Source organism: Flavobacterium sp. MK4S-17 (genome assembly GCF_009848495.1).
Classification (GTDB): Bacteria; Bacteroidota; Bacteroidia; order Flavobacteriales; family Flavobacteriaceae; genus Flavobacterium.
The window spans coordinates 57,672-115,342 of sequence record NZ_WWEP01000008.1 but is presented as its reverse complement, the minus strand read 5'-3'; the positions used below and the strand labels follow the sequence as shown (position 1 = coordinate 115,342).

General features: G+C 39.5%; 57 protein-coding genes and 2 tRNA genes (2 of these 59 cut by a window edge). 13 read left to right on the top strand and 46 right to left on the bottom strand.

Going from position 1 to position 57,671, the window contains the following annotated elements; translation table 11 throughout:
• From GSF09_RS03755 to GSF09_RS03725, 7 genes are all read right to left on the bottom strand, one after another.
• Window positions 1–1,028: the 5' portion of a tetratricopeptide repeat protein gene (locus GSF09_RS03755; RefSeq protein WP_159799599.1), read on the bottom strand. Its footprint begins 667 nt before the window's first position; only the first 1,028 of its 1,695 coding nucleotides appear in the window; the start codon lies at window positions 1,026–1,028; its stop codon lies off the left edge, out of view.
• 24 nt (window positions 1,029–1,052) lie between these two features.
• Entirely contained in the window at window positions 1,053–1,982 is a 930-nt protein-coding gene (locus GSF09_RS03750; RefSeq protein WP_159799598.1) for a PstS family phosphate ABC transporter substrate-binding protein, read from the bottom strand.
• A complete protein-coding gene (locus GSF09_RS03745; protein WP_236564844.1) occupies window positions 1,975–2,232 on the bottom strand; it encodes a hypothetical protein in 258 nt (85 codons plus the stop codon). The genes GSF09_RS03750 and GSF09_RS03745 overlap by 8 nt, the downstream gene beginning before the upstream one ends.
• Window positions 2,232–3,065, bottom strand: a complete 834-nt coding sequence (locus GSF09_RS03740; protein ID WP_159799597.1) for an energy transducer TonB — start codon at window positions 3,063–3,065, stop codon at window positions 2,232–2,234. The genes GSF09_RS03745 and GSF09_RS03740 overlap by 1 nt, the downstream gene beginning before the upstream one ends.
• A gap of 32 nt (window positions 3,066–3,097) precedes the next feature.
• Entirely contained in the window at window positions 3,098–3,667 is a 570-nt protein-coding gene (locus GSF09_RS03735; protein ID WP_159799596.1) for a biopolymer transporter ExbD, read from the bottom strand.
• 21 nt (window positions 3,668–3,688) lie between these two features.
• Window positions 3,689–4,303, bottom strand: coding sequence for a biopolymer transporter ExbD (locus GSF09_RS03730; protein WP_159799595.1), 615 nt, complete (start codon window positions 4,301–4,303; stop codon window positions 3,689–3,691).
• A gap of 95 nt (window positions 4,304–4,398) precedes the next feature.
• Complete coding sequence (locus GSF09_RS03725) at window positions 4,399–5,241, bottom strand: MotA/TolQ/ExbB proton channel family protein (protein WP_159799594.1); 843 nt, start codon at window positions 5,239–5,241, stop codon at window positions 4,399–4,401.
• 372 nt (window positions 5,242–5,613) lie between these two features.
• Between GSF09_RS03725 and GSF09_RS03720 the strand changes: the two genes are divergently transcribed.
• On the top strand, window positions 5,614–5,973 hold the full coding sequence (locus GSF09_RS03720) for a cupin domain-containing protein (RefSeq protein ID WP_159799593.1): 360 nt from the start codon (window positions 5,614–5,616) through the stop codon (window positions 5,971–5,973).
• A 5-nt stretch (window positions 5,974–5,978) separates the two neighbouring features.
• On the opposite strand, the gene GSF09_RS03715 is transcribed toward GSF09_RS03720, so the two are convergent.
• Window positions 5,979–7,328: an NAD(P)/FAD-dependent oxidoreductase gene (locus GSF09_RS03715; RefSeq protein ID WP_159799592.1), complete on the bottom strand. Its 1,350-nt coding sequence runs from the start codon at window positions 7,326–7,328 to the stop codon at window positions 5,979–5,981.
• A 190-nt stretch (window positions 7,329–7,518) separates the two neighbouring features.
• Here GSF09_RS03715 and GSF09_RS03710 point away from each other — a divergent pair, with 190 nt between their 5' ends.
• Window positions 7,519–7,674, top strand: a complete 156-nt coding sequence (locus GSF09_RS03710; RefSeq protein WP_159799591.1) for a lmo0937 family membrane protein — start codon at window positions 7,519–7,521, stop codon at window positions 7,672–7,674.
• 252 nt (window positions 7,675–7,926) lie between these two features.
• Here GSF09_RS03710 and GSF09_RS03705 read toward each other — a convergent pair.
• The 15 genes from GSF09_RS03705 to mraZ form a co-directional block, all read right to left on the bottom strand.
• Window positions 7,927–7,999 (bottom strand) — tRNA-Arg (locus GSF09_RS03705).
• Window positions 8,000–8,011: 12 nt separating this feature from the next.
• On the bottom strand, window positions 8,012–8,461 hold the full coding sequence (locus GSF09_RS03700) for a GatB/YqeY domain-containing protein (RefSeq protein ID WP_159799590.1): 450 nt from the start codon (window positions 8,459–8,461) through the stop codon (window positions 8,012–8,014).
• Window positions 8,462–8,548: 87 nt separating this feature from the next.
• A complete protein-coding gene (gene ftsZ, locus GSF09_RS03695) occupies window positions 8,549–10,504 on the bottom strand; it encodes a cell division protein FtsZ (protein WP_159799589.1) in 1,956 nt (651 codons plus the stop codon).
• Window positions 10,505–10,517: 13 nt separating this feature from the next.
• Window positions 10,518–11,897 (bottom strand): cell division protein FtsA, encoded by a 1,380-nt coding sequence (gene ftsA, locus GSF09_RS03690; RefSeq protein WP_159799588.1) that lies wholly within the window; start codon window positions 11,895–11,897, stop codon window positions 10,518–10,520.
• A 3-nt stretch (window positions 11,898–11,900) separates the two neighbouring features.
• Window positions 11,901–12,623 carry a cell division protein FtsQ/DivIB gene (locus GSF09_RS03685; protein ID WP_159799587.1) on the bottom strand — a complete coding sequence of 241 codons (723 nt, stop codon included), beginning with the start codon at window positions 12,621–12,623 and terminating at the stop codon, window positions 11,901–11,903.
• Window positions 12,610–13,962 (bottom strand): UDP-N-acetylmuramate--L-alanine ligase, encoded by a 1,353-nt coding sequence (murC, locus tag GSF09_RS03680; protein WP_159799586.1) that lies wholly within the window; start codon window positions 13,960–13,962, stop codon window positions 12,610–12,612. Before murC ends, GSF09_RS03685 begins: the two co-directional genes overlap by 14 nt.
• Window positions 13,963–13,976: 14 nt before the next feature.
• The gene (gene murG / locus GSF09_RS03675; protein WP_159799585.1) at window positions 13,977–15,068 is read right to left on the bottom strand and encodes an undecaprenyldiphospho-muramoylpentapeptide beta-N-acetylglucosaminyltransferase; all 1,092 of its coding nucleotides are present in this window, start codon (window positions 15,066–15,068) and stop codon (window positions 13,977–13,979) included.
• A 23-nt stretch (window positions 15,069–15,091) separates the two neighbouring features.
• A complete protein-coding gene (locus GSF09_RS03670; RefSeq protein WP_159799584.1) occupies window positions 15,092–16,399 on the bottom strand; it encodes an FtsW/RodA/SpoVE family cell cycle protein in 1,308 nt (435 codons plus the stop codon).
• A 66-nt stretch (window positions 16,400–16,465) separates the two neighbouring features.
• Window positions 16,466–17,797 carry a UDP-N-acetylmuramoyl-L-alanine--D-glutamate ligase gene (murD, locus tag GSF09_RS03665; RefSeq protein ID WP_159799583.1) on the bottom strand — a complete coding sequence of 444 codons (1,332 nt, stop codon included), beginning with the start codon at window positions 17,795–17,797 and terminating at the stop codon, window positions 16,466–16,468.
• Window positions 17,798–17,799: 2 nt separating this feature from the next.
• A complete protein-coding gene (mraY, locus tag GSF09_RS03660; protein ID WP_159799582.1) occupies window positions 17,800–19,026 on the bottom strand; it encodes a phospho-N-acetylmuramoyl-pentapeptide-transferase in 1,227 nt (408 codons plus the stop codon).
• Between the two features lie 6 nt (window positions 19,027–19,032).
• Window positions 19,033–20,493 carry a UDP-N-acetylmuramoyl-L-alanyl-D-glutamate--2,6-diaminopimelate ligase gene (locus tag GSF09_RS03655; RefSeq protein ID WP_159799611.1) on the bottom strand — a complete coding sequence of 487 codons (1,461 nt, stop codon included), beginning with the start codon at window positions 20,491–20,493 and terminating at the stop codon, window positions 19,033–19,035.
• Window positions 20,493–22,472 (bottom strand): penicillin-binding protein, encoded by a 1,980-nt coding sequence (locus GSF09_RS03650; protein WP_159799581.1) that lies wholly within the window; start codon window positions 22,470–22,472, stop codon window positions 20,493–20,495. The genes GSF09_RS03655 and GSF09_RS03650 overlap by 1 nt, the downstream gene beginning before the upstream one ends.
• Window positions 22,463–22,813, bottom strand: a complete 351-nt coding sequence (locus tag GSF09_RS03645) for an FtsL-like putative cell division protein (RefSeq protein ID WP_159799580.1) — start codon at window positions 22,811–22,813, stop codon at window positions 22,463–22,465. Before GSF09_RS03645 ends, GSF09_RS03650 begins: the two co-directional genes overlap by 10 nt.
• Window positions 22,814–22,815: 2 nt before the next feature.
• Window positions 22,816–23,712, bottom strand: coding sequence for a 16S rRNA (cytosine(1402)-N(4))-methyltransferase RsmH (gene rsmH, locus GSF09_RS03640; protein ID WP_159799579.1), 897 nt, complete (start codon window positions 23,710–23,712; stop codon window positions 22,816–22,818).
• Window positions 23,699–24,169 carry a division/cell wall cluster transcriptional repressor MraZ gene (mraZ, locus tag GSF09_RS03635; protein ID WP_159799578.1) on the bottom strand — a complete coding sequence of 157 codons (471 nt, stop codon included), beginning with the start codon at window positions 24,167–24,169 and terminating at the stop codon, window positions 23,699–23,701. Before mraZ ends, rsmH begins: the two co-directional genes overlap by 14 nt.
• Before the next feature lie 402 nt (window positions 24,170–24,571).
• Here mraZ and GSF09_RS03630 point away from each other — a divergent pair, with 402 nt between their 5' ends.
• Both GSF09_RS03630 and yihA read left to right on the top strand, forming a co-directional pair.
• Window positions 24,572–25,333: an alpha/beta fold hydrolase gene (locus GSF09_RS03630; RefSeq protein WP_159799577.1), complete on the top strand. Its 762-nt coding sequence runs from the start codon at window positions 24,572–24,574 to the stop codon at window positions 25,331–25,333.
• A 40-nt stretch (window positions 25,334–25,373) separates the two neighbouring features.
• Window positions 25,374–25,994, top strand: a complete 621-nt coding sequence (yihA, locus tag GSF09_RS03625; RefSeq protein WP_159799576.1) for a ribosome biogenesis GTP-binding protein YihA/YsxC — start codon at window positions 25,374–25,376, stop codon at window positions 25,992–25,994.
• Here the strand turns inward: yihA and GSF09_RS03620 are convergent.
• From GSF09_RS03620 to gldB, 3 genes are read right to left on the bottom strand one after another with little or no spacing between them, the layout of a single operon-like run.
• Window positions 25,987–26,472 carry a GNAT family N-acetyltransferase gene (locus tag GSF09_RS03620; protein WP_159799575.1) on the bottom strand — a complete coding sequence of 162 codons (486 nt, stop codon included), beginning with the start codon at window positions 26,470–26,472 and terminating at the stop codon, window positions 25,987–25,989. The two genes, yihA and GSF09_RS03620, sit on opposite strands and share 8 nt — an antisense overlap.
• A gap of 8 nt (window positions 26,473–26,480) precedes the next feature.
• Window positions 26,481–26,828: a gliding motility protein GldC gene (gene gldC / locus GSF09_RS03615; protein ID WP_159799574.1), complete on the bottom strand. Its 348-nt coding sequence runs from the start codon at window positions 26,826–26,828 to the stop codon at window positions 26,481–26,483.
• Entirely contained in the window at window positions 26,828–27,790 is a 963-nt protein-coding gene (gene gldB / locus GSF09_RS03610; protein ID WP_159799573.1) for a gliding motility lipoprotein GldB, read from the bottom strand. Before gldB ends, gldC begins: the two co-directional genes overlap by 1 nt.
• Window positions 27,791–27,901: 111 nt before the next feature.
• Here gldB and nadE point away from each other — a divergent pair, with 111 nt between their 5' ends.
• Window positions 27,902–28,708, top strand: a complete 807-nt coding sequence (gene nadE / locus GSF09_RS03605) for an NAD(+) synthase (RefSeq protein WP_159799572.1) — start codon at window positions 27,902–27,904, stop codon at window positions 28,706–28,708.
• Between the two features lie 74 nt (window positions 28,709–28,782).
• Window positions 28,783–29,412, top strand: coding sequence for a response regulator transcription factor (locus GSF09_RS03600; RefSeq protein WP_159799571.1), 630 nt, complete (start codon window positions 28,783–28,785; stop codon window positions 29,410–29,412).
• Here GSF09_RS03600 and dnaG read toward each other — a convergent pair.
• From dnaG to GSF09_RS03560, 8 genes are all read right to left on the bottom strand, one after another.
• On the bottom strand, window positions 29,409–31,388 hold the full coding sequence (dnaG, locus tag GSF09_RS03595; RefSeq protein WP_159799570.1) for a DNA primase: 1,980 nt from the start codon (window positions 31,386–31,388) through the stop codon (window positions 29,409–29,411). The genes GSF09_RS03600 and dnaG overlap by 4 nt on opposite strands.
• A gap of 61 nt (window positions 31,389–31,449) precedes the next feature.
• Window positions 31,450–32,352 carry a cation diffusion facilitator family transporter gene (locus GSF09_RS03590; protein WP_159799569.1) on the bottom strand — a complete coding sequence of 301 codons (903 nt, stop codon included), beginning with the start codon at window positions 32,350–32,352 and terminating at the stop codon, window positions 31,450–31,452.
• Between the two features lie 105 nt (window positions 32,353–32,457).
• Window positions 32,458–33,486, bottom strand: a complete 1,029-nt coding sequence (locus GSF09_RS03585) for a hypothetical protein (protein WP_159799568.1) — start codon at window positions 33,484–33,486, stop codon at window positions 32,458–32,460.
• Between the two features lie 28 nt (window positions 33,487–33,514).
• On the bottom strand, window positions 33,515–34,213 hold the full coding sequence (locus GSF09_RS03580; RefSeq protein ID WP_159799567.1) for a hypothetical protein: 699 nt from the start codon (window positions 34,211–34,213) through the stop codon (window positions 33,515–33,517).
• On the bottom strand, window positions 34,194–34,754 hold the full coding sequence (locus GSF09_RS03575) for an RNA polymerase sigma factor (protein ID WP_159799566.1): 561 nt from the start codon (window positions 34,752–34,754) through the stop codon (window positions 34,194–34,196). Before GSF09_RS03575 ends, GSF09_RS03580 begins: the two co-directional genes overlap by 20 nt.
• Before the next feature lie 142 nt (window positions 34,755–34,896).
• Entirely contained in the window at window positions 34,897–35,874 is a 978-nt protein-coding gene (locus GSF09_RS03570; protein WP_159799565.1) for a polyprenyl synthetase family protein, read from the bottom strand.
• A 38-nt stretch (window positions 35,875–35,912) separates the two neighbouring features.
• Window positions 35,913–36,974 carry a 23S rRNA (adenine(2503)-C(2))-methyltransferase RlmN gene (gene rlmN, locus GSF09_RS03565; RefSeq protein WP_159799564.1) on the bottom strand — a complete coding sequence of 354 codons (1,062 nt, stop codon included), beginning with the start codon at window positions 36,972–36,974 and terminating at the stop codon, window positions 35,913–35,915.
• A 40-nt stretch (window positions 36,975–37,014) separates the two neighbouring features.
• On the bottom strand, window positions 37,015–39,270 hold the full coding sequence (locus GSF09_RS03560) for a T9SS type A sorting domain-containing protein (protein WP_159799563.1): 2,256 nt from the start codon (window positions 39,268–39,270) through the stop codon (window positions 37,015–37,017).
• Between the two features lie 121 nt (window positions 39,271–39,391).
• Between GSF09_RS03560 and GSF09_RS03555 the strand changes: the two genes are divergently transcribed.
• Complete coding sequence (locus GSF09_RS03555; RefSeq protein ID WP_159799562.1) at window positions 39,392–40,033, top strand: O-methyltransferase; 642 nt, start codon at window positions 39,392–39,394, stop codon at window positions 40,031–40,033.
• On the opposite strand, the gene GSF09_RS03550 is transcribed toward GSF09_RS03555, so the two are convergent.
• From GSF09_RS03550 to GSF09_RS03520, 7 genes are all read right to left on the bottom strand, one after another.
• Window positions 39,992–40,606 (bottom strand): phosphatase PAP2 family protein, encoded by a 615-nt coding sequence (locus GSF09_RS03550; protein ID WP_159799561.1) that lies wholly within the window; start codon window positions 40,604–40,606, stop codon window positions 39,992–39,994. The genes GSF09_RS03555 and GSF09_RS03550 overlap by 42 nt on opposite strands.
• Window positions 40,607–40,909, bottom strand: a complete 303-nt coding sequence (locus GSF09_RS03545; RefSeq protein WP_159799560.1) for a twin-arginine translocase TatA/TatE family subunit — start codon at window positions 40,907–40,909, stop codon at window positions 40,607–40,609. It lies immediately after the preceding gene.
• A gap of 88 nt (window positions 40,910–40,997) precedes the next feature.
• Window positions 40,998–43,247, bottom strand: a complete 2,250-nt coding sequence (locus GSF09_RS03540) for a M1 family metallopeptidase (RefSeq protein WP_159799559.1) — start codon at window positions 43,245–43,247, stop codon at window positions 40,998–41,000.
• Window positions 43,248–43,252: 5 nt separating this feature from the next.
• Window positions 43,253–43,756 (bottom strand): DUF6702 family protein, encoded by a 504-nt coding sequence (locus GSF09_RS03535; protein ID WP_159799558.1) that lies wholly within the window; start codon window positions 43,754–43,756, stop codon window positions 43,253–43,255.
• A 50-nt stretch (window positions 43,757–43,806) separates the two neighbouring features.
• Window positions 43,807–44,535: a hypothetical protein gene (locus tag GSF09_RS03530; protein WP_159799557.1), complete on the bottom strand. Its 729-nt coding sequence runs from the start codon at window positions 44,533–44,535 to the stop codon at window positions 43,807–43,809.
• Window positions 44,525–45,283: a hypothetical protein gene (locus GSF09_RS03525; protein WP_159799556.1), complete on the bottom strand. Its 759-nt coding sequence runs from the start codon at window positions 45,281–45,283 to the stop codon at window positions 44,525–44,527. The genes GSF09_RS03530 and GSF09_RS03525 overlap by 11 nt, the downstream gene beginning before the upstream one ends.
• Window positions 45,273–45,986: a hypothetical protein gene (locus GSF09_RS03520; protein WP_159799555.1), complete on the bottom strand. Its 714-nt coding sequence runs from the start codon at window positions 45,984–45,986 to the stop codon at window positions 45,273–45,275. The genes GSF09_RS03525 and GSF09_RS03520 overlap by 11 nt, the downstream gene beginning before the upstream one ends.
• 133 nt (window positions 45,987–46,119) lie before the next feature.
• On the opposite strand from GSF09_RS03520, the gene pepE reads away from it, so the two are divergent.
• Entirely contained in the window at window positions 46,120–46,827 is a 708-nt protein-coding gene (gene pepE / locus GSF09_RS03515; RefSeq protein ID WP_159799554.1) for a dipeptidase PepE, read from the top strand.
• A gap of 13 nt (window positions 46,828–46,840) precedes the next feature.
• On the opposite strand, the gene GSF09_RS03510 is transcribed toward pepE, so the two are convergent.
• Both GSF09_RS03510 and GSF09_RS03505 read right to left on the bottom strand, forming a co-directional pair.
• Complete coding sequence (locus GSF09_RS03510) at window positions 46,841–47,071, bottom strand: hypothetical protein (RefSeq protein WP_159799553.1); 231 nt, start codon at window positions 47,069–47,071, stop codon at window positions 46,841–46,843.
• A gap of 110 nt (window positions 47,072–47,181) precedes the next feature.
• Window positions 47,182–47,254, bottom strand: a tRNA-Gly gene (locus GSF09_RS03505).
• 127 nt (window positions 47,255–47,381) lie between these two features.
• On the opposite strand from GSF09_RS03505, the gene GSF09_RS03500 reads away from it, so the two are divergent.
• On the top strand, window positions 47,382–47,819 hold the full coding sequence (locus tag GSF09_RS03500) for a GNAT family N-acetyltransferase (RefSeq protein WP_159799552.1): 438 nt from the start codon (window positions 47,382–47,384) through the stop codon (window positions 47,817–47,819).
• A gap of 3 nt (window positions 47,820–47,822) precedes the next feature.
• On the opposite strand, the gene GSF09_RS03495 is transcribed toward GSF09_RS03500, so the two are convergent.
• Window positions 47,823–48,527, bottom strand: coding sequence for a murein L,D-transpeptidase catalytic domain family protein (locus GSF09_RS03495; protein WP_159799551.1), 705 nt, complete (start codon window positions 48,525–48,527; stop codon window positions 47,823–47,825).
• A gap of 354 nt (window positions 48,528–48,881) precedes the next feature.
• On the opposite strand from GSF09_RS03495, the gene gpmI reads away from it, so the two are divergent.
• Complete coding sequence (gpmI, locus tag GSF09_RS03490; protein WP_159799550.1) at window positions 48,882–50,399, top strand: 2,3-bisphosphoglycerate-independent phosphoglycerate mutase; 1,518 nt, start codon at window positions 48,882–48,884, stop codon at window positions 50,397–50,399.
• Between the two features lie 95 nt (window positions 50,400–50,494).
• Here gpmI and GSF09_RS03485 read toward each other — a convergent pair whose 3' ends face one another.
• Window positions 50,495–51,769, bottom strand: a complete 1,275-nt coding sequence (locus GSF09_RS03485) for an acetyl-CoA hydrolase/transferase family protein (protein WP_159799549.1) — start codon at window positions 51,767–51,769, stop codon at window positions 50,495–50,497.
• Between the two features lie 114 nt (window positions 51,770–51,883).
• Here GSF09_RS03485 and map point away from each other — a divergent pair, with 114 nt between their 5' ends.
• The gene (map, locus tag GSF09_RS03480; protein WP_159799548.1) at window positions 51,884–52,702 is read left to right on the top strand and encodes a type I methionyl aminopeptidase; all 819 of its coding nucleotides are present in this window, start codon (window positions 51,884–51,886) and stop codon (window positions 52,700–52,702) included.
• 13 nt (window positions 52,703–52,715) lie between these two features.
• A complete protein-coding gene (locus GSF09_RS03475) occupies window positions 52,716–53,483 on the top strand; it encodes a class I SAM-dependent methyltransferase (RefSeq protein WP_159799547.1) in 768 nt (255 codons plus the stop codon).
• Here the strand turns inward: GSF09_RS03475 and GSF09_RS03470 are convergent.
• Window positions 53,480–56,290, bottom strand: coding sequence for a pitrilysin family protein (locus GSF09_RS03470; protein WP_159799546.1), 2,811 nt, complete (start codon window positions 56,288–56,290; stop codon window positions 53,480–53,482). The two genes, GSF09_RS03475 and GSF09_RS03470, sit on opposite strands and share 4 nt — an antisense overlap.
• A gap of 154 nt (window positions 56,291–56,444) precedes the next feature.
• On the opposite strand from GSF09_RS03470, the gene GSF09_RS03465 reads away from it, so the two are divergent.
• Window positions 56,445–57,671, top strand: the 5' portion of a protein-coding gene (locus tag GSF09_RS03465; protein ID WP_159799545.1) for a DUF5103 domain-containing protein. Its footprint extends 39 nt past the window's final position; 1,227 of the gene's 1,266 nt are visible here — the first part of the coding sequence; its start codon is at window positions 56,445–56,447; its stop codon lies beyond the right edge, outside the window.

Sequence of the window (57,671 nt, the reverse complement as noted above, 5' to 3'; positions counted from 1 at the left end):
TAATCCCTTGCAATTAAACGGTTAGCATCAACTTTAGCCATAAACTCCTTCATTGCTTTTAAGCTGGCTTCATAATTACCGTTTTCGTATGCCGAATAAGAAAGGTAACGCAATATCCTTGGGTTAACTTTATCCAACTGCTGCATTTTTTGTGCCTCGGCTTCAAGAGCTTTATAATCCCTGGCCAATACAAGGAAATCAGCATGCCTCATACGTGAATTAAGCGAGTAATCTGTAAGCGACATATACTTTTCATAATAGCCTAAAGCCTTTTTAATATACTCATTGTATTTTGCCGTATCGGTATTTGCCCATAAATAATAGGTTTCGGCAAGTTCCCTGTAAACAGGCCCATAATTAGGATTAGTAGCTATAATAGCATCAAAAGCTTTAACAGCTTCAGGAAAAGCAGCCCTCGTATTTTTGGTAATAACGCCAAGCTGAAGCTTAGCCCTCAATACAGAATTATCCAATTGGAAAGCATTACGGTAAGCCCTGTAAGCTTCATTTTGGTTCCTGTCGCCATAATAAGCATCACCTAAGCTAAGGTAAGCCTGAGCATTTTTATCGTCTTTTTCAATTGCCTTATTCAAAACGGCAATTGCTTTTTTGTAATCTGGATTTTCCGATTCAATGTAAGCACGGCCTATATATATAAGCTGGTCAACATCTTTTCTTCTTAAATCATCTTCAACAGCTTTAAACTTTGCATTTGCTGCCGCGGCATTGCCATTATTTAGGTCTATATGGCCAAGCCCTATGGTATTGTATTCTGCATCCCTTTTTACATTTTTACCTTTACTAAAGTAAAAAAGTGCGGAATCCGGCTCGCTTTGTTTTAAATATACATCGCCCATAAGAAAATAATTTTTTCCTTCATCCGGGTTTTCAGTAATTAGTTTTTTTAAGGTGTTTTTGGCTTTTTGGTATTGTTCGGCATCTATAGCCTTTTTAGCCTCATCAACGCTTTGGGCGCTTACTGCAGTGGCTAACAATAATGATAAACCAAGGAATTTTACTTGTTTCATTTCAATCTCCTTTTTTTATATTAATTATTCAGTAGTTTCTAATTCTTTGCGGACAGCTATTTCCCGGGTAGGGATCATAACCGGCAATAAGCCTGATTTTAAAATTATACGCTGTCCTTCAGTACCCCCTATGTATGTGGCAAAACCCATGCCTAAACCATTTTTGCCCTGGTAATTTAACACATACAGGCTGCGCGTTAAGGGGTATAATCCCAGGCCCAGGTTACGCTGACTGGGTTTATAGTATTTATCCGAATTTTCTTCTGCTTTAACATTTTTTACTCCCATAACCTTAATATTTTCTACATATTCGGACAGGGAAGCTGGGGGCTGCAACAGCCAGTTAAGCCCAATTATACCCACAACATCTTTATTGTCATGAACATATTTTACAACCTCTTCGGTTGATTGTAAAGAGTAGATATTCCTTTCCGGGACTTTTGTAACGCCTGCTTTAGCCAGCAGGTATTGTACAGTACTGGAACTAGGATTATCAAAAACCAGTTTACTTTTCAATGATGATTCATTACCCCGCAGAATATTATAAATATCCTCAAGGTTTATAATAGTATCGGTAGATTGTTTATTGGTTATAAGTGCAACAGCATCAAAGCCAAACTGGCTGATACGGGGTGTAATCTTTCTTTTAAGAAAGTGATTTTCTTCTTCAGCAGTAAGTTTTCTAGGTAACACAGCTACAGCTGCACTATCTTTTGACAGCAGGTTTATAATTTCTGCCTCATCCTTATTAATCTGTTTGATATTCGCCCTGTCATACACACTGTGAAAAATGGTAAGCACATCATCAACAATAGGCTGAAGAGTATTGTCGGTAAGTAAAACTATACTACCGGAGGTAAGTGTTTCCTCTACAGGCTTATCCTCTGCTTTCTTATCATTCCTGCAGGAAATTAAAAAGAATATGCCTGCCAAAGCAATAACTAATTTATTCATTATTCTCTTTGTTTTTATTAAGCAACCTTACAAATCTTATAAAAGAATATATAATTAGCAGGCCGCCAAATGTATATCTTCCCGCAGGTGATATAGCCAATGGTATTTCCTTCCAGAAAATAATCATTAGGCCAAGCACCAGATACATTAAAAAGAAGACCATACCAAAAACGAACAGAAATCGCTGTACGGGCGATTTCTGCTTGTTGTTATGGGAATTTCTTTGTGAAAACATCCTCTGTTTCGTCACTACGACCTTATGTTTATAGTAATAGGAAGGTTGAAAGATGCCCTGACAGGCTTACCGTTTTGTACACCCGGCTGCCATTTTTTCTTAAGCGATTTTAATACACGCTCGGCTTCTTTACCCATTCCATATCCAGGATCCCTTAAAACCTTAATAGCTGAAAGGCTGCCGTCTTTTTCAACAACGAAAGAAACGTAAATCCTTGCAGTCATATTCTGGTCTATATCTGGTATCCTGAAATTTTTGTTTACATATTCGTAAAATGCTTTCATACCACCAGGAAACTCCGGCTGAACCTGTAACCCTGCTGAATTATAAATACTGTTATCTATAGGTTCCACACCTTTATCAAGGTCACCTGCAGGCACACCAATATTAATATCTCCCGTAGGGCTTGCTTCAGCATTCCTGGAGCTTGGGTCAGCTTCTTTAAACTGTTCAGTCCTTGGCGGTTCTTCAACCACTTCTTCTTTTTTCTTTACTTCAAGCGGCTTAAACTTAACCTCTTCAACCAAAGATTTTGGTGCCTGCCTTTGCTCCTGTACCGGTGGCGGTGGCGGTGGCGGCGGAAGCTCTTCTTTAGGCGGAGGCGGTAAATCTACAACCTGTATAACCTTATCAAGCGATTCCGGCTCTTTTTTAGCCACAAGTGAATTTACTGCTTCGTATATTTTAGGTATTCCTACAATAGCCACGAAAAGCAAAGCACCTATGAATAAAGCTTTAAAAGTGGTTTTTGTATTTTCTGTACGAAGTTTGTAGGCACCATAACTTTTGTTACGGCCTTCAAACACCATATCATTCCACTCTTTATCATATATGTTTAACTTTGACATAATCCTTATATTTTGGTTAGCAGCTAAAGGAATTAATACATTCCTTTTTCCTCTAACAGTTGAATTTCAGGTTCTGATATATCACCAATAGCATAAAGCTGTACATTGGTAATTGCCATTTCATCAAGTATATCAACCAGGTTTTTATAGTTGGTTTTATCGCTTGGTTTAATAATAACTATCAATCCCGGTTGTTTGCCGTCTTTATCTGTCTGTCCTTTATAGGCCGCTTCAACTCCGGCAATCCTTTGTAAAAGTGCCTGGCGGATACCATCCTTACCATATTTGGCTTCAGTTGGCGGAACAAGTGGCTCTGTAAACTGTCCTAAAAACCAAAGCAGGGAGTTATCTTTACCCATTAATATGGTCATAGTCCTGTCGTCCGGCACATCCATATTCTGCTCCTGAGTTGGATCTTTTTCTTTATCCGGCATTGCCAGGTTCATCGACTGGGGCTTTGACAATGATGTAGTAAGCATAAAGAATGTAATCAAAAGGAATGCCAAATCCACCATCGCGGTAAGGTCAACCCCCGGATTCATCTTTTTACTTCTTACCTTGCCGCCTTTGCCACCATCGCCGCCGGTATTTAATTCTGCCATTTATATTATGTTTTTATAATATTAAAAATCTTCATCTCTTAAGCCGGTAACAAGGAAGAACCTGTTCTTCTTTTGCTCCTGCAGTATATCAATAACCCTCTTTACCGTTGTATAATCCTCATCTGCATCGCCTTTTATAGCAATGTCAAGGTCTTTATAATCAACAGCCTTAGCTGCTTCCCTTGCAGAAAGCACCCAATCCTTAAGCTGGTTATTTATTGAATCATAAGGTATACCTTCCTGTACATTTTCAGCATTCCTTTCAGCAGGTTCAAGCTGCAGCAGCCCCCTTAACTTATTAAGCGGCACACCAAAGCCCTGCATGTTGGAAAAATCTTCATATTCCTGTTCAGTAAAGGTTACATTATACCTGTCTGCCATTTTTTTAAGCGTTTCCCTACGCACCTCTTTACCCAGCACTGTAAAAAACACTTTTTCATCGCCCACTGTTATAGTTGCCAGGTTTTCATCCGGCAGCTTGGTTTGCACAGTAGAGGCAGGTGTTTCCACAGGATGCGGCTCAGGCATCTTAGCAGTAGCAGTCATAATAAAGAATGAAAGCAAAAGGAAAGCCACATCACACATTGCGGTCATGTCAATCCTTGTACTTCTTCTCGATACTTTAACTTTAGCCATTATACTTTTTATTAGCTTATAACCAAGGTATTGAAAGTGTATATTTACTCACACTTTCATACCTTAATTTTTTTGTTTTTACTTTTATCTAAAAATTATGCATTGTTGTTAGCACGTGCCCTAAACCTTCTGTAAGTTTGGGTAATTGCGTAACCAGCCTCATCTATAGAGTAAGTAAGCTTGTCGATTTTAGCTGTAAATGAGTTGTATGCAATAATTGCAAGGGTTGAAGTTGCAATACCTGTTGCAGTGTTAATAAGCGCCTCAGAAATACCGTTTGCAAGCTGTGCAGAGTCTGGAGTAGAACCGGCGCCAAGAGCAGAGAACGCTTTAATCATACCTGTTACCGTACCTAATAGACCACATAGTGTACCAATAGATACAAGAGTTGATATTACAACAAGGTTTTTCTCAAGCATTGGCATCTCAAGAGAAGTAGCCTCCTCTATTTCCTGCTGGATAGCAGCCTCAGCCCTTTCACTGTCAAAACCTTCCCTCTTAACTTCTTCATATTTCAATAAGCCCGCTTTAACAACATTGGCAACAGTACCTTGTTGCTTGTCGCACTCGGCAATCGCTTCATTAATGTTTCCGGCTTTAATCTGAGCCTGTACTTTCTTTACAAAAGTTTCTACATTTCCATTTCCGGCAGCTTTATTAATAACGAACAGACGCTCGATAGAGAACACAACCGACATTAAAAATAGTCCCATAAGCACTGGTACTACATAACCACCTTTGTAAACCATACCAAGATAGTTTCCAGGCAGTGGATGCCCTTCTGGATCATTATTTTCAAAGTTTGAAGGGTGGCCCATTATATATTTCCATACTAGTGCACCAATCACCAAACATAATACAATAGCCAATACAGCGAATAGATTTGACCCTTTAGAATCACCTTTTTTTTCAACCTTCTGAATAGATGCGTTTGCCATTTTTTTTTAAATTTAGTTTTTCTTGATTTTAATAATAGTTATTATGTGTAATCTTAAAATTATAAGATTGGCAAATTTAATTTTTTAGGAGATAAAAAAAAATAAAATGATTTTTTTTATCAATTCTTAACGTTAATTTATTGTTAAGCCACAATTATTTAAGCCTTTTCCACTATTTGATTAATTAAATTTATTTTATAAATTTCACATAAAGACTACTATAAATTATAAATTGTTTTAAATTAATAAAGATTACTTATAAATAACACAATACAGATTAATTTATTGTGCGCGCATAATAAATTTTAAATTAACTATAGCGGTAAGTATAATAACGCAGCTTTACTTTAATTATTTTCAAAATTTGAAAAAATGAAAAACTTTTTTGTGCAGAAATCACCTTTTATTGTGCCTACAAATGATGGTAAAGTAATAGAAGAGCATTTTGGAATCGCTTCAAATGGCGATAAAAATATATCAATAGCACACATGGCAGCACCGCCGGGATGGAGCGAACCCTTTCAAACTCCCGAATTTGATGAATATACTTATATAATAAAAGGCAGGAAACAGTTTATAATAAACGATGAGGCAATAGTCCTGGAAGCAGGCCAGTCTATTAAAATTGAAAAAGGTACAAGAATCCAATATTCTAACCCTTTTGCAGAACCTTGTGAATATATATCAGTATGCTTGCCTGCGTTTTCACTTGATAAGGTACACAGGGAATAAAATATTTATTGCTTGTTATTTAAAAGCTCAAGTATTTTATTTTCTACTTCTGGGCTATTCCAAACCTGCTCTATGTTTTCCATCTGCATCACTGCCTCCATAATATCCCTTTGGTGGTCGCCCAGTGCCAGCGCCTCGCTATAGGGGCGCTCACTAAAAGTAACGCGGCTGTATAGCGGTAGCCATTTGTCAGGATACTTTTCCGAGAAATATTTTTCAATCTTCTTTTGCAGCAGGAATTTTGAATCGGCAGTTTTGCTGCTCATTTCCATAAAATTCCTGTACGACAGTTCTGCAATTGCGTCTGCATTGGGTTTACGGCTTTTTTCATACTCACTGAAAACAGATAACCAATCGTCCCCATACTGTTCCATTAACTGGTTCAGCACGGTTATATCTTCAAAACCGGCATTCATACCATGACCGTAAAAAGGTACTATAGCATGGCATGCATCACCTATTAGTGCTACTTTATCCTGATAAGTCCAGGGATAGCATTTCATAGTTACCAGTGAACTTGTGGGATTCTTAAAAAAGTCTTCAACAAGTTTTGGTATAACATCTACCGTACTGGGAAAATATTTTGCAAAGAAATCCTGCAGTGTTTTCTTGTCGTTTAATGCCTCAAAAGAATTTTCTCCCGTAAAAGGCATAAATAAGGTACAGGTAAAACTACCGTCTAAATTCGGCAGGGCTGTCAGCATGAAATCCTGCCTGGGCCATATGTGCAGGGAATTTTTATCTAATTTATGGGTACCATCCTCATTAGCAGGAATATTGAGCTCCTTATATCCTAATTGCAAAAATTCCTGAGAATAGTTAAACATATTTTGGCGCTGCATCCTGTGGCGCACCCGTGAAAAAGCTCCGTCAGCTCCAAAAACCATATCATACTTAAAATCCTGCCACTCCCCTCTTTCGGTTTCACCTATATGCAATGTTGCTTCAGCAAGCGTTACATCCCAAACCTTTGTATCAAAAAAGAATTCAACACCTTCATTCTCGGCCAGGGTAACCATTTTCCTGTTGAGCACACCTCTTGATATAGAATAGATGCTTTCACCATCCTTACCGTAGTACTGAAAAGTGAGCGGTTTATCCACCAGATGTATAGCCCGCTTATCCATTGGTATGGCAATTTTCCTTATTTCGTCTCCCAACCCCAGATAGTCAAGAGCTTTCCAGCCACGGTTTGACATTGCCAGGTTTATGGAACGTCCTGAAAACTGAATTGTCCTAATATCAGGACTGCGGTCATAAACATGAACTGTATGGCCTGCTCTTTTAAGGTATATTGCCAGCAGAGATCCCACAAGTCCGGATCCTACTACAGCAATCTTACGGGGAGTTTGCATGTAAGTAATTCTAAATAAACAAGGACTACAAAAGTAACCATTTAAAAAATAACTGCCCCTGCTTATTATCATTTATTTAGACCATTGTTTTTATTAAGAAAACATTTACTATTAAAGTATTCTTAATTAAATAATACATGCAAAAATTATTACCTAATTTTAATCTAGCTAACTTTTAAAAACACTTATTATGAGAGATTTAATCTGGTTAATCGTTGTAATCCTTATTATAGGATGGCTGGTAGGATATTTTGGTTTTGGTGAAGCCGTAGGAAGCCTTATCCATATACTACTTGTACTTGCAATTATCGGTATTCTTTACCGCCTTGCAGTGGGAAGACGATAAAAGCCTTATCTAAGACATAAAAAACCCCTTTAGTCAGGGGTTTTTTTATTTTAAGCTTATCCTGAATAGCAAAATGGCTTAAAGCTTATTACCGTAAAACAAAATTTGTATATTGTTTTACTAATAAAAAATGTAATTCTGAAGAAGAAATATTTTACTATCTATTCTGTATGATTAGTATATATAACTCCCTGTTATTAAATCGATTGACCAAAAGCTTTCAAGTCCATCAATTGAAGGCTTTTATTATTGTGACCCCATCGGGATTCGAACCCAAATCGTCAGAACCGGAATCTGATATTCTATCCAATTGAACTATGGGGCCTTTTAATATTGCTTATGATAAAACTTTTTTTACTACAGTAGAAATTGTTTTACCATCGGCACTGCCTGCTAATTCTTTACTGGCAAGCCCCATGGTTTTGCCCATATCTGCCATACCCGAAAAATTATTGTCAGCTACTATTTTACGAACTATAGCCTCAACTTCATCTTCATTTAACTGTGTAGGAAGGAATTTTTCAATTACTGCTGCCTGCGCTATTTCAGGTTCAGCCAAATCCTGCCTGCCCTGCTCAATATAAATACCTGCGCTATCCTTGCGCTGCTTAACAAGTTTTTGCAGCAATTTTATTTCTTCTTCCTTTGGTAATTCCTCTTTAGCACCACTTTCGGTTTGTGCAATTAATATGGCCGATTTAACAGCTCTTAATGCTTCCAGTGTTACGGTATCTTTTGCTTTCATGGCCGTTTTCATAGCGTCCATGATATCGTTTTGTAAACTCATAGGGAAAAATTTTGTGCTTGCGAAGATAAAAAAAATAACCCGAAAACAGTATATGTTTTCGGGCTAAGGTTCACACATTTGGGTTAGTTAATCCACATTATCATGCAGGAACGAGTTGTTAGAACGCAACTGTAAATCGTCATTACTATCTGTTCCTAATGAAAAACGTGATTTGCTATTGTCAGCGCGGGAATCTGTTAATTCCACTCCCATGCGTTTGTATGCAGGTTCTTTTTCATATTCATCTACTTTTGAAGGACTATTATGGAACTTATAATTAAATTCCTTCATCTTTTTCCTTCTTTCCTCTGCCCTGAGCCTAAGGGTTTCTTCTATAGTCATTTCAACAGGGGAAAAATCTTCCGAAGCAACCGTATTTTGTTTTGGCTGCTCGTTTTCTTCTGACTTCCTAAAAGTAAATTTTAATTCCTCTGCTACATTTTCTTCAGCTTTTACTTCCGGTTTAGACTGTAAAAGCTCATTTTCCTTTTCAAGATATTCTTCCAGCGAATACCTCACTATTCCTGTTTCATTCAGTTCAGTAACAGGAACTACCTGTACAGGCTCATTTACTTTTATATCTTTTATATCTTTGGTTTCATCTGTTAGCTGAAAAAACTGTTTTTCTTCCTTTTTTACATTATCTGCTAAAAGGTCGAAAGAAAACGAGAATTGTTCTTCTTTTTCAACTATTACAAATTCAGGATCATTTACTTCTATTTCCCTTACATCTTTAACCGGTGCCGGCACAGTTTCCTTTTCAGGGGAAACTATTTCAAAAAACACATCAAGGTTATTTATATAGTCTGAAGAAGGAAGGGACTCAACTTCAGCTTCAGGCTTTTTTTCGTTAACATCTTCCTCAAGAGAAAAAACAACTTTTTCTTCCTCATTAACCTGTGCCTGCATTGGTTTTTCTTCCTGCTTAGGTTCAGCCGGGGCAGAAAAATCAAAAGATGGTACAGCAGCTTTTTTAGAAAGGTCGGTTACAAGCCTTTGCTCTTCTTCAAGCGCATGGATAATTTTTTTAGGCTCGGTATTAACTATTTCATTCTGTTGCTCCACATTAAAGCCTGTTGCAATAATTGTTACCGCAATAGCCTCACCCAAAGCCTCATCTTCACCAACACCCATTATAATATTGGCATTAAATCCTGCCTCTGCCTGTATGTGGTCATTTATTTCTCCTATCTCATCAATAGTTATTTCATTAGTGCCCGAAACTATGAGCAGCAATACATTTTTAGCGCCTGTAATTTTATTGTCGTTAAGTAATGGTGAGTCCAAAGCATCAACAATGGCATCTTTTGCCCTGTTCTCCCCTGTGGCCATGGCAGAACCCATGATAGCCGTACCACTGTTGGAAAGAACGGTTTTAGCATCCTTAAGGTCAATATTTTGTGTGTAATGGTGGGTTATAACTTCTGCTATACCCCTTGAAGCAGTTGCCAAAACTTCATCCGCCTTAGAGAACCCTGCCTTAAAACCAAGGTTACCATACACTTCCCTAAGTTTATTATTATTGATAACGATTAAGGAATCTACATTTTTCCTCAATCTTTCTACTCCTGATAACGCTTGTTCGGAGCGGACTTTACCTTCAAACTGAAATGGTATTGTTACTATACCCACGGTAAGGATATCCCTTTCCTTGGCAAGTTGTGCAATAACCGGTGCAGCACCAGTACCGGTACCTCCACCCATACCCGCTGTTATGAATATCATTTTGGTGTTGGTGTCCAGCATTTTTTCAATTTCGTTTATGCTTTCCAGCGCGGCCTGCTGTCCCACTTCAGGGTTGGCACCGGCCCCAAGCCCTTCGGTAAGGCTAACACCCAGTTGTATTTTATTAGGCACAGGGCTGTTTTGCAGTGCCTGGGAATCAGTATTGCATATTATAAAATCTACACCCTTGATCCCTTGCTTAAACATGTGGTTTATTGCGTTGCTGCCACCGCCGCCTACACCAATTACCTTGATTACGTTCGACTGGTTTTTAGGCAGGTCAAACGAAATGTTTCCAAAATCTGTACTACTCATCATAATCAATCGGGTTTTATTCTGCGTTATCTAAAAAATCTTTAATCTTGTCTATATACTTGTCAAAAAATGACCTTTTTACCTTACCTTCAGTAGAGTCTTGCCTTTGTGAGGTTTCCTGTACCGCAACCGTTTCCATTTCCGGCTCTTCATGCTGCTGTACCATTTCCGGCGCAGGCTGCTTTAAAACAGGTTCGCTGGCTTTAAGCTCAACCAGAGGTGTGGCGCTTTTTGTATTGTTGCGTATGCTGTTCATTACAAGACCTACCGCTGTTGCATATAATGGGCTTGAAATTTCCTCATCTGAATTTCCTGCCAAATGCTCGTTAGGATAACCTATCCTGGTATCCATGCCGGTTATATATTCCACAAGCTGCTTAATATGCTTTAATTGTGAGCCTCCACCTGTTAATACAATACCGGCAATAAGTTTTTTACGAGGGTCTTCATGGCCGTAGGCTTTTATCTCTGCAAAAACCTGTTCTATTATTTCAACCACACGGGCATGTATTATTTTAGAAAGGTTTTTTAACGAAATTTCTTTTGGTTCACGCCCCCTTAATCCGGGAATTGAAACTATTTCATTATCCTTATTTTCACCCGGCCATGCCGAACCAAACTTTACCTTAAGCAATTCGGCCTGCTTTTCAATAATAGAGCAGCCTTCTTTAATATCCTCGGTAATAACATTTCCGCCAAAAGGTATAACTGCGGTATGCCTGATTATTCCATCCTTAAAAATAGCAAGGTCGGTTGTGCCGCCACCTATATCAATAAGTGCCACTCCCGCTTCTTTTTCTTCCTGGCTTAGTACAGCATCTGCCGAAGCAAGGGGTTCAAGCGTAAGCCCCGAAAGGTCCAGCCCGGAACTTTTAATGCACCTGCCCACATTGCGTATGGATGAAGCCTGGCCTACCACTACATGAAAGCTGGCCTCCAGCCTACCGCCATACATACCTATAGGCTCTTTTATTTCGCTTTGCCCGTCTATTTTAAATTCCTGGGGCAAAACATGTATAATTTCTTCTCCCGGAAGCATTGCAAGTTTGTGCACCTGGTTAATAAGCTGGTCAATATCGGCATCGCCAATTACTTCTTCCGGATTATTCCTGCTTATATAATCGCTGTGCTGTATGCTGCGGATGTGCTGCCCTGCTATGCCTACAACAACGTCATTTATTTTATAGCCTGAATCAGCCTCAGCTTCACGCACGGCATCCTGTATAGATTGTATGGTTTGGGTTATATTGTTAACCACGCCACGGGCAACCCCAAGGCTTTTGGATTTTCCCACGCCCAGTATTTCCAGTTTTCCGTACTCATTTTTCTTTCCTATCATGGCAACAATCTTTGTTGTCCCGATATCTAAGCCTACTGCAATGCTGTCTCTTTCCATATTCTATTTTTTGGTGCACACAACCTGTTGTGTAAATTTCAGATTAATTGTTTTGTAACTGCCTATAAGTGTATCTTTAACCGCATCCTGAAAAAATGCTTTATAGTTTTTAAATTTCGCATCAGCATTTATTACCCTTCCAAAATCCACTTCATAATCATAGTTCCTGTTTTTAAGGATAAGGCTCCCCCCCGGCGTTATTTGTATTCCAATAATGTTTTTCTTTAAAAAATCATCATCAAAAATATACTTGAGCACATAATGCAATTGTTTTTTTCCGATTGCCTTAACACTGCCGGTAACAAGCGGAACCCTTGCCGTGTAATTTTCTGAAAGCGGCATCTCTGTTCCCTTGTAATCAACATAGTAAGATTTGCTGCCTTCATATACCCTTGCTATAGGCTTTTTCTGGCGGATAACAGCTTCGATTTTACCGTCAACTGTGGCATAAACTTCTGCCTTGTCAATCATCGGGTTTTCATCGAGTCTTTTTTCCACGTTATTCAAATCTAATTTATCTTTCCTTATACCCGTAACGCTGTCATAATTTTGTATCAACAACTTATTAACTTTGTCAGGCGTTATAAAACTTTCATTTTCAGCAAATTCTATTTTTGCTTCTGTAAACCATCGCTTCTCGTTGCGGTTCGATGCAAAAGAAAAAAGGAAAACCACAACTGCCAGCATTAATACCAGCCTTACATTATTCCAGTTAATTTTTTTCATCCAGTATCTTCTTTATTTCAGGCACCATTTCACCAATATCACCTGCCCCTATAGTTACAATAACCGAGGCATCTGTCTTTTTAAGTAAAGTGAGCAAATCTGCTTTGTCAAGCAGCATTTTGTTCTCATTATCCATCATGTCCAAAAGCCATTTTGAAGTAACACCTTCAACAGGCAATTCCCTTGCAGGGTATATATCCAGTAATACTATATTTTCAAAAGCTGAAAGGCTTTTTGCAAACCCTTCCGCAAAATCCCTTGTGCGGCTGAACAAATGCGGCTGGAAAACAGCCAGTACCTTTTGCCCGGGGTACAATTCACTCACAGCACTGTAAACAGCATCAATTTCTGTAGGGTGGTGCGCATAATCATCTATATATACCAACCCCTGCTTTTTAACCTGGTAGGAAAACCTTCTTTTTACCCCTTTAAATGATTTAAGTGCTTTTACAATATCGGCCGCTGCAACACCATAGGTATTTGCCATAGCAAACGCAATTAAAGCGTTAAAAAGGTTATGCCTGCCCGGCAAGGCAAACTGCACATTGTTTATATCTTCTGCAGGTGTTTTAATATTAAACACATACCAGCCGTTTTCAATTCTTATATTGTGGGCTGTAAAAACAGCTTCTTCATCCACACCCACTGTAATACCATCCAAAGGCAAGCCCACCGGTACAAAAAGGTGGTCTTTATTTTCTATTTTGGCAGCAAATTCCTTAAACGAATCCTCTATAGCATTGGCATCCCCATAAATATCAAGATGGTCTGCATCCATAGAGGTTATGCATGCCATATCAGGATGCAGGTGCAAAAAGGAACGGTCAAACTCATCTGCTTCAACCACTGTTACTGTTTTTCCGCTTCCTATAATGTTAGAATTATAATTTTCTACTATACCACCCAAAAAAGCTGTAACATCTACCCCACTCTCATAAAGTATATGCCCTAAAATACTGGACGTTGTTGTTTTACCATGCGTACCCGCCACTGCAAAGCAATAGGTGCCCTGGGTAATTATACCCAGCACTTCGGCACGTTTTTTTACCTCAAAGCCGTTTTGTACAAAATAGTTCCATTGCAGGTGGTGCTTCGGTACGGCAGGTGTAACCACAACCAGTGTATTTTCTTTGTTCAGGTAAGGCAGTTCAATCAGTTCTACCTTATCATCAAAATGTATGTGTATGCCCTCTTCCTTAAGTTCATGGGTAAGCTGGGTAGGTGTACGGTCGTACCCGGCTACATTTTTGCCCAGCAATTTAAAATAGCGTGCAAGGGCACTCATGCCTATACCGCCTATGCCTATAAAGTAAACATTATGTATTTTATCGAGCTGCATATCGCAATCCTGTCTTACTTTTTAATTAACTTAACTATTTCGTCAACAATATCATTTGTTGCGTTGGCCTTAGCCAGCTTTTTTATATTACCGGAAAGCTTCTCCCCCTTTTCTTCATTAGCCAGTAAATCGGTAAATACAGGCTGAAACTGAGTATCGAGTTGTGTTTCCCTTAGCATCAATGCACCTCCCTTATCTGCTACTGCCTGTGCATTTTTCGTCTGGTGGTCTTCAGCAACATTGGGAGAGGGTATAAAAATTACAGGTTTTCCAACAATGCAAAGTTCTGATACCGAAGAAGCCCCCGAACGGGATATTACAACATCGGCAGCAGCATATACCAAATCCATCCTGTCAATAAATGAAAGCACCTGTACACCATCTCCGTGATGATGCCTATATTCATCAAAATACAGTTTACCGCACTGCCAAATAACCTGTATGCCCTGTGCTTTAAGCCAGGTAAGCTCTTTGGCTATCAATTGGTTTATCCTTCTTGAACCCAGGCTGCCCCCTAACACTAAAAGCGTTTTTTTAGAAGCATTAAGGTTAAAGTGGCTTACAGCTTCTTTATGCTTTCCTTCAATATTCAATATATCCTGGCGTACAGGGTTTCCCGTAAACACTATTTTACCGGCCGGGAAAAACTTTTCCAGTCCTTCATAGGCCACACATATTTTCTCTGCCTTTTTAGAAAGCCACTTATTGGTTATCCCCGGAAAGGAGTTTTGCTCCTGTATAACGGTAGGGATATTTAACATAGAAGCTGCCCTTAATAATGGCCCACTTGCAAAACCGCCTGTGCCAATAACCACATCGGGCTTAAATTTCCTTACTATGTTTAGTGACCTGTATAAACTGTTTACCAGCTTTAAAGGGAACATGGCATTATCCAGCGTTAGCCTACGCTGTATGCCCGCAATCCACAGCCCTTTTATCTGGTAGCCGGCCTGGGGCACCTTTTGCATCTCCATTTTATCGCTTGCACCCACAAACAGTATTTCACTTTCAGGGTAGCGGCGCTTTAATTCATTAGCAATGGCAATAGCTGGGTAGATATGCCCTCCCGTACCGCCTCCGCTTAATATGAATTTTGGATTTGCCATTTTTATTGTATTAATATATTTTATTATTTACCCATTACTGCACGCATGGGATTTGTATTATCCTGAACTGAATATGCAGTTTCAGCCAGCCCCATAGCTTCTGCTTCTTCCTGCTGTTTCTCTTTTATTATATGTTCATCAATCATTCGTTGCAAAGCCGCTTCCCTTTCTTCCTTCTCCGCCATTTCCTGTGCTATTTCTTCCTCTTTCCTGGTCACACTGATTATTATACCGATTGAAATACATATCATCCATATTGAACTTCCCCCGCTGCTTATAAGCGGTAATGTCTGCCCGGTAACGGGAAGTAATTCTACCGCCACGCCCATATTGATAAGTGCCTGGAATATTATAGGGAAACCCAAACCAACAATAAGCAACTTGCCGAAAAGCGTTTGCGCCTTATGTGCCGTAACAAGAAACCTGAAGAACAGCATGAGATACAGGAATAAAACCGCCAAACCACCAACAATACCATACTCTTCCACTATTATGGCAAAAATGAAATCGGAAGATGATTGCGGCAGAAAGTTTTTCTGTACGCTTTTGCCAGGCCCAAGCCCATATACCTGTCCTGATGCTATAGCTATTTTTGCCTTTTCAATCTGGTAGTCATCTTCATTAGGTGCATCAGATATAAACCTGTCAATACGGCTTATCCAGGTATCTACCCTGTTAGGCAGCGCATCAGGAAAAGCCTTTGCAAAAAGCACAAACAGTGTTAGCATGGTTATACCCATACCAACAATTGCCGCAAGGTACTTTAAAGGGTATCTGCCCACAAAAACAAGCATACACACCATAGAAAACATTAGTGCGGCTGTTGAAAAGTTTGCCGGCAGCACCAATGCCAGTATTATAAATACAGGCAGCCAAAGCTCAAAGAATGACGATTTAAAACTAATTTCCTTGTCATGCACTTTGGCAAGGTAGCGTGCCACATATACCATCAGTACTATAAAAGCCAAAGCCGAAGTTTGGAATGTAACCCCAATAAAAGGTACTTTAATCCAGCGGCTGGCATTAGCACCATCAATCACAGTGCCCTGCATAAAAGTATATATCAGCAAAATGCCTACAATTGGCATTGCTATCTGCGACAATCCTTTGTAATAATGATAGGGCACTTTATGCACAAAATAAATGAGTGCAAAACCAATAAATATATGAACCAGGTGCTTAACCAGATAACCAATGGTAGAGCCTTTGCCGATAACATACACAAGGTTTGTACTTGCACTGAAAACCGGCATAAAAGAAATCAGGGCCAGCAACATTACAAATGACCAGATTCCTTTATCTCCCTTTAAGTTATTAATTAAGTCTTTCATTTCAATTTTGTTTCAACTTATCATTTATATTCTTTGCATTGCTTAGAATAATGACAAGTGCTTTTGTTATAAATTCATAACCGAAGCTTTAAACTGCCTGCCACGGTCTTCATAATTTTCAAAAAGGTCAAAACTTGCACATGCCGGCGAAAGCAATACTGTATCTCCTTTTTCAGCCAGCCTTTGTGCCATTTTTACCGCTTCATCCATACTGGTAGTTTCAATCATTTCATCTACCACATTGCCAAATGTGTTAATAATTTTATGGTTGTCCACCCCAAGGCACACAATAGCCTTTACTTTTTCCCTTACCAAAGGCATCAGTTCATCATAATCATTACCCTTGTCAACACCGCCAACTATCCATACAGTTGGCGTAGTCATACTGTCCAGCGCAAAAAACGTAGCATTAGTGTTGGTAGCCTTACTATCATTAATATATTGCACGTTTTGTATTTTAAGCACTTTTTCAAGTCGGTGTTCAACACCCTGAAAATTTGAAAGGCTTTCCCTTATGGTTTCCTTCCTTATGCGCATTAGCTGTGCAACTGCTGTTGCTGCCATTGCATTTTTTACATTGTGCTTACCTTCTAATGATAATTCGTTTATTGGCATGGTAAAATCTTCGTTATTTATATTGCTTATAATATTATTTCCATTTACATATATCCCTTCTTTATTATCCCCCGAAAGAGAAAAAGGAATTGTTTTTGCCCTTATGGTGTGTCCGCTAATCCACTTTACCAGCACCGGGTCATCTGCATCATATACCAGAAAATCATCTTCGGTCTGGTTCATCGTTATCCTGAATTTGGCCGCTATATACAGTTCATAGTTATAGTCGTACCTGTCCAGGTGGTCCGGGCTTATATTTGTTATTACTGCTATGTGCGGGCGGTAGTTAACTATTCCATCCAACTGAAAGCTGCTAAGTTCCAGCACATACCCTTCATTTTTATTTTCAGCAACCTGCCAGGCAAAGCTTTTGCCTATGTTGCCTGCCAGCCCTACATTTAGCCCACCCTGTTTTATAAGGTAATGGGTTAGCATTGTAGTGGTGGTTTTACCGTTGCTTCCTGTTATGCCTATAGTATCCACATTAATGAACTGTGCTGCAAATTCAATTTCCGATATTACAGGAACTCCTTTTTTATGCAGCAGTTTTACAATGGGTGACTTATCAGGTATGCCGGGGCTCTTCATAACCATATCAGCATTCAGTATTAAATCTTCTGTATGCTTTTCTTCTTCCCACTCCAGCTTATTAAGTGCAAGAACTTCTTTATAATTATCCTTAATCTTACCAAAATCAGATACAAAAACATCATATCCTTTTTTCTTGGCCAGTATTGCTGTGCCTACGCCGCTTTCTCCACCTCCTAATACTACCAGTTTCATACTTACCTTAGTTTAAGTGATACAAGTGAGAATATGGCAAGCAGTATGGCTACAATCCAAAAACGGGTAACAATTTTGCTTTCATGATAACCCTTCTTCTGGTAGTGGTGGTGCAGAGGCGACATAAGGAATATCCTGCGCCCCTCCCCATATTTTTTCTTGGTGTATTTAAAATAGCTTACCTGCAATACTACCGAAAGGTTTTCCGCAAGGAAAATACCGCACAACACCGGTATTAAAAGCTCTTTTCTTACAGCAATGGCAAGCACCGCAATAATACCACCTATGGTAAGGCTGCCCGTGTCTCCCATAAAAACCGTGGCAGGGTAAGTATTATACCATAAAAAGCCTATGAGCGCACCCACAAAGGCAGTTATGAAAACAGTCATTTCGCCGGAGTTGGGTATGTACATTATATTGAGGTAATTGGAAAATATAATATTACCCGAAACAAAGGCGAAAATGCCCAGCGTTAATACTGCAATGGCTGATGTACCTGCTGCAAGCCCGTCTATACCGTCAGTAAGGTTGGCACCGTTAGATACTGCTGTAATTATAAAAATCACTATGGGGATAAATATCAGCCATGCATAATCTTTATAATCATCGCCTGCCCAGGATACCAGTTCGGCATAATCAAACTCATTATTCTTAAAAAAAGGTATTGTGGTTGCAGTTGATTTTTCCTCTTTTACCGCCGAAGAAACTATAGTTTGCTCAGTACTGTAAATATTAATTTTAGAAGTATCTGTCCTTACCGTAACACCCGGGTGAAAATAAAGTATATAGCCCACGAAAAGCCCAAGCCCAACCTGCCCTACTACTTTAAACTTACCCTTCAAACCTTCCTTGTCCTTCTTAAATATTTTTATATAATCGTCTATAAATCCGATGCTGCCCATCCACAAGGTGGTAACTATCAGCAGCATTACATATACATTATCCAGCTTAGCTAAAAGCAGGACAGGTATAAGTGTAGCCACTATTATTATCAGTCCTCCCATGGTAGGGGTTCCCGCTTTTTGTGCCTGCCCCTCAAGGCCAAGTTCCCTAACGGTTTCTCCTATTTGCTGCCTGCGCAGGAAATTGATGATTTTTTTACCGAAAACGGTAGATATAAGAAGCGACAATATTACTGCCAGCCCCGAACGAAACGTAATGTACTGAAACACCCCCGTACCCGGAACATCCCAGTGCTTATCTAAATATTCAAATAAATAATACAGCATACGCTTCTATTTTTTTAATTGTGCTAATATTTCCTTTACCGTTTCCATATCATCAAAATGATGGCGGACACCTTTAATTTCCTGATAGGTTTCATGGCCTTTTCCCGCTATCAGTATTATATCTTTTGGTCTTGCAAGCTGGCAGGCAATTTTTATAGCCTGCTTCCTGTCAACAACCGCAACAGTTTTCCTGTAATTTTGGGGCTCTACACCCTTTTCCATATCTTCAATAATATCTTCCGGCACTTCACTCCTGGGGTTATCGGAAGTAAATATTGCCTGGTCGCTCATAGAAGAAGCTATATGAGCCATAACCGGCCTTTTGGTTTTATCCCTGTCGCCACCACAGCCTACTATTGTAATAAGCTGTTCATTCCTTGTCCTGATATTTTCAATAGTTTTTAAAACATTTTCAAGTGCATCGGGTGTATGGGCATAATCCACTATTGCAGTAATGCCCGTATCAGAAATTACAAACTGGAACCTGCCCGATACACTTTCCAACTCGCTCATAAGCCTCAGTACTTCCTGCTCCTCCAGGCCCAGGTTAACTGCGGCAGCATAAATTGCAAGCAGGTTATAGGCATTAAAAGTGCCTATAAGCTTAACCCATACTTCCTGCTCATTTATTTTTAATAACAGACCTGAAAGCTGGTTTTCCAGTATCTGTGCTTTATAATCAGCATACGTTTTAAGTGCATAGGTTAGTTTCCTTGCCTTGGTATTCTGTAACATTACCAGTCCGTTCTTGTCATCAACATTAACAAGGGCAAAAGCGGTTTTAGGCAAATGGTCAAAAAACGATTTTTTAACATCCCTGTACTCAGCAAAGGTGTTATGGTAGTCAAGATGGTCGTGCGACAGGTTAGTAAAAATACCGCCGGCAAACTCCAGCCCTTCAGTACGGTTTTGGTGTATGCCATGCGAACTGACTTCCATAAAGCAGTATTCTACACCTTCCTTGTTCATTTCGCTCAGGTAACTGTTTATAGTAAGCGAATCGGGTGTGGTGTGCGTAGCTTTATATTCCGTATTTCCCACCATAATTTTCACGGTAGATAACAGGCCGGTTTTATACCCTGCATTTTTGAACAGTTGGTATAATAGTGAAGCTATAGTTGTTTTTCCATTGGTTCCTGTAACCCCAACCAGTTTAAGATTGTGGGAAGGATTATCATAATAATTGGCTGCCATATATGCCAGTGCCGAAGATGAACTGCCAACCTGTACATATGTAATGCCCTGCTTCCTGTCAGCAGGCATATCCTCGCAAACCACAGCGGCCGCACCCAGCCCTATGGCTTTTTCAATATAATCATGGCCGTTGGAAACCGTGCCTTTCACTGCCACAAAAACATCGCCCTGTTTTACTTGCCTTGAGTCAAACTGTATGGCATTTACAGCAATATCTGTAGGACCGTTTACAGCCTCTATAGATGCTCTGTATAATATGTCTTTTAAAACCATCACGATAATTCCAGTATTACAGTTTCTTCCTTGTTTAATTCTCCACCCGGTGCCAGCGACTGTTTTTTAACCTTACCTGCACCAATAACCTGAACTTTTATACCCAGGTTGCCTAATAATGCCACAGCGTCCATGCCGCTCATCCCTACAAGGTTTGGCATAGCTTTAAATTCCTTTTGTGCCTTATCATAGTAAGAAGCATACAATTGCTCCTGTTTTTTAATTTTATCGTTCAGCTTTATCCTGTCAGTTGAAGGCACATCGGTGTATATCTTCTGTGCTATTCTCTTAAACACAGGGCCCGAAACATCTGCACCGTAATATCCTTTGCTTATGCTGGGCTTATGAATTATCACTATGCATGAATATTGCGGGTTATCCGCCGGGAAATAACCTGCAAATGATGATGAATAGTACATATTATCACCTTTGCCTCCACCATAGTTAACCTGTGCTGTCCCTGTTTTTCCGGCCATTGAAAAATTAGGCGAATACAATTTTGAGCCTGTGCCTTTTTTTACCACATTTTCCATTACAGCCTTAACTTTGTCTATAGTTTCCTGCGAGCATATTTTTGGGTTCAGTACTTCCTTGTCAAATTTTTTAATCGTCCTGTTCCACTCCTTTATTTCCTGTACAAAAATGGGTTTTACCATTTCGCCGTTATTGGCTATGGCGTTATAAAATGCCAGTGTTTGCAATGGAGTTAAGGAAACTCCGTAACCAAACCCCATCCACGGTAAGGATATTTTAGACCATTCCTTATCACCGGGTTGCGGAATTTTTGGTGTGCCTTCGCCCTTTATGGAAACACCAAGCTTTTTATTAAGCCCGAAATCACTTAAATGCTTTACGAATTGTTCCGGGTTATCCTTATAATTTTCATATACCGCCTGCACCATAACAGTGTTTGATGAAACCTCGAAGCCTCTTGCCAACGATATTTTACCATAACCGCCCTTACGCGAATCGCGCACTTTACGGTTATAATAAATTATTTCCCCGCCATGAGAATCATACACCTCACTGGTATCTACCTTTTTGTCTTCAAGCAGTGCAATAAGCCCTGCCAGCTTAAAAGTAGAACCGGGTTCCTGCGACTCTCCTACGGCATAATTTATAGTTTCATAATACGAGCCGTTTTTCGCCCTGCCCAGGTTAGATATTGCTTTTACATATCCCGTTTTTGTTTCCATTACCACCACACAGCCGTGGTCAGCTTCATAATATTCAAGTTGCTTAAGCAGGGCGTGATGGGCTATATCCTGTATATAAACATCAATAGTCGAAACAATGTCGCAGCCGTCAACGGGTTCTATTTCATTATTATCGCTAATGGGCTTCCATTGGTTTTTAGCTATTTTCTGCATCCAGCGGCGGCCGTCCTTACCATTAAGATATTCGGCAAAAGCCCCTTCAATACCCACCTCGCGGTTTTCCCCGTAACCGATAGTCCTTTTTGCTATTTTCCCTATAGGATGCTCACGCACTGTATATTGCTCGGTAATAATACCGCCTTTATATGCGCCAAGTTTAAAAAGCGGGAAGCTCTTTATCCTTAAATACTGTGTATAGCTCAAGCCTTTAACTATAAGCATATACCTGTTTTTATTTGCCCTCGCCTTTCTAAGGTCAGAATACAACCTGGCGGATGGCTTACCAAGCATTACCGAAAGCGAATCGGCCAGGGGCTGCAGGTATTTATTAAAATTTTCCTGGCTTGGCGCAAGTGCATCAAACCGTATATCATAATTTGGGATTGATGTAGCCAGCAGGCTGCCATCAGCCGAATATACATTACCCCTGTTTGCAGGTATAACAAAATTTTTAACAGTGCGTTCATGCGCCAGTTTTCTGTAGTAATCGCCCTCTACCCACTGTATATTGGTAAGCTTTATAACAATAAGCATAGCCATCACAAAAATTGAGAAGGCTACCAGGTATATCCTGTAAGAGATTTTTTTATCCTCTACTGCCATAGTTTTTCAAGCGTACTTTTTTCTTCCTCTTTTATTACCTTTATTTTTTTTGGCGGCACCGATGACGGGTATATGCCCCTCTCCTCCATTTTTCTTGAAACAGTCGATTCCATCTTAAGTTCCATAAGTTCCGAACGCCTGTCAACAAACTCAGACCTAAGCTCCTTTACCTCGCTTTCCAACTCTTTAATCCTGAATATTTTTTGCTCATAATTATGGGTATTACCTATCATAAGCATAGCTATCAGGATAAGGAACACTATAAAGCGCCAGTTCTTCATAGAACCCTCGTCTATAAGATATTTTGCTTTCAGCAAACTATAAACCCCGCCTTTAGCCATAATTATATTTTTTCAGCAACCCTCAGTTTAGCACTCCTTGCCCTGTTATTAGCAGTAATTTCCTCCTCTGTTGGCACAATAAGCTTTTCAATACTTTTAAAAGGCACTTCAAAATTGCCATACACATCGCGCTCAGGCTCACCCTCAAACATCCCATTACGCATAAAGCGCTTAACCAGCCTGTCCTCAAGCGAATGATAGGAAATAACACTAAGCCTTCCACCCGGCTTCAGTATTTCCTCGGTTTGAATTAAAAACTCTTTTAAAACCTCTATTTCCTGGTTCACCTCAATACGTATGGCCTGATAAATCTGCGCCAGTATTTTATTGCTTTTATGCGCCGGCAAAAAACGGCTAAGCACCTGTTTTAGCTGCTCAGTATTTTTAACAGGCTTTTCCTTTCGTGCCGCTACTATTGCAGCAGCAAGGCCCGATGCATTTTTAAGCTCACCATAATCAAAAAACATTTTCCTTAGCTGTTGCTCCTCATACTCGTTTATTACCCTGTAAGCATTAAGCTCATTCTTTTTACTCATGCGCATATCCAGTTCCGCGTCAAAACGTGTTGAAAATCCGCGCTCAGGAACATCAAATTGATGGGATGAAACACCAAGGTCAGCCAATACCCCATCTACTTCCTTAACACCATAAAACCGAAGGTATCTTTTTATAAACCTGAAATTTTCAGGCACAAGCACAAACCTTTTATCATCAATACTATTAGCCTGTGCATCCTCATCCTGGTCAAAAGCAAAAAGTTTTCCATTTGCCCCAAGCCTTTTCATTATCTCCCTTGAGTGCCCGCCACCGCCAAAGGTTACATCCACATAAACACCATCAGGCTTAATATTAAGCCCGTCAACAGTTTCTTTTAGCAATACCGGATTATGATATTCCATCTTCATCGTTTAAATTTCCCATTACTTCTTCGGCAAGGTCAGCAAAATCAACCACCGAATCATCAATAGCCTGCTCATACCTGTCCTTATCCCATATTTCAACAATATTAACAGCCGAAGACAGTACAATATCCTTATCTATGCCCGCAAAAACCACAAGGTCTTTAGGCACCAGCAGCCTGCCTGCCGCATCAACCTCCACCATTTTAACACCCGCAGTAAAGCGTCTTATAAAATCATTATTCTTCTTAACAAAACGATTCAGTTTATTTATCTTCTCCATCATTTTCTTCCACTCACCCATTGGATATAATTCCAGGCAGGGTTGAAAAACCGAACGCTTTAAAATAAATCCATCATCAATACCAACAGACAACTGCTTCTTTAAGGGAGCAGGCATCATCAGCCTTCCCTTAGCATCCACCTTACATTCATATGTTCCTGTTATGGCATTCAAGCAGTTACGTTTGTGTTGATTTTAAAGCAAATATATATATATTTTACCACTTTATACCACTTTATACCACATTGTTAATAAGTTTTGACACTGGTTTACCACTTCTATGTTTTAAAAAAAGTTGCTCTTAAGTTTATGTTTTAAAAAAAAGTAAGCCGAACCTGTGCTAGGCTAATAATTTTTGAAAAAATTAGTAATACTTAACATTAAAATTTTAAATTCCTAAAAAATGCTAACGAACATGTATTAAATATGTTAACAACTGATTGTAAGGGATTTAAAACACCTAATAACTTTTAATCATTAAAAACCTTATAAAACACAGGCAGGCATATAAAAAATCAGGTAAATAATAACTTTAATATTATATATTTGTGGTTGATTGAAACGATTATTAAAAGCATGCAAAGCACAAATAAGGACGGCAAATACAGCTATTATGAAGCCGGTGAAGGTACCCCGATTATTATACTGCACGGCTTAATGGGTGGCTTAAGTAATTTTGACGGTGTTGCAGAGTATTTTCCTAAACACGGGTATAAAGTTGTAATACCCGAATTGCCTATATATACACAAAGCCTGCTTAAAACTAATGTTAAGGCTTTTTCTAAATGGGTAAAGGATTTTATTACTTATAAAGGCTTTGACAGGGTAATATTACTGGGCAACTCACTTGGGGGGCATATTGCGCTGTACCACACAAAAATGTATCCCGAGAAAATGCTTGGCCTGGTTATTACAGGTAGTTCCGGCCTTTATGAAAGCGCTATGGGCGACAGCTACCCGCGCAGGGGCGACAGGGATTATATTAAGAAAAAAGCCGGTGAGGTATTTTATGACCCTGCCGTTGCTACCGAAGAAATTATTGATGAAGTATATGCTGTAGCCAATGACAGGCTTAAGCTTATAAAAACACTTACAATAGCCAAAAGCGCAATACGCCACAACATGGCGAAAGATTTGCCTAAAATGCATGTGCCTACCTGCATAATATGGGGTAAAAACGATACTGTAACCCCACCTGATGTTGCTGAGGAATTCCATAAGCTGCTGCCCAACTCATCCCTGTACTGGATTGACCAATGCGGGCACGCTGCCATGATGGAACATCCTGAAGAGTTTAACAGGATTATGCACGATTGGCTGAAAGCTTCGGGGCTATAATTATATTAATATAGCCGGGAGGCTAAAAAACACCTGCTATATGAAAGTTAATACTGCCGAATTTATAATAAGCAACAGTGATGTGGCGAAATGCCCAAACGAACCGTTGCCGGAATATGCTTTTATTGGCCGTTCCAACGTTGGTAAGTCCTCACTTATTAATATGCTTACAGGGCGGAACAGCCTTGCCAAAACATCTGCCAAGCCTGGAAAAACACAGCTTATTAACCACTTTAAAATAAACAGTAACTGGTTTCTTGTCGACCTGCCGGGTTACGGCTATGCCAGGGTTTCCAAAAAAGCAAAGGAAACTTTTCAAAAATTCATTACCGACTATTTTGAAAAACGGGAACAGCTTGTGTGCGGCTTTGTTTTGATAGACATACGCCTTGAAGCGCAAAAAATTGACCTTGAGTTTATAAATTATCTTGGTGAGGCACAGGTACCTTTCTGCATTATTTTTACAAAAGCCGATAAAATAAGCAAAGGCAAGATAAGCCAGCATGTAGCGGCATACAGGAAACAATTACTGGCCAATAACTGGGAAGAGATGCCACAGTATTTTGTTACCTCATCTACAGAGGGTACCGGCCGTGATGAACTTTTAAATTATATAGATACGGTTAACCAGGAAATATTTAAAAATCAGGGATTTAAATAATTTTCTTTTCCATCTGGAAATTGGTAAAAACCTGTCCGTTAAATTCTACTTCCTGCTGCCGTAGCAAAGAATATCCTTTCACTGTAAAAAAGGGTTTTGCCGTTATTGATACTGCTACGGTTATAACTTTTATTCCCATTTGTATGGCATAATCCTCTATCCTTTCGGTTATACCTGCTGCTATGCCCTTGCGCTGGTAGTCCTTATGCACAAAAAGATGGTCAAAATACCCCGTATTATCTATATCGCCAAAACCACATATTACCCCGTTAAGCTCGGCAACAACTGTATAATGCTTTTGCAATTTATCTGCCCATTTATCTTCATAAATAATATCAGGAGCCCAGGCTTTGGTTTGTTCTTCGGTATAATGCTGCCTGTTTACACTGCGTACAGTATTACGAAAAAGGCTGATTACCGCTGCGGTATCCTCAACTTTAAATTCTCGGAAGGTTATATCCATAAAAAAGCGGCTCATAGCCGCAATTATTTATCATTTTTAAGCTCCAGCTTTTCAGCAAAGTAGTCACAAAAATCTTTCATGGTGTCGCTCATTTTTTTATCTCCCGTAGCGCGCTCAAATGTATCCGACATGGAAACCAGTGTCTGGTGGAAAAAGACTTTCATTTCATCCACAGGCATATCTTTTGTCCACAGGTCAATACGCATGCTTTCCTGTACTTTGCTGTCCCACACGGAAAGCATAATGGCTTTAGATTCCTGGTTTACCACGCCACCGTCACGGGCAGTCCAGCTTAATTTTTCAGGAATCCTGTTATCATCAAGTGCTACGTTTATTTTAATTTCAGATTTATGTAATTTATCTTCAGGCATTATTTCTTTGGTTTATATTTAGAGTTATCAAAAATTTCTTTCGCATCCTTTTGGATCATATCCTGCAAAGTTACCTCATTATTTTTCATGTAGGCACGCACAATCTGCCACCCCATCCACTGCCCAATCCTGCCGGGCGATTCTTTATCCACTTCAAGGTAAAACTTGGAAAATGGTGCAGGGTTTATAAAGCGCAGTGCGAGTTTAGGATTATTATCAAATAAAATCTTCTCATCTACAAAATAACGCCAGATTTCTTCTTCATTAGCCTTTGACCAGTCAATCTGTTCCTGTGTATAACCAATTTTATCGGCATCTGTAGCATCAGGCAGGAGCACATCTTTTAAATATAACTGTTTACCAAAATAAACCATTAAGGCTAAAAGCGACCTATCCTGCGGAACCGGAACCCTGTTGTTGCTGAAAGAGCTTACTATATCCGGCAATATTTGTGAAGGTTCATAATTTTGCACCTGGTATTTATCCAGCCCCTCGTAAAGTCGGTTATCCCTGCCCAGGTAAAGGCTAAGCGGTATCAGTACAATATTATCTGTATATATAGATTTTATATCCAGGTCATCAGAAACTAAGGTTATAACGTCAGGCTGCTCTTTTAACTCAGGATAATAATACCTCATACGCTGAAAAAGCTGCTCTAAATCTTTTTCAAGCCCATTCAGGTCAGGATATGCTTTTTGCACCTCCGTATAAAGTTCCTTAAGGAAAGGGTCAGTCATTTTCTGTACCCAAACCTCATCAGGAGTATCGGCAGGAAACAGGAAAGGATATTCCTTTTTCAAGGCCGGCAATTCATCAGGGCTGCTTTTAAAGAATATTTTATCAAACCTCTTTATATGCACTTCCTTTACAGGTACTTCGGCAATTTTTTGCTCTGTTTTATTTTCCTGCTTACAGGAAACAATAAGTAGCATAATAGTAAACAGCAGTAATAACTTCTTCATTTGTAATATTAATTGTAATAATATTAAGAACTCTTATTTTAGATTTTTTTAATTTTATGTGCAATTTTCAGTGCAAATATACATTAGTAAATCCTATTAAATAAGTAAATCATGACCGGCAAAAATACTTTTAAGGCTAAGGAAATAAATGAATATATAGTGCAATGGCTGCATGATTATGTAACTAACGCAAAAGTTAAAGGTTTTGTTGTAGGAATATCTGGCGGAATAGATTCTGCTGTAACCTCAACCCTATGCGCACAAACCGGATATCCTACCTTATGTGTGGAAATGCCAATACACCAGGCACCAAGCCATGTAAGCCGTGCACGTGAACACATAAAGCAGCTTAAGGAACGCTATACCAATGTTACTTCGGCAGAAGTTGACCTTACCCCTGTTTTCGAATCGTTCAGGACAGAAGTACCGGAAACAGGCAACCCGCACCTGTTGGACCTTACCCTTGCCAATACACGTGCAAGGCTCAGGATGACTACATTATATTATATGGCAGGCATACACAGTGCACTTGTAGCAGGCACAGGCAATAAGGTTGAAGATTTTGGTGTCGGCTTTTTTACAAAATATGGTGATGGGGGCGTTGACATCAGCCCAATTGCCGACTTGATGAAATCGGAAGTACGCCTGTTGGCAGCCTATCTGGATGTGCCACAAAGCATTATAGCTGCAAAACCTACTGACGGCCTTTTTGGGGATGACAGGAGTGATGAAGACCAGCTTGGGGCAAGTTATGATGAACTTGAATGGGCCATGCTGGAAGCCGAAAAAGGCAAAACCGAAGAAGACTTTACAGGGCGATTAAAAGACGTTTTTAAGATTTATATAAGACTTAATACTATTAACCAACACAAAATGAACGCTATACCGGTTTGTGATATCCCTGAATTTTTGAAATAAAATTCTTTCATTCACAATACTTTAAGATATTAATACCTAACTTTACTATAAGTTTTAACCCAAAAATTACAATTATGATAAAACTTTGCTTGGCAGATAACCATCCTGTTGTACATTATGGGATGAAGTCTTACTTCAGGGATAATCCGGAATTTAGTTTTGTGGGTGTTGTTAACAGTCTGGATAGCTTATTGGATATATTAGGAAAAAAAACAGTTGATGCCGCCGTGATAGACCTTGAGCTTGACGGGCTTACAAGTATAAGTGCAGTTAAATCACTCATTAAGGAGTTTCCTGATACCAAGGTAATAATATTTACTAACCTTGCTGAACAGATTTATGCCCCAAATGCACTTAAGGCAGGCGTTTCTGCCTACGTGCATAAAAGTGCCAGGATGGAAGACCTTGAAAATGCTATTAAAAAAGTAAATGAAGGCGAAGTGGTATTTAGCGATACCGTAAAGAAAAATCTTGCCCTGCTTAATAAAGGCAAAAAGTCGGAAAGGCTGTACCGCAAGCTGTCCTCCCGCGAAATTGAGGTTTTAAGGTATCTTAGCGAGGGCAAAAAGAATAAGGAAATTGCCAAGCTGCTTGACCTTAATGAAAAAACAATCAGTACCTATAAATTAAGGCTGCTTACAAAACTGCATGTTACCAACCTTGTGGATTTAGTAAATAAGGCTAAAACACTGGATATTGTTTAGTAAAACCTGCTCCTTATCCTGTTTATTTTTCTGGACAGGTAATTTATAAGTACATTATAATCATTTACAGATTGCAGAATTTCTGTATTATCAGCCTCAGGCCCTACCTGCATTTTAAGATCCTGTACCAGCCTGCCTAAAAGCAGCCAGCGCAGGTCAATTATATGCTCATTGGTATAGGCGGCAATACCCATGTTTTTATCTTTTACAGGTATTTGCTTTTTTTCCTCCCATTCATGCAGGTAATATTTATCATCCTGCATAAAAATATCGGTGGCAACATATTGCAGTTCGGGCGGCAGTGTATTTAAAAAAGTTTCTGTATTAAGCACCTGCCCAGAGAGGTAATAATTTATTATATGCGAGTATAAGGCTTTAAAAACAGGATTGGTAAATTCTATTTCATCCTCCTGCAGGTTAAGATAAATACGCTCATAAACGGCATACTCCTTTCTTTCGGTATGTTCATATTCTTTACCAAACTCGTCATATTTAATATATACATCTTCAAAATCCTGCTTAATGCCGCCATACAAAAGTAGTATTTCAATAATACCCCGTTCAAGGTTATCCAGTATGTTTATCTGTTCCTGCTGTTGTGGTGCCTCTGCTACAGGTTTTAATGACTGTGCCTTTTGCTCCTCTTTGTATTTTTTATTTGCATCGGCTATATCTTTCTGAACCAGCTGTGCCAGCGTGCTGGCAAGTACCTGCTCTGATATATCCATAATACGGGAACATTCCTGTATATATATTTCCCGCTGTATCCTGTCGGGTATTTTAGATATGCTGGTTACCATATCCCTTATAAGCCCGGCTTTCTTTACCGGGTCGTTCTGGGCTTCATCCACCAGTAATGATGCTTTAAACTGGATAAAATCCTTTGAATTGTTTTTAAGGTATTCCTGAAGTTCATCATAAGGTGTTTTTTTTGCAAAACTATCCGGGTCTTCACCTTCGGGAAATGTGCATACCTTAACATTCATGCCCTCTTCCAGTATAAGGTCTATACCTCTTATTGAGGCACGTAAACCTGCGGCATCACCATCAAACAGCACAGTTATATTTTTGGTAAGCCTGTTTATCAGCCTTATCTGGTCGGGTGTAAGTGCAGTACCGCTTGATGCAACCACATTTTCTATCCCTGCCTGGTGCAATTGTATAACATCGGTATAGCCCTCAACAAGATAGCAGTTGTCCTGCTTTGCTATAGCCTGCTTTGCATGGTAAATACCATACAAAACCTTGCTCTTGTGGTAAATTTCACTTTCGGGCGAATTGAGGTATTTGGCTACTTTCTTGTCATTTCCTAAAATACGCCCTCCAAAACCCAACACCCTGCCCGACATGCTTTGTATAGGAAACATTACCCTGCCCCGAAAACGGTCAATATTCCTCCCGTCCTCTCGCGTTATAGTCAGCCCGGTTTTATCCAAAAACTCCAGTTTATAGCCTTTTCCCAAAGCCTCTTTGGTAAACGCGTCCCATTCTTCAGGCGAATAACCCAGCCCAAACTTACTTATGGTTTCCCCGCTAAAGCCGCGCTCTTTAAAATAGGAATAGCCTATTGCCCTGCCTTCATCAGTATTTAACAGTGTGCTATGGAAATATTTTTGTGCAAACTCCGAAACCAGGTACATGCTTTCCTTTTCATTAGCCTGTTCCTTTTGCTCGTCTGACTGCTCGGTTTCCTCAATTTCAATATTATATTTTTTTGCCAGGTAACGTATGGCTTCAGGGTAGGAAAAATGCTCATGCTCCATAAGGAAAGCCACAGCATTTCCTCCTTTACCGGAACTAAAATCCTTCCATATTTGTTTTACAGGAGAAACCATAAAAGAAGGTGATTTTTCGTTACTGAAAGGGCTTAGCCCCTTTAGGTTGCTGCCTGCCCTTTTCAACTGTACAAAATCACCTATTACCTCCTCTACACGGGCGGTTTCAAATACGGTATCTATAGTATTTTTAGAAATCAAGGTTTAGCAGGTGCAAAAATTAAAGGATAGCAAAGATACAAAGTTATGCACTTTGGCTCATTTATTTAAGAGGCTTTTCATCCAATAGCTCACATACTTCATTATCAAGCTCTATCTCTATTGTGTAATGGGAAAAAGGATATTTTTTAAGTACCTGCTTTACATTTTTCTTTACCTCAAGCACTTCATTAAAAGTTGCTACTCCATAGGTTTTAACGTGCGCAGTAAAAACATGGTGCTCCCCCTCTAAAGACCATACATGCATGTGGTGCATGGATTTAACATTGCCAACCTGTAATATTTCCTTTTCAATTTCATCAGGTCTTATATCATAAGGTGTGCCCTGCAGCATTATCTGCATGGTTTCCTTTAAGCGTTTTACTACATTATATAAAATAAACAGTGTAATAGCCAGTGAAAGGGCCGGGTCAAGAAACGAGGCATTTTCTGTAAACATCATTACTATCGACACTATCAATACGGCTACCCAACCCAGTACATCCTCAACAAGGTGCCAGCTTACCACCCTTTCGTTAAGCGATTTACCCCCGCTTAACCTAAAGGCTGCATAACCATTTACGGCTATACCTATTATTGCAAAAATAAGCATTCCCCTTGCATCTGTAGCTTCAGGATGCATTAGCCTGTTTATGGCTTCGCTGACAACATATATAGAGCCGGCAATAAGGACTATACTGTTTATAAGTGCCCCAAGCAAAGAAAAACGGCTGTAACCAAATGTAAATTTATTATCAGGCTTTTTCCTGGAATGTTCGTTTAAGTACCAGGCTATCCCTAAAGAAAGGCTGTCGCCCAAATCATGTAGTGCATCCGAAATTATGGCTACACTGTTTACATAAAAACCGCCTATTATTTCCAATACGGTAAAGCCAAGGTTAAGAAAAAAAGCTACCTTAATATTTTTACCGGAATGGTGGTGATGGTGCGAATGATTATGCGACATAGTTTTTTTACATAAAAATACGGATAAAACTGTAAGGCGAAAAAAAAGACGCCCCCTTTCGGAAAACGTCTTCTTTCAAAAGTACAAAACTAACCCTTAACTAAACTAATTTATATCAAATCTTATGCCAAGTGATAAATTATTCTGATCGACTTCATTATTTGCAAATACGGGCTGTAAATCGTATTTGGCATAAAGGCTTATTTCGCCATAGCCGATATAGGCACTTACCCCGTAAACAAAGTCACTTACATTAAAATCGCCTTTTTCCCTGTGCTTTACTTTATGCCCATCTTCAGAGTATTTTGTTATCTGTTTTTCTTTTACGTTTACCCCTGTATAGCCGCCTATACCTGCGCGGAAACTATGGTGTGTAGGAAAATAGGTCTTATCGCCATTTACTTTTTTCTTTGTAAAATCAAACTCAAGGTGTACCGGCACAACAAGGTTTACATAGCGTAAGCGTGAAAGGTCAAGGTCGCGGCCGGAATCTTCCAAGACGGTTTTGTTACCGTCGGCTACAAACACCATGTTATTATCAGGACGCAGGTTGTTATACTGTAATGATAACCCGTATTTGGCATGAAGAAGGTTGTTGTGTTTCATAATCCTTGTATTCCATGTAACCCCCCACTCGTAAAAATCAGAACGCCATTGGTAATTATCAGTATCAACCTTGCCGTCTGCCACCAGCCTGTTTACACCCAGCGCAAACACAAATTGCGATGTTGTCCTTTTATAACTGTACTCTTTCACTATGGTAGTATCCTTTGGTCCGTCTTCTATTGTAATAAACCAGAATTTTCTTTTGCTTTTCACCTTGCCGTCAACTTTATCTTTAACAAGGTCAGTAAGTTTCTGCTCTTCTACAGCAACACGGTTTTCAATATTTTTAGCCCTTTTCTCAGCAAATTCCTGTTTTCTTTTTTGGGCTTCCTGCTCTGTTATCTCATTATCGCTTAACAGGGAATTTACCTGTTCAATTTCAATCTTAAGGGAGTCCTTCTCCTCTTTGGTTATCTTTTCAATATTATTGGAAATTGTCCTTACCCTGTCTTCAAAAGTTTCCTGGGCTGCCAGTTTTGATGCTACAAGGCATAGCAATGCAGCCACATAAACGGTAATAGTTTTCATGTTATTGATGATTTTTGGTGTTATTGTTTTATTGATAATTCCTGTTTGCAACAGAGGTTTTTACAGCATTAAAGTTTTTAATTGCCGTTTTTATAGCCTTATTCCTGAAGCTTTCATCCATTTCGCCTTCAACCGTGCTTAGCAGGGAATTAGCATCTACTTTTATGGTTTGTTTTTCTGCTTTCGCTATTGGCGCATCAACACCCGACTCTACTGCTGCAAGCAGCTTCGCAGGATCAACCGTAATAGCAGTTTTCTTTTGCAAAGCATTTTCGGTATTTTCAACTATAGCTTCATTGGTAAATTCCTGCTCCACCTTTTCATAACTATCGAATTTATCTTTAGCAGCACCCGCCTTTACCGGTGCTTTGCCAATTACCGAAACTACTTCGGTTTTAGCAGCAGGCGCTACATCATCTGTAGAATGATAATGCGGCTTTACAGGGGTTTCCTTGCTTTCAATATCCGGGGAAGTTACAACGGCAGGAACATCCGCGGGGATTACTGCATTATCTTGAAATTTAAAGAATAAAGTGCAACCCAATAATGCCACCAGGCACGCTGCTGCCACATAAAGCCATAACCTTACAGGCTTTTTTTGCTCTTTCTTTTCAGCAACCGAAAGCATCGCATCCAGCCTGTCCCAGGCTGCTCCTGAAGGCTGTATAAGCCTTTCATCAAGCTTTTGCTTAAATTGCTGTTCTAATTTATTCTGTTCCGTTTTCATAGTTTTTTAATTTATTTACCTGCTCCTGCAGCATTTTCCTGGCATGTGAAAGCTGAGACTTTGACGTCCCTTCACTTATGCCCAACATTTTTGCAATTTCCTGGTGCTTAAAACCTTCAATAGCATAAAGGTTAAATACCATCTTATATCCATCCGGCAGGCTGTCTATAAGCGACTGTATATCCTCTACCGAAAACTGGCTTTCAATATTATTAAAGGTACTTTCGGTAAAATACTCATCTTCCATAAAGCTCACCTTTTTCTGCACCCGCAAATACGAAATACACTCATTTACCATGATACGCCTTATCCAGCCTTCAAAACTGCCTTTATGCTCAAAGTTCCCAATATTGGTAAAAACTTTCATAAAGGCAGTTATCATAACGTCTTCCGCCAGGTGAAGGTCTTTAATGTACTGCCTGCAAACCCCAAGCATTTTCGGGGCGAATTTAGAGTAAATTTTATGCTGGGCATGGCGGTTGTTTTCCGCGGCCTGCAAAATGATTTCCCTTTCTTCCTGATGTAAGGCAATTACTTTCAATGTGTGTTTGTTGATTGATTGTTGAACCCCGCTATTAAACCGACTTCTATTAACATAGACGAGATGGAATTTAAAATGGTTGCATGAAAGGTAAAAAAATTTACATTTTTTAAATTAAACAAAAAAGCAGCTATAGGCTGCTTTATATTTTTCTTTCAATAACATAATTAACCATAAGCTCAAGGGCATCTTTATAAGGCGATGCGGGGTATTCCCGTATAATTTCCAATGCCTCGCGCTGAAATTCGCCCATTTTTTGTTCGGCATAAGTAAGCCCTCCTTTTTGCTTAACAAAAGCTATAACTTCTTTTACCCTCTTTTTATCTTTATTATGGTTCTTTACCGAATTTATAAGCCACTTTTTCTCCTGCCTGTCGCAGTTATTCAAGGTATAAATAAGCGGCAATGTCATTTTTTGCTCCTTTATATCTATGCCTGTTGGTTTGCCGATAGCATCGTCTGTATAATCAAAAAGGTCATCCTTAATCTGGAAGGCCATTCCTATTAACTCCCCAAACCTGCGCATCTTTAGGGTGTGCTCACCGTCAGGATCTACAGAACAGGCACCAAGTGAACAGCAGGCGGCAATAAGGGTAGCTGTTTTTTGCCGAATAATTTCATAATATACATCTTCAGTTATATCAAGGCGCCTTGCCTTTTCTATCTGCAGTAATTCGCCCTCACTCATTTCGCGTACCGCTACCGATATTATACGCAGCAAATCAAAATCACCATTATCTATAGAAAGCAAAAGCCCTTTAGAAAGAAGGTAGTCTCCTACCAGTACCGCAATTTTATTTTTCCATAAAGCATTGATAGAAAAAAAGCCCCTACGCTTATTACTGTCGTCCACTACATCATCATGTACCAGTGTAGCAGTATGTATCAGTTCAATTACCGATGCTCCTCTGTAAGTACGTTCGTTTACAGTGCCGCCGCTAACCATTTTTGCAGTGAGAAAAACAAACATAGGGCGCATTTGCTTCCCTTTCCTGTTTACAATATAATAGGTGATACGGTTTAACAGTGCAACTTTAGAAGACATTGACTCATGAAACTTCTTCTCAAAAAGTTCCATTTCTTTCAGTATAGGCTGCTTTATCTGCTCAGTGATTTTCATGGTGTGCCAAAGATAATAAATAGTTTGCAGCAACTGCGTTACCCGTTGCCCGAAACAGCCTCATTTTTGTTGGCGAGCTGACCGCATGCCGCGTCAATATCTTTGCCCCTGCTACGGCGTACTTTTACCACTATATCATTTTTTTCAAGTGTTTTAATATAGTTGTCTATTGCTTCGGGTGCTGCCTGCTGAAATTCACCATCATCAATAGGGTTATATTCTATTAGGTTTACTTTACAGGGTACATATTTGCAAAACTTTACCAGTGCATCAATAGCATCCTTGCCGTCATTTATACCTTTCCACACCACATATTCATAAGTAACCCTGCTCTTGGTTTTTGAATACCAGTATTCTAAAGCCTCCCTTAAATCTTTTAAAGGAAAATTTTCACTAAACGGCATTATGGAAAACCTTACCTCATCAATGGCAGAATGCAGCGATACCGCAAGTTTAAACTTTACCCCATCGTCAGCCAGTTTTTTTATCATTTTGGGCACACCGGATGTTGATACCGTTATTCGCTTTGGTGACATCCCCAACCCTTCAGGCGATGTAATTTTTTCTATGGCTTTAATAACGTTATTATAATTCATAAGCGGTTCGCCCATACCCATAAATACAATGTTTGACAGCGGCCTTTTATGGTACAGCCTGCTCTCGTTATCTATAGCTACAACCTGGTCATAAATTTCATCAGGATTAAGGTTTCGCATGCGCTTTAACCTGGCGGTAGCACAAAAATTACAGTCAAGGCTGCACCCTACCTGGCTGGAAACACAGGCGGTTGTACGGGTCTCCGTAGGTATAAGTACCGATTCGACTACAAGACCATCATGCAGGCGGACGGCATTTTTTATAGTGCCGTCGCCGCTTTTCTGCATTTGGTCTACTTTTATATGGTTTATTACAAAGTTATCCTCCAGCATTTGCCGGGTGGGCTTTGCAACATTTGTCATATCCTCAAAACTGTGTGCTCCTTTGCTCCAAAGCCACTCATACACCTGGTTGCCCCGAAAAGCCTTATCGCCTCTCGTCACAAAAAAGTCGCGTAATTGTTCTTTTGTAAGTGTCCTTATATCTTTCTTCTCCATTGGCATCCTGCAAAGGTAGGAACTATTTATTAATTAAACTCTTAAGCTATTCCTTTACCAGCCTGATATTTGCTGTTTTACCATTAACACCTGTAATAGAAAGTATATATACACCTTTGGCAGAAGAAGACATATAAAGCCTGTTTTCACCGGCGGTAAAACTGCCGCTGCTTATCTGCTGACCTAAAATATTATAAAGCTGGTAGTTTACCGGTTCGTTTACATTAACATTAAATATACCTGTGGAAGGATTAGGGAATATATTGGCTATTTTTTGTGAACGATTCTCAACCGATAAATTATCTACTAACCTGAAACTTACAGATTCCGACTCCCCAAACGATGCACCCTGACCTATAAGCGAACCTGAGGCCGTACTTAGCGAGTAGAAACCCTGGCCGCCATCACAACATATCCCATCTTCATATTCATCATATATTGTAAATGTATAGCAGCCCTCGGCAGCTAATACAAAAGTTTCACTAACGTCCTCAAATGAATTATAACCGGAACCACTGTACAGAATATTGCCTCCTTCATCTGCCAGTTCCCAACTGGTTTCATATCCGAAATAATCTGTAAATAAATTAAATATTACATTGGTTATTTCATATTTCCTCACTGTAAAAGAAGAAGTTACTGTGTTATTTTCGGTATCGCCATCTGTGATGCCAAGAGGTAAATTTGCATTGACTGTTAATTCATTATTACCTGGCGCTCCTTGCAATAAAGGCAGGTTTACCAACTGGCTTTCACCTGATACCAGGTTACCTGTCCAGTCAATAGTTTCAGGCGCAGCAGAATTCAAAACATATTGTAATTGCACACCAGTTATATTTTGCTGGCCTGTATTAATAATCCTTACCTGAGATGTTGCAGATTCACTACATCCATCAGCCACTACAGTAGCCACCTGTATTTTTACATCAAAATTATTTAATTGCTGGGCAGGGTAACTATTTAATGTCAAAGCATTTGTATTTGTTGGGTCAAGCCATTCTTTTAATCTTTGCGAACTGCTTAGCCCTGCGCTCCACGATGTGGCAAACCTGCCATATTCATCATATCCGCCGTTATCAACAGTTCCGTTGCAGGCTGCGGTACCACCACTAAGCTGGCCTATAATCCTGCCTGAGTTATCAAATAACGGAGAACCCGAAGAACCACCCTCGGTTACACCCAAATCCCAATCCTGTATCCTCCACATACTTTCACCACCTGAATTAATGAGTTGTGGAGAGTTCAGGTCACGGCACGCTTTCATAATATCACCTGCCGGGTGGTGTATTCCGAAAGTAGAAGCGGGAACGGCATCGCTCCTGTCCCATCCTGCCCAAACCAAATCCCAGGCATCAGGCAGACTGGCGGTAATTTCCACAAGGCAGAAATCAGAAGCCGAGCGCCTTGCCCTTAATGCGGCACCACTAACAGTTTGATAATAATCAGGTGCATTGGTAGTACTTGGCTGTACATCTGCACAAACAGGGTTAGGGCTTATCCAGTTAAACCTGAATGACCACTGAGACGGATTGGAATAGCAATGGTCTGCCGTTAAAAAATAAGGTGTTCCATCATTATTTGTATTATTTATCAAAGCCCCTGAGCAAAAGCTTGAATTGTTTGTAATTATTAAGCCTACCGCTTTTTTATTTACGCCCTTAAGATTTTCAATACTTTCCATAAAGCAATCCACATCATAATTACAAGCCCCTGAACTGTTAAGGTCGTCATCCGGTGCTTTGTTATAATCGTCTGCTGTACGGTATCCATGCACCACTTTATATATATCCAGGCTGCCTTTACCCCTCACACCTGCCGGCTCATAATATTCAATCCATATATCCTCACCTTTAACCAGCCATGTACCTAAAACCCTCTCATCATTGTTCTGTCTGGCATCATAAGCACCTAATAAGTCAGTGCGCTCATTATTATATAAATATAATGTTGCCCCTTCAGGCATATAAAAATCATTGAAAAGGAAATTCATTGTCCTGGCACCTGCAGATTTAAACCTGGCTCTCCATATCCTGCCGCCATCCGGTAAATCAGTCCATTGCCCGCTGTTCTGCAGGTTGTAATCTACTATAAATTCATAACCGTATCTCCAGGGTATATCTTTCCTGCCGGCATTGGCGGCATCTTCATCTTTAAGCGCCTTCAGGTTAAAAGCAGGCATTATAATAGGTTCAGGATTTTCTATATCCTTCATTTTCCAGCTTGCGGGTTTGCCCTGGTTTGTTACCTGTGCTGTAGCTGCAAAACATATAAATGCAAAAATTAAAGTAATTGTGTTTTTCATAATTCAATTGTATGTGGCGCTGCAAAGGTATAAGTTTGAAGGTAATAATTACTGCACCGCAATAAAATTGCTTTATGAAACATTTTCTTTGTATTCAGTATCTTTACAAAAATTTACCTGTATGCACTTTATATCTGAAGAACTGGAAGACTATGCAGCACTGCACAGTGAAAATGAGCCGGAATTATTATCTGAACTCAACCGGGAAACCCACCAGAAAATATTACAGCCCCGCATGCTTAGCGGGCATTTTCAGGGCAGGGTACTAAGCCTGATCTCTAAACTGGTTAACCCTTTTCACATACTGGAAATCGGCACTTATACAGGTTATGCCACATTATGCCTTGCTGAAGGTTTACAGGCCAATGGCAGCATTGATACTATAGATAATAATGAAGAATTATACGACTTCCAAAAAAAATATTTTGACCGTTCTGAATGGAGAGGACAGATACACCAGCATTTAGGCAACGCGCTTGATATTATCCCAAAGCTTAATAAAAACTTTGACCTTGTTTTTATTGATGCCGATAAAGAAAATTATATTAATTATTTTGATGCAGTAATACCTTTAATGAACAAAGGCGGTATAATTTTAAGTGATAATGTTTTATGGAGCGGCAAGATACTTGAACCTGTAAAACCAAATGACAAAAGCACTAAGATACTTTTGGAATACAACAAAAAACTAAAGGAAGACCCGCGTGTGGAAACAGTATTATTACCCATTCGAGACGGGCTCACTGTTAGCAGGGTTATCTAAACCTTCTTTTTGTTCAGGAAAAAACCTGTTGCGGAGGTAGGCATAAAGCCTCAACATGATAAATGCCATTAAAATACCCCACAGGTAACCTACCAATATATCCCCCGGGTAATGAAGCCCAAGGTATATCCTGCTATAAGCAAATATAAGCGGCCACAAAAAGAAAAACCCCATATATTTTAAATAAGGGCGCAGTACCTTATATAAAAAGAAGGCTACCGCCATACTGTTTGATGCATGGCCTGAAATAAAACTGAAAGATTTCCTGTGCTGTACAGCCCTTATATACCCTGCTATATCCGGATTGTTACCGGGACGCAGGCGCTGAAAGCTATTTTTAATGAGGTTGGTAGACTGGTCGGTTACCGTAATTAATAATGCTACAATACCCACCACCAGCAGGGCGTGCCGCCAGCCCAAACGTTTAAAAGCAAGGTAGGCTATAATGGCAAAAACAGGAATCCAGTTTATCTGTTTGGTTATAAAAAGCCAAAAACCGTCAAATGATTCTGAACCCAATGAGTTAAGAAATACAAAAACATCCCTGTCTATTTCTACCAGCTTTTCAAGCATCTACCTGCCGTTACGTTTTATGGGGCCGGACATTTCCTCAATATCCTGCTTTACTTTATTTATTTCCTCATTAATATTATCAGTAGTATCGCTGCTGCCTGTGCCAATTTCCTTAAATGTCCTTTTTAAATCATCCACCTCGGCACTTTTGCTTATCTCGCTTTTAATATCGTTTGTTGCATTTTTAAGCTGCTGCATACCTTTACCAAGATTCCTGGCAATTTCAGGTACTTTATCCGAGCCAAAAAGCATCAATACCACTATTATTATGAAGAATAGCTCTCCTCCTCCTATTCCAAACATGGCTATAAATTTTGATATACAAATGTAGCTATAATTATATTTTTAAAAAGGCAACACCCCGTTAAACTTTTTAGCTGCCATAGTTTGGCTACTCTTCAAACTCATCAAATTTTGACCTTACTTCCTGCTTTGGCCATACATTATTGGCAACATCAATATCCGCCGTTTGTAAATCGGGGTCAACTGTTATTTTCCAAACAGGTTTATCTACTGCAAAAACCCTTGAAACCTGCTGGTTGTTTTTGCGCCATATCTGTACAGGAAAAGTATACTTTTGCGTAGTGCCATCCTCAAAAGTAAGTTCAGTTATTACAGGCATCAGCATATTTCCCGGTTTGTCAAAAGTAACTTCATAAAAATATTTAGGTGATTTTAATGCTGCCCTTTCGGCAGGTGTAAATTTTTCCTGTAAATAATCTTTAAGCACTTTTATATTTTTAATATCAAGTGGCTCTACGCTGTTCAGGCTGTCAGCCATCATATATACATACTGCGTTTCAGTATTGTTATTAAGCCTGCGCCTCCTTGCCGAAACTTCCTCCTTTTTTTCTTCTGTTTTTGGTTTTTCAACAGATACACGAAATTGTTTTACTTCTTTAATACCTACATCTACATAATCTGTTGAATAAAACCATCCGCGCCAAAACCAGTCCAAATCAACTGCCGAAGCATCTTCCATAGTCCGGAAAAAATCTTCCGGGGTAGGATGTTTGAATTTCCAGCGGTTAGCATACATTTTAAAGGCATGGTCAAATAATTCCTTACCCATAATGGTTTCCCGCAAAATAACCAGACCCGTGGCGGGCTTGGCATAAGCATTGGCACCAAACTGGTGTATGGTTTCGGAGTTTGACATAATAGGTTCAAGAAATTTCTGGTCACCGCTCATATAAGGAACAATTTTGGCTGCAGGGCCCCTGCTTGAGGGGTAGCCTTCTATAAATTCCTGTTCGGTTATATATTGAAGAAAGGTATTAAGCCCTTCATCCATCCATGTCCACTGGCGTTCATCAGAATTTACAATCATGGGGAAAAAATTATGCCCTACTTCATGAATGATAACGCTCATCATTCCATATTTAAGTTTTTCGCTAACAAACCCGTTTTCATCAGGCCGGCCATAGTTCCAGCATATCATAGGATACTCCATACCCTGACCTTCTGCAGAAATTGATACTGCTTTGGGGTAGGGATAATCAAATGTATATTTTGAATAGGTTTTAAGAGTATGTGCCACTACTTTAGTTGAGTTATCGCCCCATAGCGGGTTGCTTTCCTTTGGGTAAAGTGAAATAGCCATAACATTTTTGCCGCCAAGCTTTACCGCCATAGCATCATACATAAACTTACGGGAGGTGGAAAAAGCAAAATCCCTTACCATTTTTGCCTTAAATTTCCATGTCTTTTTCTTTTCAGAAAAACCTTTTTCAGCCTGTTCTGCTTCCTGCTGCGTTACTACTACAACAGGCTTGTCAAAAGTTTTTTCAGCCAGCTCATACCGCTTTAATTGTGCGGCAGTAAATACATCTTTCCTGTTTTGCAGCTCTCCGGTTGCCTCCATTATATGGTCGGCAGGCACGGTAATAGTAACCTCAAAGTTACCAAACGGCAGTGCAAATTCCCCTGCGCCCCAAAACTGCATATTCTGCCAGCCCTCAACATCATTATAAACCGCCATGCGTGGGTAAAACTGTGCAATAATGTAAAGATTGTTACCGTCTTTGGCAAAGTGCTCGTAGCCGGAACGCCCCCCTACAACAAAGTAATTGTTGATGTTATACCACCACTTTATGGAAAAAACTATTTTTTCACCCGGTTTTAAAGGCGAAGCCAGGTCTATACGCATCATGGTTTTATTGATGGTATATTGCATAGGCTTACCTTTTGCATCTTTTACATATTCTATCTTAAATCCTCCGTCAAAGGGTTGTTCCATGTACGTACGCGAAAAACCTGTAGGGCTATAAGAACCATTCATTTTATCGCTCTCTGCCAGCGGTGATTCAGAATCTGCAGCCCTTCTGTTTTGGTCAAGCTGTACCCATAGGTATTCCAAAGGTTCGGGCGCATTATTGTGGTAAGTTATGGTTTCAGTACCAAACAGCTTTGTATTTTTATCATCAAGCTCAACATCAATTTTATAGTCTGCCTGCTGCTGGTAGTAAGCAGGGCCCGGCGCGCCTGAAGCAGTACGGAACATGTTTGGCGTAGCCATAATGTCATACATCTGGCTAAACCTGTTATTATTATAATTTCCAATTTCTTTCTTAGTGGGGGCCTCCTGAGCCATTACACTAAGCAACGGTAATAAGTACAGGATATAAAATATCTTTTTCATAATCTTTAGTATTCCAATATTCTCATTGGTTGTTCATTAGTTAACAAAAGGCTTTTTTTGTTACTGTTTATATTGGTATGGATAATATTTTGCTGTTCATGAAATGTTTTAAACAACGTGGTGTTTTTAATTTCCAGCTTTTTTACTGGAGTTTGTGCGGGTATGGTAAAATAGCATATCAGCACATCATCTTCAATTTCATTACCTAAAAATTTTATTGGCTTTTCATTACCGTTAAGTTTCACCTTAATCTTCCCTGAAAAATACCGGCTCAGGTAATCCTTTAAATCAGGCACTTCTTTACTTGTGCCTATATAGAATTTCCTGTTGTACTCTTCATTCATTTCCTTTTCAAGGTCGTCAATAAATACCCGGGAGGTTACCTGTATCACATTTTTTTGCTGCACATATTCCAGTTGGAAAACTGCCACATAAAATTTATGATTGGTAAAACTGCTAAGCCCGAAAATTATTAAAAAAAATAGCAGCCATTTTTTTAAGTGCTTCATTTTCCAAAAATAATAAACTTAAAGTAACTTTAAGAGTTAAAACCCTGTTCTCAACCTTTATTTATTTTTAAATATTCCCTGCTTTTTACATCAAGATAACTTATAAGCTCAATTTCATTGCGAGGGTCTAAAAGATAGCGATTGCCATTATCGCAATAGGTAAGGAATAAGCCTATTTCATCCTGCGGCACTTTTAATGTTTCAGTAAAAAACCTGTCACTGTAAAGCTCTCTTACTGCCTGCGGAAAAGGCTTATCAGTAATAAATGCTGGCCTTTTATCCCGCACAGCCTCTTTCTTTTTACCTGCAACCAGATTAATTAAAGCAACAATATTAACCCCGTTAGCCGGAGGAAGTAAATTCTTATTTATTTCGGCGGCATTAAATTTTGAACCTACAGCCATTACTTTTGTATTTTTACTGTCAACAGCAAGGTTCCCTGTCAGGTCGGTTATCAGCAGTTCCTCAAGCTGTGTGGCTTCACCCTCAATTTTAACTACAAACAGCTCCTGCTTTAAGTCGGCTGCAGTTACTATGTGCTGCATTGTTTTAAAAGCAATTCCGGCAAATTTCAAGGTATCGGCGGGCCTGGCATAAATAACAAAATTACCCTCATCATCAGTAACATTGCCTGTTTTGGCATTAAGGTTATAAACAGAAAGATACTCAACCTTTAGCGAATCTGAAATCACTTTTCCTTTAAGCAGTTCCCTTTCACTCTTTTGTGCAAACATACAAAGCGGGAAAATAATCAGTAAAAACAGGAAATTAATTTTCATTTTTTTGCAGTTTTAAATATTTTTCGGCAAGTACCGCCATGCGGAATTGTGCAGTCTCATAATCGTTAGCATTTACGGCTGCTGCAAATTGGCTGTCTTCAATAATATAATAAATAAATCCCTCAACCTGAACAGAAGGTATTTTAAATTTGTCCCTTATTTCACCTTCAGTGTACATACCTTTTACTTTTTGCAGGAGCATTTCCTTCTTTTCCAGTTTCAGTTCTTTTTTTAGCCTTTTGGTTTTACCGTTTATGGCATTTAAAATAGGGTCAATTGGCATACCTCCGGCTATAAGCCCCAACAAATGTACCGGCTTAAAATCGCCTGCCGTTTTCAGCCTCCGTTCTGCGGGGGTATATCTCTTTTGCCCTTTTGGCACCAGTCCTAAAGATTCTGCCGTAATGGTGTCCTTATCAATTATTACCTCTTCCAGTTCATAAGATGTAATAAATACCGACATGACGAAAGGCTTTTCGGCAAAGGCCTGCTCATTTAGCTTAAACTCCCTTGTGCCTGTACGGTTGCTGTACACAACCAGAACATCACCCGGCTTTGCCTCCAGGCTGAAATTACCTCCTGCTGCGGTTTTTGTTTCGCCCCCGGTTTCTTTGTTTATAACATATAAACCCGGTATACCCGTGCCGCCCACATCTGAAACCACCCTGCCCAGCAATTCTTTACGCTCCTGCGCTTTGGCAGTAACAGCTATTATAAGCAGCAGAAATAAGATGGCTTTACTTTTCATCGGCTATAAGTTTCAGATAATCTTTTGAAAGCCCAGCACCAATAAATTTTGCCATTGAATAGTTTTTAGCTTTTATTGCTGCTGCAAATTTGCTGTCCTCCACTATATAATACAAAAAGCCCCCAACATATTCAGCTGGTATTTTTAATTCGGTTATAATCTCTTCCTCGGTATAAATATAATCTATCTGCTCCAGCAGTTTTTCTTTTTTCTCTGTTTCAACAGCCCTTTTAAGCATTTTTGTACGTCCGCTAATGGCGTTTATCAAACCATCCACACCGCTTTGCGCGGTATATAATTTCCGCTCGGCAGGTGTCAGCCTCTTTTGATCCGGTGAGGCGAGCCCCAATGATTCTGATGTAATAGTATCTTTCTCTATTATAACTTCATTAAGTTCATAGGCTTTTACACTTACTGAAACGATAAACGGATTTTCTGCAAATGCATTCTGCGGCACTGCAAAATCACGCACTCCAGTATTTGTGCTGTATACTGCCAGTTTATCGCCTGCCTTTGCGGGTATGTGGAAATCACCACGCACATCCGTTTTGGTTTCAGTGCCTGTAGTTTTATTTATTACAAAAACATTGGGTATGCCGGTATTTTCCATATCAGAAACAACACGCCCGTAAAGTGTTTTTCGCTCCTGTGCAAAGGTTGTAATGCTGATTAAAAGCAGGATAAAAAAAAGTATATTTTTCACAAATGGATGATTACTTTTATAAAGTTAGGTATTTTAAACAGCATTTTACGCAAAAATACTATCAAGCTGTTACAAGCCCCTCATCTCCACCTGCAATATTCTTTGTAACTTTACCTTTTCTTACAATTAACGGATGAAAAAATTAATTATTGCAAGCACTTCCACATTACATGGCGGCGCTTACCTGGATTATTTATTGCCTACACTAAAGGAACATTTTAAAAATTGCAGTTCGCTGGTTTTTATCCCTTATGCAAGGCCGGGCGGAATAAGCCATGAAGACTATACACAAAAGGCTGCGGATTTTTTTGAACAGCTGAATATAAAGGTAAAAGGCATACATGAATTTGAAAACCCTGTACAGGCAGTTAAAGAAGCAGAAGCTGTTTTTACAGGCGGAGGGAATACTTTCCTGCTGGTTACACAACTATATAGATTTGGAGTGATGGAAGCTCTTAAAGAAGCTATAAATAACGGCACACCTTACCTTGGCACAAGTGCCGGCAGCAATATTTGCGGGCTCACCATGCAAACCACTAATGATATGCCCATTATTTACCCGCCAAGTTTTAATACACTTGGGGCAATACCTTTTAATTTGAATCCGCATTATCTTGACCCTGAAACCGGCTCAACCCACATGGGCGAAACAAGGGAAACACGCATAAAGGAGTTTCACCAGTTTAACAGCCAGCCTGTATTAGGGCTGCGTGAAGGCAGCTGGCTACAGGTTAACGGAGATACAATTATGCTGAAAGGAGAATTGCAGGCAAGGCTGTTCAGGCAGAACATACCTGCTGAAGAAATTGAGCCCGGAACCGATATTTCTTGGTTAAGCTAAAAGTAATCTTCAATTAAAAAACCTTATCAAGCACGGTATATGCACTAAAAGTATAATACAAACGCGAAGAAAACCAGTAAGTAAAATAAGCACCGAAAGCTATCAGAAAAATAGCTGTGCCAAGCTCGTATTTCAGTTCTTCATGCTGTTTACGGTTTCGAAATAAAATTTTAAATCCATACGCTACTGTTATTGCAGCCATAACAGCAAAAACGGTGAATAAAAAAGCTGATACTATTTCCATTTTTAATCTATTAATTAGTGAAATGAAAATGAAACCCTATTTTATGCAACTGAAAATTAACAAAAGGAAATAAAAAATCCAAACCATATACGGTTTGGATTTTTTTAGAGAGCGGAAGACGAGGCTCGAACTCGCGACAACCAGCTTGGAAGGCTGGAGCTCTACCAACTGAGCTACTTCCGCTTTTGTGGATGCAAATATAACTAATAAGTTTTTTTAGTTGCAAGCTTTTTTACAAAAATATTTACCCTTAAGCAAGACTGCTTACTTAAAATATTTATTATTAATTTGTTATAGAAAAAACAAACGTATGATAACTATTAGGCCTATACAACCGATAGAAACTTTTGCTGTAAGGCAGCCTGTACTGCGTCCCGGCAAACCTGTTGAAAGCTGTATATTTCCGGGTGATGAACTACCCTCAACAATACATTTCGGGTTATTTGCTGATAATATCCTGGCAGGCGTAATATCGGTTTTTGAAGCTGAAAATGAAATCTTTGAACAGCAGGGGCAATTTCAGGTAAGGGGTATGGCTGTATTAGGCGATTATCAGAAAAAAGGCTTTGGCGAAAAGCTTATGCAGCAGGCAGAAAAACACGTAGCAGAAAAACACGGAAAACTGATATGGTTTAATGCTCGTGAAAATGCAGTACCGTTTTATACAAAAACAGGCTACCAGATAACTGGCAGCCCGTTTGATATTCCCGGTATAGGCATTCATTATATAATGTATAAATACCTTTAATAATTATATAAGTTTAGAAGCCTGTATATATTCTTTGGTTGGATGATAAATAAACAGGCATGATTTACCCTGTATCAGGTTTATAATTTCCCTGTTCAAATTATTTGGCAATGCAGGGCATCCAAGGCTGCGCCCCAGCCTGCTATGCATCTGTATAAATTTTTCACTTACATAATCAGCGGCATGCATTACAACGGCACGTGCACGCGCATTATTATTAATACCCCTTTCAAGCCCGTCCAGGCGTAATGATGGGCCATGCTTGCCCTGGTAAATTTCGCCGGTGGCATAAAAGCCAAGGCTGCTCTTGTTTGAGCTGGACTGGTTGGAGAATGAAGTGGCAAACTCATTACCGCTATTCCTGCCGTGTGCTACAAGTGTATTGTACAATACTTTGTTATTTTTCATATCAATAATCCACAGCCTCTTGCTGTTGGATGATTTACTGAAATCAATAACAGTAAGGTAATCTTTTTTTATTTTACCATCTTCTTTAAGTTTGCTGAAACCGGCAAATGCTTTGGTAAAGCATGAAAGCTCCGGCATTGAGTAAGAATTAGCATCAATGCTGTTGTAAACAGTTTCTGCAGCAGATAAGGCTGTTGCTTCAGCCCCTGCTTTTAAAGGCAGGGCAGCTATATTAGATTTTACAGGTGTGGAAAAAGAAAAAAATAAAAAAACAATAGACGTAAAAAAGTTGTTAATCATAGTAGTTTAGTTGTGCTTTACTTTTAACAGGGCGCAAAATAGTTAATCAAATTTTAAAAACCAACGCGCAAAACTGTTAAAACCAGTTATTTAACATTTTCATTTGTAATGAGCTTTTCATTACTTCCTTCGCATTCAATAACGTACAAAAAAGCCCTTGTATTATATTCCTAATAACAAAAAGTTAATTTATTCCGTCAATTATATAGTTACAAACACCTTACCAAAGTATAAATACCTGGAAATTAAAATGTTAATTAACATTTTTATGTTACTATCATTCAATATTTTATCTTTTATAAATTGAGTATCTTTACAGTGTTAACTCCGCATCTTAAAAACACATAATACAGCATGAATAAAAAAGTAATTTTAATGATACTTGACGGCTGGGGCAAATCGCCCGACCCCAAGGTATCTGCAATAGACAATGCCAACACACCTTTTATAGATAGCCTTTACAGGAATTACCCAAACGCCACTTTACGTACTGACGGGCTTAATGTAGGCCTTCCTGAAGGGCAGATGGGCAATAGTGAGGTAGGCCACATGAACCTGGGGGCAGGCCGCATAGTATATCAGGATCTGGTTAAAATAAACCTCGCTGTGCAGGATAAAACCCTGGGTAATGAAAAAACCTTAATTGATGCGCTGCAGTATGCAAAACAAAATAATAAGAAAGTGCATTTGTTAGGGCTTGTTTCAAATGGTGGTGTGCATTCCCATATCAACCACCTGAAAGGACTTATTGATGTTACCAACAATTATGGGCTTGATAAGGTATATATCCATGCATTTACAGATGGAAGGGATGTTGATCCTAAATCGGGAAAGATGTTTATAGCCGACCTCATAGACTATATTAAGGATAAAAATGCAAATCTTGCCTCTATAATAGGGCGATACTATGCCATGGACAGGGACAAGCGATGGGAAAGGGTAAAGCTCGCTTACGACCTGCTTGTTAATGGGCTGGGCATACCTTCTACCAATGCTGAGGGCAGTATTGCCGAAAGTTATGAAGAAGGCATTACCGATGAGTTTATAAAACCGATTGTAATGACTACAGACGGTACAAACCCAGTTGCAACAATTGAACCGAATGATGTAGTTATATTCTTTAATTTCAGGACTGACAGGGGCAGGCAGCTAACAGAAGTGCTGAGCCAGTTTGATTTGCATGAACAGAATATGCACAAAATGAACCTTTATTTTGTTACCATGACCAATTATGACGACAATTTTAAAGGCATACATGTTATTTATGATAAAGACAACCTTACTGAAACACTTGGAGAAGTTGTTTCTAGGCATGGCAAAAAGCAGATACGCATAGCGGAAACCGAAAAATATCCGCACGTAACATTCTTCTTTTCAGGCGGCAGGGAAGAACCTTTTGAAGGTGAGAAAAGGCTGCTTTGCCCATCGCCAAAAGTGGCAACCTACGACCTGAAACCGGAAATGAGCGCATTTGATATTACCAATTCCCTTGTACCGGAACTGCGTAAAGGGGAAGCTGATTTTGTATGCCTTAATTTTGCAAACGGCGATATGGTGGGGCACACCGGTGTTATGGAAGCTGCTATAAAGGCGTGTGAGGCCGTAGATGCATGTGTTAAGCAAGTGGTGGAAACCGCACTTGAAAATGACTATACCACTATTGTTATAGCCGACCACGGCAACTGCGATACCATGGTTAACCCTGACGGAAGCCCAAATACCGCACATACCACCAATCCCGTACCTATAATATTAGTAGATAAAGAATTAAAGCAAATAAAAGAAGGAATATTAGGCGATATTGCCCCTACCATACTTGAACTTATGGGGCTGCCACAGCCTGAGGCCATGACAAGGCATTCTTTGTTATAGTATAATATACTGCCTTACTTGTCATTCTGAATGAAATGAAGAATCCAGCATGAGATTCCTCCTTTGTTGGAATGACAGGTAAGGCAGTTTTATTTTTAGCATCCGCTGAATTCACTGAAATAATCACGCTCTATAGTTTCCCTGTGCTGTGGGTGCGCAATATCAATCATAGCTTTGGCACGCTGTTTTAGTGTTTTGCCATATAAATCGGCGATACCATATTCTGTTACAATATACTGCACATGAGAGCGAGTGGTTACTACCCCCGCTCCCTGTTTAAGGAAAGGCACTATCCTGTTTTCCCCGCGCCTTGTTACAGATGGAAGCGCAATTATAGCCTTGCCGCCTTCGCTAAGGGCAGCACCCCTTATAAAGTCCATTTGCCCTCCCACGCCCGAATACATCCTGCAGCCTATGGAGTCGGCGCAAACCTGGCCGGTTAAATCCACCTCAATAGCCGAATTTATAGCTACCATCTTAGGGTTTTTCCTGATTACGGAAGTATCATTAACAAAAGATGATTCACGCATTTCTATAAAAGGGTTGTCATTTACAAAATCATATAACCTTTGCGAGCCGATTAAAAAAGTAGCAAGTGCCCTTCCCCTTACAGTCCCTTTATAATTACAATTAATAACTCCCTTTTCAATAAGTTCAATAACCCCGTCAGAAAACATTTCGGTATGCAGCCCGAGGTTTTTATGGTTGCCCAGCTTGGCAAGGGCCGCATTGGGTATAGAGCCTATCCCCATCTGCAAAGTGCTTTCATCATCAATAAGTGATGCTATATGTGCCCCTATGCGCTCTTCCTGTTCTGTTATAATATCAGGCTCATGCCCATAAATCGGCACATCTGTTTCCACCAGGTAATTGATTTCAGAAATATGGATAACACCGTCACCAAAGGTGCGCGGCATGTTAGGATTAACCTGTGCAATTACCCATTTGGCATTTTCTATTGCCGCTATACTGGCCTCAACCGAAACACCCAGTGAGCAGTAGCCGTGGCTGTCCGGCGGTGAAACCTGTATAAAAGCTGCATCAAGCTGTAATACCTTTTTCCTGAACAACCGGGGGAGTTCGCTCAAAAATACAGGGGTGTATGAACCGTTTCCTGCAGTGAGTGTATGCCTTACATTTTTACCTATAAAAAACGAATTAACATGAAAACTGTCCATTAAAGCAGGGTCGGCATAAGGTGCTTCGCCCTCGGTGTGCATATGGCAAATTTCCACATTGCGCAATTCAACAGCCCTTTCGGCTAATGCTTTGGTTAAAACAGTTGGTGTTGCGGCTGCAGCCTGCACATAAACCCGGTTGCCCGAATTGATAATCTTTACGGCCTCGGCCGCAGTTACATATTTACCCATACCTAAAAATTTTAAGCAAAATTACCCATGCTTAAAGTTACAAAATATGATAAAACTCATGTTCGGCATAATATTAGCGGAATATTGTACTTTTGTAATCGAAAACTAATGAGCATGATTATACCTAAAACCAGAGAAGAGATTGAGTTAATGCGTGAAAGCGCCCTTATAGTATCTAAAACACTGGGTATGCTGGCAGGCGAAATAAAGCCGGGCATAACAACACTGCAATTGGACAAACTTGCTGAAACTTTTATACGCGACCATGGCGCAGTACCGGGATTTTTAGGATTATACGGCTGCCCCTCAACACTGCTTACCAGTGTTAATGAGCAAGTGGTGCACGGCCTGCCAAACAACAGGCCAATAGAAGATGGAGATATTGTATCGGTAGACTGTGGTGCGCTTAAAAATGAATTTTACGGTGACCATGCTTATACTTTTGAAGTGGGCGAAGTAGCCCCTGAAACAAAAAAACTTTTACAGGTTACAAAAGAATCTCTTTATGTAGGCATACGCGAATTCAGGGTAGGCAACCGCGTAGAAGATGTAGGTAACGCCATACAAAAATATACCGAGGCTGAAGGCTATGGTGTGGTGCGCGAACTGGTAGGCCATGGACTTGGGCGAAAAATGCACGAAGACCCCGAAATGCCTAATTATGGAAAACGCGGCAGGGGCAAGCTTTTTATAGAAGGTATGGTTGTAGCTATAGAGCCTATGATAAATATGGGAACTAAAAATGTCCGCCAGTTAAAAGACGGCTGGACTATAGTAACACGTGACGGAAAGCCAAGTGCACATTTTGAGCATAATGTTGCCCTTATTAATGGCAGGCCCGAATTGCTTTCAACCTATGCTTATATATATAAAGCTTTGGGTATTGAAAGCGATGAGGAAAACGAATTCAGGCGTGAGCCGCTTGCAGTATAACATTTCAGTGTAAATGAAAAAACTGTTTAAACTTATCCTTAATACTATTCCGCGCCCATTGCTTATACGTTTAAGTTATGTAGCGCGCCCTGTTTTGGCAGCAGCTTTAAAAGGAAGCACCTATACCGACACTATTGACGGTAAAAGCTTCCGCAGCTTTTTACCTTACGGCTACGGCAAACAGCGTAATAATGTGCTTTCACCAAGCACACTATCCCTGGAAAGGCACCGCCTATTATGGCTTTATTTAAAAAATGAAACCGATTTTTTTACCGCGCCAAAAAAAGTGTTGCATTTTGCCCCTGAACAGGCTTTTTACAAGCGTTTCAGGAAAATGAAAAACCTTGATTACACTACCACTGATTTATATTCGCCACTGGCAGATGTAAAGGCGGATATATGCAACCTGCCTTTTTCGGATGATAGTTACGACATGATTCTTTGCAACCATGTACTGGAACATATTCCCGATGACACTAAAGCAATGCAGGAACTTTACCGTGTACTTAAGCCCGGGGGAATGGGTATTTTCCAGATACCGCAGGATTTAAACAGGGCCGAAACTTTTGAAGACAACTCTATTACTGACGCGAAGGAACGTGCCCGAATTTTTGGGCAGTATGACCACGTCAGGGTATATGGCCGTGATTATTTTGATAAACTTCGCAGCATAGGATTTCGTGTAGTGGAAGAAGATTATACAAAAAAAATCGCCCCACAGGATGTGGAGCGATTTTGTCTTGCAGAAGGCGAGATAATACCGATATGCTTTAAGGATTAATTTTGCTGTTCCGGCATCAGCATAGCTATAACCTTATCTTTGGTAAGGTATTTTTTAGCTACCTCCTGTACATCTTTAGCTGTTAGGGCTGTTACTCTTTCCTCTACTTTAAGTATGTTTTCAGGATTTGTACCGTTAAGGTAAGCTTCATTTAAATAGTTAAGCCAGTATTTATTTTCCTTGATGCTCTTTTTGTATTCAAGGAACTCAGCTTCTTTAAATTTAGAAAGGTCTTTTTCATCCGGCCCGTTATCTACAATTTTTTGTACTTCTTTTAGTGCCGACTCCGTTAACTTTTCTGCATTTTCCGGCCCGCAAGGGAAAGATATACTAAAACTGTATGAGCCGTAAGGTACTTTACCCATGCTTCCCCTTGCGCCTATGCCATACACACCGCTTTCTTTTTCCCTTAACTGTTCTGTAAGTTTAATGGTAAGTATTTCGCCTAATGCCTGTAGTGCAAGGTCTTCTTTAGGAGAATAAGGCGCATCGCCATAATACCTTATCATTACTGTACTTTTAGGGTCAGTACCTTTATTAACTACTTTTTTATGGCTGCCCGAAAGCATCCTGTACCCGTTGTCAACCGCCTTTTCCTTTGTATTGGCCGATGGCAGGGAAGCTATATATTTTGCTGAAAAATCTTCAATTGCTTTATCATCTATATTACCCACAAAGAAAAATTCAAAGTCGCCCGCATTGGCAAAACGTTCTTTGTATTTTTCATAAGCTAATTTATAGTCGGTTTCTGCCCATGACTTTTCATCAGGGAAAATACCGTTAAAACGAGGGTTATCCTTTAAAAGGAAGCCAAATACTTCCTGCTGGAAATAAACTTCCGGCTGCGATGCAAGGTTGCCAAAGAAAGCAGATTGCTTTTGCTTGTAGCTCTCATAAGCCTCATTATCATAATTAAGGTCGGTAAAATAAGCATGCAGCATCTGGAACATATATTCCATATCCTTAGGAGTTGAACTGCCGGAAAAACCTTCGTTAATACCACCTATATAAGGGCTTACATACGCTATTTTACCTGTCATGAATTTATTAATATCGTTCAGTTTTAAACCTGAAAAACCAGCTTCGGCAAGTGCGCCATTGGCAAACTGCACTTTTTTATAATCCTCATTGGAATAAAGGTTGGAACCCCCAAAACTTACAGCACTTAAAAGAACCTCATCGTTTTTAAAATCGGTTTTTTTGTAAGTAACCCTGGCACCATTACTTAATGTAAGAGTAGTTGTACCAAGTTTTGCGTTATTTTCCTTTTTAGTAATACTGCCCGGTTTTACTTCTTTTCTTAAAAGGCCGGAGGCCACTTCAGCATCCTTATACGGAGTAATATCAGCATCGCTCATATTAAGCACTGCAAGTACTTCTTGCTCAGTTGGCTTTTTAAGGTTTTCTTTTTCAGGGCCTGTAAATACCACTACCCTGTTGTCATCTTTAATATAAGTATTAATCAGGCCGTTTATATCTTCAACCTTTATAGCAGGCAATAGCTGCTGCATGGTTTTGTAAGTCCACTCTATACCCGGCGCCGGTTCATTTTCGAGGAAATGGGACTGGTAACTCCACACAAAATTTTCAGATTCTGTCTTGCCCCTGTCATTATAGGCTCTTTCCATACGGGCCAGGTATTCCGTTTTTGCCCTTTCAAGCTCAGAAGCTGTAAAGCCGTATTTTTTTACACGAAGGTTTTCCTCTACTAAAACTTTTAGCGCATCAAGCTGCTTTTCTTCAGATGCCATGGCAAATGACTGATATCCTTTTTTTGTTCTTGCCCAGGTATCGCCATAGTAGGAATAGCCATAAGTAAATGGCGGGTTGGCCGAATTTACAAGCTCCTCAAGCCTGTTGTTAAGCATGGTTGAAAAAAGCCCCCTTTTAAGGTTATCATTAAAATCGTTTATTGTAACCATTTTCTTAGGCTCTGTATAATCTTTATAAACCAACTGAACCTGTGAGAACGAAGCCTCTTTATCAGACTCTATAGCTACAAAAGTCTGCTCATGGTTTGGCACATCAAAGTATTTTCTTTCCCTTTCATTTTTAGGGTTTTTGTAAGACGAGAAATGGTCTTTAATTTTTTGCTCCATTTCTGCAACATCAATATCGCCCACTACAATTACACTCATAAGGTCCGGCCTGTACCAATCTTTATAAAAGTTTTTAAGCTTATCATAGGTAAAATTTTCAAGTATTTCCTTTTTACCTATCGGCATACGGTCTTTATAATGCGATTTATAAAGCATTTTAGGCATAAAGCGCTTTTCCATCCTGTCGTCTGCGCCAAGCCCCAAACGATATTCTTCCAGCACCACTCCCCTTTCCTTATCTATTTCTTCAGGGGTTAGTACCGTATTAAAAGCCCAGTCCTCTATAATCTGGAAACCCTTTTCCAGTTTTTCTTTATCGTCTGATGGTATAGGCAGGAAATAAACGGTTTCGTCAAAACCTGTATAGGCATTAAGGTGCTGCCCAAATTTAACCCCTATGCTTTGCAGGTAGTCAATCAATGCATTTTTAGGAAAACGCTTGGTACCATTAAAGCACATATGCTCCATAAAGTGGGCAAGCCCCTGCTGGTCATCATTTTCCAGGATGGAACCTGCATTTATTACCAGCCTTAAATCTACTTTATCTTCTGGCTTATCATTTTTCCTAATATAATAGGTTAACCCGTTTTTAAGTTTCCCGGTTTTTACATTCGGGTCAAACGGAATAGGGTCGGTACCCTTCGGGCCCTGTGCCATCGCCACTACGGGTGCGGCTAACAGGAACAACCACAGTCTTAAATTTCTCATGATTATTTTGTTGGTTTAAGTTTGGAATACCTGCTAAAACTATAAAAAGATTTTTTTATTGTAAAAACTTTAACATAAAACCTGTTAAACTGCTCATTTGCCATGACAGCAATTTATTTTCATATATTTACGTTCAATAAAAAAGTCATATAAAATGATTAAAAATTTGATTGGGTTTTTGCAGATAGCGGCACTGTTGCTATGTGTACCTGCCATTGCCCAGGTTCAGTATGAAACAGCACCGCCCTACAATATAAAAACGGTTTCTTTCAGGGCAAATAATGAAAATGCTTACCCGTACTTCAGGCTAGGAGACGCATTTGAAATAACATTTGACGACCTGTTTGCCAACCAGGCTAATTATTATTACAGTGTAACACATTGTAATTATGACTGGACCCCGTCACAACTACTTTCTATCAACGATTATATACAGGGGTTTGACAGCCAGCGGATACAAAACTTTGAAAATTCATTCAACACATTACAGGTTTACACCCATTACACTCTTAGTTTTCCTAATAAATTTACCACATTGCTGCTATCGGGCAATTATATATTGAAAATAATGAATGAAGACCGCGAAGTTGTTTTTAGCCGCAGGTTTATTATTTATGAAGATATTGTAAGCGTGCCGCTACAGGTAAAAAGGGCAAGGGGCATGGATGTAATACAGGAAAAGCACAATCTTGACTTTGCCATTAAAACCAATGCTTTCCTTTTTCAGAACCCGTTGCAAAATGTAAAAGTAGCCCTTTTTCAAAACGGCAGGTTTGATAATGCCATTTATAACATAAAGCCACAGTACACCATAGGGAATGATCTTATATACAGGTATGATAAGGAAACACAGTTTTGGGCAGGAAACGAATATTGGTATTTTGATAATAAAGATATACGAAATGCGGTAAATAATGTACTGCGCATAACGGCCGGGGAGATTTATAATAACATTTTATACACCAACGAAGCCAGGGCTGAAAAGCAATATACCTACTATCCTGATATTAATGGTAATTTCCTTGTGAATAATATTAACCTTAGCGTTACAAATAAGTTACTGGAATCTGATTACGCATGGGTATTTTTTAGCCTTGATGCGCCCTCTTTTTTTAACAAGCAGGATATTTACATAGGCGGCATGTTTAATAATTATGCCAAAACAGATGAGTATAAGCTGGAATACAATCAAAATACTGGGTTGTATGAAAAAGCTGTTATGATTAAGCAGGGTTTTACTAATTACCTGTATTTTGTTACCGACAAAAATGGCTATACCGATGGTAAAAATGCTATTGACGGCAATTTTTACCAAACGGAAAATGATTATAATATACTGGTATATTACAGGGAGAATAACGAACGTTATGACAGGGTTATA

What these genes read in the sequence shown, in the direction of transcription:
- GSF09_RS03550 (WP_159799561.1), bottom strand. Translation starts at nt 40,606, where the DNA reads ATGCTTGAAAAGCTGGTAGAAATAGACAGGGATGTTTTTGTATTTCTT.
- GSF09_RS03585 (WP_159799568.1), bottom strand. Translation starts at nt 33,486, where the DNA reads ATGAAAACTATTACCGTTTATGTGGCTGCATTGCTATGCCTTGTAGCA.
- GSF09_RS03535 (WP_159799558.1), bottom strand. Translation starts at nt 43,756, where the DNA reads ATGAAGCACTTAAAAAAATGGCTGCTATTTTTTTTAATAATTTTCGGG.
- GSF09_RS03530 (WP_159799557.1), bottom strand. Translation starts at nt 44,535, where the DNA reads ATGAAAATTAATTTCCTGTTTTTACTGATTATTTTCCCGCTTTGTATG.
- murG (WP_159799585.1), bottom strand. Translation starts at nt 15,068, where the DNA reads ATGGCAAATCCAAAATTCATATTAAGCGGAGGCGGTACGGGAGGGCAT.
- murC (WP_159799586.1), bottom strand. Translation starts at nt 13,962, where the DNA reads ATGCAGCTCGATAAAATACATAATGTTTACTTTATAGGCATAGGCGGT.
- GSF09_RS03645 (WP_159799580.1), bottom strand. Translation starts at nt 22,813, where the DNA reads ATGGCTAAAGGCGGGGTTTATAGTTTGCTGAAAGCAAAATATCTTATA.
- GSF09_RS03510 (WP_159799553.1), bottom strand. Translation starts at nt 47,071, where the DNA reads ATGGAAATAGTATCAGCTTTTTTATTCACCGTTTTTGCTGTTATGGCT.
- GSF09_RS03725 (WP_159799594.1), bottom strand. Translation starts at nt 5,241, where the DNA reads ATGGCAAACGCATCTATTCAGAAGGTTGAAAAAAAAGGTGATTCTAAA.
- GSF09_RS03495 (WP_159799551.1), bottom strand. Translation starts at nt 48,527, where the DNA reads ATGATTAACAACTTTTTTACGTCTATTGTTTTTTTATTTTTTTCTTTT.
- GSF09_RS03570 (WP_159799565.1), bottom strand. Translation starts at nt 35,874, where the DNA reads ATGAAAATCACTGAGCAGATAAAGCAGCCTATACTGAAAGAAATGGAA.
- murD (WP_159799583.1), bottom strand. Translation starts at nt 17,797, where the DNA reads ATGAAACTGGTAGTATTAGGAGGTGGAGAAAGCGGCGTAGGCACAGCA.
- GSF09_RS03655 (WP_159799611.1), bottom strand. Translation starts at nt 20,493, where the DNA reads ATGGTTTTAAAAGACATATTATACAGAGCATCTATAGAGGCTGTAAAC.
- ftsA (WP_159799588.1), bottom strand. Translation starts at nt 11,897, where the DNA reads ATGGAAAGAGACAGCATTGCAGTAGGCTTAGATATCGGGACAACAAAG.
- rsmH (WP_159799579.1), bottom strand. Translation starts at nt 23,712, where the DNA reads ATGGAATATCATAATCCGGTATTGCTAAAAGAAACTGTTGACGGGCTT.
- gldB (WP_159799573.1), bottom strand. Translation starts at nt 27,790, where the DNA reads ATGAAGAAGTTATTACTGCTGTTTACTATTATGCTACTTATTGTTTCC.
- GSF09_RS03685 (WP_159799587.1), bottom strand. Translation starts at nt 12,623, where the DNA reads ATGAAAAAAATTAACTGGAATAATGTAAGGCTGGTATTAATGCTGGCA.
- GSF09_RS03710 (WP_159799591.1), top strand. Translation starts at nt 7,519, where the DNA reads ATGAGAGATTTAATCTGGTTAATCGTTGTAATCCTTATTATAGGATGG.
- GSF09_RS03540 (WP_159799559.1), bottom strand. Translation starts at nt 43,247, where the DNA reads ATGAAAAAGATATTTTATATCCTGTACTTATTACCGTTGCTTAGTGTA.
- GSF09_RS03475 (WP_159799547.1), top strand. Translation starts at nt 52,716, where the DNA reads ATGAAAAAACTGTTTAAACTTATCCTTAATACTATTCCGCGCCCATTG.
- GSF09_RS03700 (WP_159799590.1), bottom strand. Translation starts at nt 8,461, where the DNA reads ATGAGTTTACAAAACGATATCATGGACGCTATGAAAACGGCCATGAAA.
- pepE (WP_159799554.1), top strand. Translation starts at nt 46,120, where the DNA reads ATGAAAAAATTAATTATTGCAAGCACTTCCACATTACATGGCGGCGCT.
- rlmN (WP_159799564.1), bottom strand. Translation starts at nt 36,974, where the DNA reads ATGCCAATGGAGAAGAAAGATATAAGGACACTTACAAAAGAACAATTA.
- GSF09_RS03545 (WP_159799560.1), bottom strand. Translation starts at nt 40,909, where the DNA reads ATGTTTGGAATAGGAGGAGGAGAGCTATTCTTCATAATAATAGTGGTA.
- GSF09_RS03470 (WP_159799546.1), bottom strand. Translation starts at nt 56,290, where the DNA reads ATGAGAAATTTAAGACTGTGGTTGTTCCTGTTAGCCGCACCCGTAGTG.
- GSF09_RS03590 (WP_159799569.1), bottom strand. Translation starts at nt 32,352, where the DNA reads ATGTCGCATAATCATTCGCACCATCACCACCATTCCGGTAAAAATATT.
- yihA (WP_159799576.1), top strand. Translation starts at nt 25,374, where the DNA reads ATGAAAGTTAATACTGCCGAATTTATAATAAGCAACAGTGATGTGGCG.
- GSF09_RS03740 (WP_159799597.1), bottom strand. Translation starts at nt 3,065, where the DNA reads ATGTCAAAGTTAAACATATATGATAAAGAGTGGAATGATATGGTGTTT.
- GSF09_RS03730 (WP_159799595.1), bottom strand. Translation starts at nt 4,303, where the DNA reads ATGGCTAAAGTTAAAGTATCGAGAAGAAGTACAAGGATTGACATGACC.
- GSF09_RS03555 (WP_159799562.1), top strand. Translation starts at nt 39,392, where the DNA reads ATGCACTTTATATCTGAAGAACTGGAAGACTATGCAGCACTGCACAGT.
- mraY (WP_159799582.1), bottom strand. Translation starts at nt 19,026, where the DNA reads ATGCTGTATTATTTATTTGAATATTTAGATAAGCACTGGGATGTTCCG.
- GSF09_RS03630 (WP_159799577.1), top strand. Translation starts at nt 24,572, where the DNA reads ATGCAAAGCACAAATAAGGACGGCAAATACAGCTATTATGAAGCCGGT.
- gldC (WP_159799574.1), bottom strand. Translation starts at nt 26,828, where the DNA reads ATGCCTGAAGATAAATTACATAAATCTGAAATTAAAATAAACGTAGCA.
- GSF09_RS03620 (WP_159799575.1), bottom strand. Translation starts at nt 26,472, where the DNA reads ATGAGCCGCTTTTTTATGGATATAACCTTCCGAGAATTTAAAGTTGAG.
- gpmI (WP_159799550.1), top strand. Translation starts at nt 48,882, where the DNA reads ATGAATAAAAAAGTAATTTTAATGATACTTGACGGCTGGGGCAAATCG.
- ftsZ (WP_159799589.1), bottom strand. Translation starts at nt 10,504, where the DNA reads ATGATGAGTAGTACAGATTTTGGAAACATTTCGTTTGACCTGCCTAAA.
- GSF09_RS03525 (WP_159799556.1), bottom strand. Translation starts at nt 45,283, where the DNA reads ATGAAAAGTAAAGCCATCTTATTTCTGCTGCTTATAATAGCTGTTACT.
- GSF09_RS03560 (WP_159799563.1), bottom strand. Translation starts at nt 39,270, where the DNA reads ATGAAAAACACAATTACTTTAATTTTTGCATTTATATGTTTTGCAGCT.
- nadE (WP_159799572.1), top strand. Translation starts at nt 27,902, where the DNA reads ATGACCGGCAAAAATACTTTTAAGGCTAAGGAAATAAATGAATATATA.
- GSF09_RS03715 (WP_159799592.1), bottom strand. Translation starts at nt 7,328, where the DNA reads ATGCAAACTCCCCGTAAGATTGCTGTAGTAGGATCCGGACTTGTGGGA.
- map (WP_159799548.1), top strand. Translation starts at nt 51,884, where the DNA reads ATGATTATACCTAAAACCAGAGAAGAGATTGAGTTAATGCGTGAAAGC.
- GSF09_RS03670 (WP_159799584.1), bottom strand. Translation starts at nt 16,399, where the DNA reads ATGAAAGACTTAATTAATAACTTAAAGGGAGATAAAGGAATCTGGTCA.
- GSF09_RS03650 (WP_159799581.1), bottom strand. Translation starts at nt 22,472, where the DNA reads ATGGCAGTAGAGGATAAAAAAATCTCTTACAGGATATACCTGGTAGCC.
- GSF09_RS03500 (WP_159799552.1), top strand. Translation starts at nt 47,382, where the DNA reads ATGATAACTATTAGGCCTATACAACCGATAGAAACTTTTGCTGTAAGG.
- GSF09_RS03735 (WP_159799596.1), bottom strand. Translation starts at nt 3,667, where the DNA reads ATGGCAGAATTAAATACCGGCGGCGATGGTGGCAAAGGCGGCAAGGTA.
- GSF09_RS03750 (WP_159799598.1), bottom strand. Translation starts at nt 1,982, where the DNA reads ATGAATAAATTAGTTATTGCTTTGGCAGGCATATTCTTTTTAATTTCC.
- GSF09_RS03600 (WP_159799571.1), top strand. Translation starts at nt 28,783, where the DNA reads ATGATAAAACTTTGCTTGGCAGATAACCATCCTGTTGTACATTATGGG.
- GSF09_RS03580 (WP_159799567.1), bottom strand. Translation starts at nt 34,213, where the DNA reads ATGAAAACGGAACAGAATAAATTAGAACAGCAATTTAAGCAAAAGCTT.
- GSF09_RS03720 (WP_159799593.1), top strand. Translation starts at nt 5,614, where the DNA reads ATGAAAAACTTTTTTGTGCAGAAATCACCTTTTATTGTGCCTACAAAT.
- GSF09_RS03485 (WP_159799549.1), bottom strand. Translation starts at nt 51,769, where the DNA reads ATGGGTAAATATGTAACTGCGGCCGAGGCCGTAAAGATTATCAATTCG.